Annotated in this window: 39 protein-coding genes and 1 pseudogene (2 of these 40 cut by a window edge); 17 read left to right on the forward strand and 23 right to left on the reverse strand. The window is 69.0% G+C overall.

Going from position 1 to position 57,671, the window contains the following annotated elements; genetic code table 11:
• Nucleotides 1-31, forward strand: partial view of a SpoIIE family protein phosphatase gene (locus ACWIF2_RS04810; protein ID WP_454358615.1) — the 3' end only. The gene continues 2,423 nt to the left of window position 1, outside the view; only the last 31 of its 2,454 coding nucleotides appear in the window; its start codon lies off the left edge, out of view; its stop codon occupies nucleotides 29-31.
• Nucleotides 32-160: 129 nt separating this feature from the next.
• Here the strand turns inward: ACWIF2_RS04810 and ACWIF2_RS04815 are convergent, their stop codons facing one another.
• Nucleotides 161-1,141 carry an acetate/propionate family kinase gene (locus ACWIF2_RS04815; protein WP_454358617.1) on the reverse strand — a complete coding sequence of 327 codons (981 nt, stop codon included), beginning with the start codon at nucleotides 1,139-1,141 and terminating at the stop codon, nucleotides 161-163.
• A gap of 438 nt (nucleotides 1,142-1,579) precedes the next feature.
• On the opposite strand from ACWIF2_RS04815, the gene ACWIF2_RS04820 reads away from it, so the two are divergent.
• Nucleotides 1,580-2,113, forward strand: coding sequence for a phosphate-starvation-inducible PsiE family protein (locus tag ACWIF2_RS04820; RefSeq protein WP_454358618.1), 534 nt, complete (start codon nucleotides 1,580-1,582; stop codon nucleotides 2,111-2,113).
• On the opposite strand, the gene ACWIF2_RS04825 is transcribed toward ACWIF2_RS04820, so the two are convergent.
• A complete protein-coding gene (locus tag ACWIF2_RS04825; RefSeq protein WP_454358619.1) occupies nucleotides 2,090-4,264 on the reverse strand; it encodes an FUSC family protein in 2,175 nt (724 codons plus the stop codon). The two genes, ACWIF2_RS04820 and ACWIF2_RS04825, sit on opposite strands and share 24 nt — an antisense overlap.
• A gap of 151 nt (nucleotides 4,265-4,415) precedes the next feature.
• Nucleotides 4,416-5,486 carry a hypothetical protein gene (locus tag ACWIF2_RS04830; RefSeq protein ID WP_454358621.1) on the reverse strand — a complete coding sequence of 357 codons (1,071 nt, stop codon included), beginning with the start codon at nucleotides 5,484-5,486 and terminating at the stop codon, nucleotides 4,416-4,418.
• A 378-nt stretch (nucleotides 5,487-5,864) separates the two neighbouring features.
• On the opposite strand from ACWIF2_RS04830, the gene ACWIF2_RS04835 reads away from it, so the two are divergent.
• Nucleotides 5,865-6,314, forward strand: coding sequence for a DUF1931 family protein (locus ACWIF2_RS04835; protein WP_454358622.1), 450 nt, complete (start codon nucleotides 5,865-5,867; stop codon nucleotides 6,312-6,314).
• Nucleotides 6,315-6,441: 127 nt separating this feature from the next.
• Nucleotides 6,442-7,328 (forward strand): annotated as a pseudogene (locus ACWIF2_RS04840) (PP2C family protein-serine/threonine phosphatase).
• 27 nt (nucleotides 7,329-7,355) lie between these two features.
• Here ACWIF2_RS04840 and ACWIF2_RS04845 read toward each other — a convergent pair.
• The 13 genes from ACWIF2_RS04845 to ACWIF2_RS04905 form a co-directional block, all read right to left on the reverse strand.
• Nucleotides 7,356-7,784, reverse strand: a complete 429-nt coding sequence (locus tag ACWIF2_RS04845) for a DUF2267 domain-containing protein (RefSeq protein WP_454358623.1) — start codon at nucleotides 7,782-7,784, stop codon at nucleotides 7,356-7,358.
• A gap of 35 nt (nucleotides 7,785-7,819) precedes the next feature.
• Nucleotides 7,820-8,212, reverse strand: coding sequence for a DUF2267 domain-containing protein (locus tag ACWIF2_RS04850; protein WP_382588799.1), 393 nt, complete (start codon nucleotides 8,210-8,212; stop codon nucleotides 7,820-7,822).
• A gap of 20 nt (nucleotides 8,213-8,232) precedes the next feature.
• Entirely contained in the window at nucleotides 8,233-10,164 is a 1,932-nt protein-coding gene (locus tag ACWIF2_RS04855; RefSeq protein WP_454358624.1) for an MFS transporter, read from the reverse strand.
• A gap of 475 nt (nucleotides 10,165-10,639) precedes the next feature.
• Entirely contained in the window at nucleotides 10,640-11,134 is a 495-nt protein-coding gene (locus ACWIF2_RS04860) for an Hsp20/alpha crystallin family protein (protein ID WP_454358625.1), read from the reverse strand.
• 46 nt (nucleotides 11,135-11,180) lie between these two features.
• Nucleotides 11,181-12,962: an FAD-dependent oxidoreductase gene (locus ACWIF2_RS04865; protein WP_454358627.1), complete on the reverse strand. Its 1,782-nt coding sequence runs from the start codon at nucleotides 12,960-12,962 to the stop codon at nucleotides 11,181-11,183.
• Nucleotides 12,962-13,225, reverse strand: coding sequence for a UBP-type zinc finger domain-containing protein (locus ACWIF2_RS04870; protein ID WP_454358628.1), 264 nt, complete (start codon nucleotides 13,223-13,225; stop codon nucleotides 12,962-12,964). Before ACWIF2_RS04870 ends, ACWIF2_RS04865 begins: the two co-directional genes overlap by 1 nt.
• 6 nt (nucleotides 13,226-13,231) lie before the next feature.
• Nucleotides 13,232-13,690, reverse strand: a complete 459-nt coding sequence (gene trxA / locus ACWIF2_RS04875; RefSeq protein ID WP_454358630.1) for a thioredoxin — start codon at nucleotides 13,688-13,690, stop codon at nucleotides 13,232-13,234.
• Complete coding sequence (gene clpB, locus ACWIF2_RS04880) at nucleotides 13,687-16,326, reverse strand: ATP-dependent chaperone ClpB (protein WP_454358631.1); 2,640 nt, start codon at nucleotides 16,324-16,326, stop codon at nucleotides 13,687-13,689. Before clpB ends, trxA begins: the two co-directional genes overlap by 4 nt.
• The gene (locus ACWIF2_RS04885; RefSeq protein WP_454358632.1) at nucleotides 16,317-16,724 is read right to left on the reverse strand and encodes a chaperone modulator CbpM; all 408 of its coding nucleotides are present in this window, start codon (nucleotides 16,722-16,724) and stop codon (nucleotides 16,317-16,319) included. The genes clpB and ACWIF2_RS04885 overlap by 10 nt, the downstream gene beginning before the upstream one ends.
• The gene (locus ACWIF2_RS04890; protein WP_454358633.1) at nucleotides 16,724-17,677 is read right to left on the reverse strand and encodes a DnaJ C-terminal domain-containing protein; all 954 of its coding nucleotides are present in this window, start codon (nucleotides 17,675-17,677) and stop codon (nucleotides 16,724-16,726) included. Before ACWIF2_RS04890 ends, ACWIF2_RS04885 begins: the two co-directional genes overlap by 1 nt.
• Nucleotides 17,678-17,683: 6 nt before the next feature.
• On the reverse strand, nucleotides 17,684-18,301 hold the full coding sequence (locus ACWIF2_RS04895) for a nucleotide exchange factor GrpE (RefSeq protein WP_454358634.1): 618 nt from the start codon (nucleotides 18,299-18,301) through the stop codon (nucleotides 17,684-17,686).
• A gap of 8 nt (nucleotides 18,302-18,309) precedes the next feature.
• The gene (dnaK, locus tag ACWIF2_RS04900) at nucleotides 18,310-20,220 is read right to left on the reverse strand and encodes a molecular chaperone DnaK (protein ID WP_454358635.1); all 1,911 of its coding nucleotides are present in this window, start codon (nucleotides 20,218-20,220) and stop codon (nucleotides 18,310-18,312) included.
• Between the two features lie 52 nt (nucleotides 20,221-20,272).
• Entirely contained in the window at nucleotides 20,273-20,761 is a 489-nt protein-coding gene (locus ACWIF2_RS04905) for a general stress protein (RefSeq protein WP_454358636.1), read from the reverse strand.
• Between the two features lie 213 nt (nucleotides 20,762-20,974).
• Between ACWIF2_RS04905 and ACWIF2_RS04910 the strand changes: the two genes are divergently transcribed.
• The 8 genes from ACWIF2_RS04910 to ACWIF2_RS04945 all read left to right on the forward strand — a co-directional run bounded on the left by ACWIF2_RS04910 (nucleotide 20,975) and on the right by ACWIF2_RS04945 (nucleotide 32,582).
• Nucleotides 20,975-22,747 (forward strand): PucR family transcriptional regulator, encoded by a 1,773-nt coding sequence (locus ACWIF2_RS04910; protein WP_454358637.1) that lies wholly within the window; start codon nucleotides 20,975-20,977, stop codon nucleotides 22,745-22,747.
• A gap of 583 nt (nucleotides 22,748-23,330) precedes the next feature.
• On the forward strand, nucleotides 23,331-24,218 hold the full coding sequence (locus ACWIF2_RS04915) for a TnsA-like heteromeric transposase endonuclease subunit (RefSeq protein WP_454358638.1): 888 nt from the start codon (nucleotides 23,331-23,333) through the stop codon (nucleotides 24,216-24,218).
• Nucleotides 24,209-26,512: a transposase gene (locus tag ACWIF2_RS04920; RefSeq protein ID WP_454358640.1), complete on the forward strand. Its 2,304-nt coding sequence runs from the start codon at nucleotides 24,209-24,211 to the stop codon at nucleotides 26,510-26,512. Before ACWIF2_RS04915 ends, ACWIF2_RS04920 begins: the two co-directional genes overlap by 10 nt.
• 134 nt (nucleotides 26,513-26,646) lie before the next feature.
• Nucleotides 26,647-27,771: an AAA family ATPase gene (locus tag ACWIF2_RS04925; protein WP_359156338.1), complete on the forward strand. Its 1,125-nt coding sequence runs from the start codon at nucleotides 26,647-26,649 to the stop codon at nucleotides 27,769-27,771.
• Entirely contained in the window at nucleotides 27,768-29,684 is a 1,917-nt protein-coding gene (locus tag ACWIF2_RS04930; RefSeq protein WP_454358642.1) for a TniQ family protein, read from the forward strand. Before ACWIF2_RS04925 ends, ACWIF2_RS04930 begins: the two co-directional genes overlap by 4 nt.
• Nucleotides 29,681-31,591: a TniQ family protein gene (locus ACWIF2_RS04935; protein ID WP_454358643.1), complete on the forward strand. Its 1,911-nt coding sequence runs from the start codon at nucleotides 29,681-29,683 to the stop codon at nucleotides 31,589-31,591. The genes ACWIF2_RS04930 and ACWIF2_RS04935 overlap by 4 nt, the downstream gene beginning before the upstream one ends.
• A 187-nt stretch (nucleotides 31,592-31,778) precedes the next feature.
• Nucleotides 31,779-32,207, forward strand: coding sequence for a hypothetical protein (locus ACWIF2_RS04940; protein ID WP_454358644.1), 429 nt, complete (start codon nucleotides 31,779-31,781; stop codon nucleotides 32,205-32,207).
• Nucleotides 32,208-32,387: 180 nt separating this feature from the next.
• The gene (locus tag ACWIF2_RS04945) at nucleotides 32,388-32,582 is read left to right on the forward strand and encodes a hypothetical protein (protein ID WP_454358681.1); all 195 of its coding nucleotides are present in this window, start codon (nucleotides 32,388-32,390) and stop codon (nucleotides 32,580-32,582) included.
• 334 nt (nucleotides 32,583-32,916) lie between these two features.
• Here ACWIF2_RS04945 and ACWIF2_RS04950 read toward each other — a convergent pair whose 3' ends face one another.
• A complete protein-coding gene (locus tag ACWIF2_RS04950; protein WP_454358645.1) occupies nucleotides 32,917-34,443 on the reverse strand; it encodes a class I SAM-dependent DNA methyltransferase in 1,527 nt (508 codons plus the stop codon).
• A gap of 163 nt (nucleotides 34,444-34,606) precedes the next feature.
• Here ACWIF2_RS04950 and ACWIF2_RS04955 point away from each other — a divergent pair, with 163 nt between their 5' ends.
• The 4 genes from ACWIF2_RS04955 to ACWIF2_RS04970 are packed head-to-tail and all read left to right on the forward strand — an operon-like array spanning nucleotide 34,607 to nucleotide 41,519.
• Nucleotides 34,607-34,921, forward strand: coding sequence for a trypco2 family protein (locus ACWIF2_RS04955; protein ID WP_454358646.1), 315 nt, complete (start codon nucleotides 34,607-34,609; stop codon nucleotides 34,919-34,921).
• A gap of 1 nt (nucleotide 34,922) precedes the next feature.
• Entirely contained in the window at nucleotides 34,923-37,085 is a 2,163-nt protein-coding gene (locus ACWIF2_RS04960) for a VMAP-C domain-containing protein (RefSeq protein ID WP_454358647.1), read from the forward strand.
• On the forward strand, nucleotides 37,082-38,092 hold the full coding sequence (locus ACWIF2_RS04965; protein WP_454358648.1) for an AAA family ATPase: 1,011 nt from the start codon (nucleotides 37,082-37,084) through the stop codon (nucleotides 38,090-38,092). The genes ACWIF2_RS04960 and ACWIF2_RS04965 overlap by 4 nt, the downstream gene beginning before the upstream one ends.
• Nucleotides 38,093-38,108: 16 nt before the next feature.
• On the forward strand, nucleotides 38,109-41,519 hold the full coding sequence (locus ACWIF2_RS04970) for an SAV_2336 N-terminal domain-related protein (protein ID WP_454358649.1): 3,411 nt from the start codon (nucleotides 38,109-38,111) through the stop codon (nucleotides 41,517-41,519).
• A gap of 1,130 nt (nucleotides 41,520-42,649) precedes the next feature.
• Here ACWIF2_RS04970 and ACWIF2_RS04975 read toward each other — a convergent pair.
• The 6 genes from ACWIF2_RS04975 to ACWIF2_RS05000 form a co-directional block, all read right to left on the reverse strand.
• The gene (locus ACWIF2_RS04975; RefSeq protein WP_454358650.1) at nucleotides 42,650-46,159 is read right to left on the reverse strand and encodes a DEAD/DEAH box helicase; all 3,510 of its coding nucleotides are present in this window, start codon (nucleotides 46,157-46,159) and stop codon (nucleotides 42,650-42,652) included.
• Nucleotides 46,144-47,016: a hypothetical protein gene (locus ACWIF2_RS04980; RefSeq protein WP_454358651.1), complete on the reverse strand. Its 873-nt coding sequence runs from the start codon at nucleotides 47,014-47,016 to the stop codon at nucleotides 46,144-46,146. Before ACWIF2_RS04980 ends, ACWIF2_RS04975 begins: the two co-directional genes overlap by 16 nt.
• Before the next feature lie 251 nt (nucleotides 47,017-47,267).
• A complete protein-coding gene (locus ACWIF2_RS04985; RefSeq protein ID WP_454358652.1) occupies nucleotides 47,268-50,351 on the reverse strand; it encodes a pPIWI_RE module domain-containing protein in 3,084 nt (1,027 codons plus the stop codon).
• 30 nt (nucleotides 50,352-50,381) lie between these two features.
• Entirely contained in the window at nucleotides 50,382-54,080 is a 3,699-nt protein-coding gene (locus ACWIF2_RS04990) for a pPIWI_RE_Z domain-containing protein (RefSeq protein WP_454358653.1), read from the reverse strand.
• Complete coding sequence (locus ACWIF2_RS04995) at nucleotides 54,073-55,305, reverse strand: restriction endonuclease-related protein (protein WP_454358654.1); 1,233 nt, start codon at nucleotides 55,303-55,305, stop codon at nucleotides 54,073-54,075. Before ACWIF2_RS04995 ends, ACWIF2_RS04990 begins: the two co-directional genes overlap by 8 nt.
• A gap of 23 nt (nucleotides 55,306-55,328) precedes the next feature.
• Nucleotides 55,329-57,011, reverse strand: a complete 1,683-nt coding sequence (locus tag ACWIF2_RS05000) for a PD-(D/E)XK nuclease family protein (protein ID WP_454358655.1) — start codon at nucleotides 57,009-57,011, stop codon at nucleotides 55,329-55,331.
• A gap of 133 nt (nucleotides 57,012-57,144) precedes the next feature.
• On the opposite strand from ACWIF2_RS05000, the gene ACWIF2_RS05005 reads away from it, so the two are divergent.
• Nucleotides 57,145-57,671, forward strand: partial view of a serine/threonine-protein kinase gene (locus tag ACWIF2_RS05005; protein WP_454358656.1) — the beginning only. Its footprint extends 1,015 nt past the window's final position; 527 of the gene's 1,542 nt are visible here — the first part of the coding sequence; the start codon lies at nucleotides 57,145-57,147; its stop codon lies beyond the right edge, outside the window.

Genomic DNA, 57,671 nt, shown 5'->3' on the forward strand with positions numbered 1-57,671 from the left:
GCAGACCCTCTCCGAGTCTGAGCCACGCTGAGATCCAACCCCGCGGACCGCCTCCCGCGGCTCCGCCGACCGGTTGCAGCTCACCTGCGTGCGGCGGGCGTCGTCGGCGATCGCGGCCGCGGGACATGATGGCCATCGGCGGCCGACTGCTGGCGGACAGCTACCGCGTCCCGTCGGCAATGCCGAGCACTCGTCGGGTCTCGGCGGCGATCTGCTGCGTCTCGCCGGTTGCGACCACGAGGACCGGGACACCTCCCACCGCCTGATCGATGCGTCGGTGGCCTTCCCGCATCAAGTCTCCCAGTTCGGGGACGAGCAGCCCGCCTCGTACACCGAGAACAGTCAGGGCCGAGCAGATCTCCTCGCGTACCTCGGGTTGGTCCTCGCCGATCTCCCCGGTGAAGACCAGCGCGTCCAGCCGGTCCAGCGAGGCGGCCATCGAGGCGATGCCCCTGCGGCAGCTGAGTGTGAACGTCGCCAGCGCCAACGCGGCCGCGGCATCACCCTCCGCGCGGGCGCGCACCAGGTCCCGGGTGTCTCCCGAGGTACCGGAGAGGCCGAGCAGACCGGAACGCCGGTGGAGTGTGTCATCCAATTCGTCCGCGCTCAGACCGTGCCGCCGCTGCAGCCACAGCAGCGCGCCGGGGTCGAGGCTGCCGCTGCGCCGACTCATCACCAGGCCTTCCAGCGGAGTGAGGCCCATGGTGGTGTCCACGCTGCGTCCGTTCCGGACGGCGCAGGCCGAGCAGCCGCCACCCAAGTGCACGAGCACGACCTGAAGGTTGTCGACGGGTCGGCCCAGGACCTGCGCCGTCCTCCGTAGTGCCCACGAGTAGGAAAGCCCGTGGAAGCCGTACCGGCGCAGCCCGTATTCGGCTCGCCATCGCTCCGGCACGGCGTACGTGCGCGCCTGTGCCGGCAGATCCTTGTGAAAGACGGTGTCGAAGCAGGCGACATGAGAAACGTCGGGCAGGATTTCTCGTGCGGCATCGACCACCTGCAGGGCAGGAGTCACGTGCAGCGGCGCGAGTTCGGCGACGTCCGCCAGCAGAGCCCGTACGCGTGCGTCGATCAGCGTATGTCCAGTCAGGTGCGGACCACTGTGGACGATGCGGTGACCAACCGCCGCAGGAGCGGGCACCTCGCTGAGGAAGTTCCGCAGTTCCGCCGCCGCAGCGGGTCCCGGGGGCTCCGAGGCGTCTCGAACCGCCACCCGTTCACCGTCCGCGGCGAACAGAGCGATGTGAAGGCTCGAAGAGCCGGCATCGAGGACCAGTACGTGACCGTCACGGCTCTCGTGGGAGCGGTCAGCACTCATCACGCACCTCCAGTGCACTCGCGTACTCCGGCACGGTGCGCCGACCACGGAGTGCGACCCTGTGCTCAGGGTCGGCCTCGGTGCGGTCCGGGTTGTGCTCCGCCCCGCTCGCGTCGGGCTACCCAACCCTTGTCCTGCCGCCTGGTAGGCCTCGGTGATGTCGTGCCCGCCGCTTCCCCCCAGGCTGCCACCACGGGGAGGGATCCGCCCGTCCACCCGTTCGCCCAGCACGCAGCGCCTGCGGGCCGGGGCACCCCTAGCATGCTGACTGTGCGACCCATTCTCCCGAAGATCGAGGGCGGCCGGGTACAGGGCCTCCTACAGCTCATCGAGGACGGCATCCACCTCGTCGTCGCGGCGCTCCTCGTACTGCTCGCGGGGATCCTGACCGTCGGGGTCGCCAACGACGTCATCAGGTCGATCCAGGGGCCGTACCGCGAGGAGACGGTCGTTCTCTCCGCCCTGGACAGCGGCCTGGTGCTGTTCATCGTGGCCGAGCTGCTCCACACCGTCCGCCTCACCATCAGGAACCGGACCCTCGACGCGGAGCCGTTCCTCGTCGTCGGCCTGATTGCCGGCATCCGCAAGGTGCTCATCGTGACGGCCGAGGCGGAGAAGTCCTTCCGGTGGAACGTCGAGGGGATCGAACTGCTCATCCTGGCGGGGCTGATCCTCGTGATGACGACAGCGGTGTACGTGTGGCGGCGCTCGACACGGCCAGGGGACTACTTCCCGCTCCAGGGGGCGCGGCGCTCCCCGTCACCGGAGCCGTCACCCACCCCGGTTCGCGGGTGATGAACCGTCACCTTCCGCAGCCACGGCCGCCCGCACCCGCTGCTCCTCGCGAGCGGAGCTGACGTCCCGTTCCAGGGGTGTGCGGCTTACTGCTGCCGCGAGGTCCTCCAGGGCCCGCTTCTGCAATTGCGCCCCGCGTCGCAGCACCGGGCTCCGGTCCCCGGCGGCGCCGTCCCACGCGTGGAGCGCATCCTCCACACGCCCCCAGTCCGGATTCCTGTGCTCGCGCACGTCGTCTGCCGCCCGCGCGGTGTCCGCCTCCAAGGCCTCGGCGAACCGCTCCGCCTCGGGGTCGAAACGACTGCCGGCCCGCGGAACGTGGCTCTCCATGAGCATCGCTGCCCGGTCAAGTCCCTTGAGCGCCTCTTGCGCCTCCTCCGCCTCGCGCGACGTCAGACCTCTGGGGCCGACCGGTTCCTGCCTTGCCTGGTCGTAGGCCTCCTGCCAGGCGGCACGTGCCTCCCTGCTCGCCAGCAGGGCCCTGCGCATGTCGGCGCGATGCTCCCTGGTCGGTTCGGCGTAGCCGCGGAGCACTGCGGCCGCGTAGCGGCCGTCGGCGGCGAGCCAGTCCGCCAGCCGGCCCGGCAGCCGGGGGGTCTCCCATGCGGGGAACACCACGTACGCCAGCATGGCCAGGGCCCCTCCGAGCAGGGTGAGCACCACCCGCTCCGGGACCGTCTGCTCCCATGCCTGGCCGCCCATGCCGAGCAGGAAGACGACGTAGGCGGCGGTGAAGCACTGGGAGTAGGCGTAGCCCGTACGGAGCAGTGTGTACGACAGGGCCGCCGATACCACCGCCAGAGCGCCGAACACATAGGCGTCCGGGCCCAGGGCCCGCACCATCCCGGTGGCGAGCGCGACCCCCGCCAGGGTCCCGGCGAGACGGCCCACCGCACGCGCGTACGTCCGGTGGAAGTCCGGCCGCATCACCATCACCGAGGCGATGGGCGCCCAGTAGCCGTGTTCCAGGGGCAGCCGGGAAGCGATCAGATAGCCGAGCGTGGCCACCGCCGCCAGGCGGACGGCGTGCCGGAACACGGGCGAGTCCCGGCGGAGCTCACGGCGGACCGCCCGGACGACGACCGGGAGCAGGCGGAACATGGTCGGGCGCACCAGGAACTGGGCGCTCGCGGGGCCGGGCGGCGTAGGTGCCTTGTCACGTGCCCCGCCGCTCCCGGCGATCTCCAACGCCTCGGCGAGCAGTTCCACGAGCCGTTCGGCGGCCTGCCGGGCGGGCCCCTCCAGCACCTCGCCCTCCTCGTCGACGCGCAGGACGTCCGCGCTCCCGGGCGGCACCTCGGCGGGAGTTCCGCGGCGGATCGAACGGGCGGCCGCGTCCAGGACATCGGCGGCCGCGCCGAGCAACTCCCGTGCGCGGTCCCGCCCGGGTCCCTCCGCCGGGGCGCCGACGTCCGGGTCGGCGAGCGCGGCGACGACCGGCAGAATGCGCTCGGCGAGGCCCCGGGGGCCGTGGAGGACGGGAGGCCGGGTGCGGGCCTGTGATGGCGTCACGGCGGCCGCGTCCCGGGCCGTCATCAGCGGCTCCGGGTCGAACGGCGCGGTCGGGTCGTGCCGCAGCCGGCGGGCGTAGTCGGCCACGGCGGCCAGAGCGTCGGCCAGCGCGTCACGATGCGCCCCCCAGCGGCGAATCGGGAACAGCAGGATCAGCACGGCCTGCGCCACGCCTCCGAGCGCGATGACCCCGGCGTGTTCCAGGGCCCGCCCGACGCTGGTGGGCAAGGTGATGGTCACCAGCATGCTGCCGACCGTCGTCGCTGCGACGATCCCAGCGGTCGATCCGAGGGACCACGCCATCCCCGCGGCAAAGGCCCATACGGCCAGCAGCGGGAGGAACGTCACGAGTCGCCCCGCCGCCAGGTAGCCCACGAAGGTACTGAGCGCCAGACCCGCGCCCGCGCCGAGCGCGATCACCTTGCGCGGACGCCAGGTGCGCTGAAAGGTGGCCGCACCCGCGGAGTAGGCACCGAGGGCGGCGGACGCTGCGTACGCAGGGGAGACCAACCACAGCGCCGGCCCGATGACGAGCGCCACCGCAGCAGCCGTACGCAGCGCGAGCAGGGGCTCCAGCCGCGTCTCCTCGATCGTGAGCCCGGATCGCACGACCTCCCCGAAGGTCCGCAGCCACCTCACTCATGTGAGCCTAGCCGGAACGGCCTGCCGGGGCGCGTCGGCCGCGCCGCCGCCTCCTGACGGCACCGCGCTCGGACGCGCGGCCCCGGGCCGACGTCCACCGGCAAACCGGCACGCTCTCACGTACATTGACGATCGATGACATGACGGTTCACTTGGAGGGCTGGTCACCGTGGTCGTCCTGGAGCGTGTGGCGACGCTCCTGTTCGCGCTTGGAGTAGGCGGCTGCCCGGATCGCGTCGTCGCTCTCCAAGCCTGATCCCAGCGCGCCGCCCACGGTGGCGACCGAAGCGACGAACCAGGACAGTGTCAAATACCCTTCGGCGTCCAGTGGGGTTCGTGTCACGGAAACGAACGCTTCGTCGTTGAGGATGAACAGCGCCCACACCCAGTTGATGAACATCAAGCCCGCGTAGCAGACGAGCACCCCGATACCCACGGTCACGACCGTCGAGGCGTTGTACAGCCGCGCCCTCTGCCTCGCCTCCGGCGAGCTCTCTGCTGATCGATGCCACAGCTCCGCGTCTATGATCAGCCAGCCGATCATGATCGCGACAGATCCGACCGTGGCGATCACGAGGCGTGGCGTGCTGAGGGACGCGGCCAGGGTCCAGACGGTGGAGTTCACGGTGGCGACCGCTCCCGTGGCGAGTGCGGCCGCCAGGGCTTTCGACAAGCCCGGCACCAACCGCCACGGCCGGTTGGCGCGGACCATGCCGGCGAGCACTCGCAGGTAGCCGCGCGGCCCGCTGACGACGTACCGAAGATCGTCGGTCTCCTTCTCACCGAGAGGTCCTTCAGCTCCAGTGGGTTGCGGACCCTCCAAGCCAAGCACGGCTTCTTCGACGGCCCGCCGAGCCCTCGTCTGCAGCCGCAGGCCCCCCAGCGAAGGAAGAGAGAGGAGCGCCAAGCCGTGTTCGTGATTCAGATTCACAGCGAGCCTGCGCCCGTGGGAGTGCAGCGGAAGGTCGGTGAGGGCCACGACGATGTCCCAGTTCTCCGCACTCCCGCGGTCCATGATCCGGCGCATCAAGGTGGGCGGGTCCTCCGTCCCCGAGGTGAAGGGCTCACTGACCACCTCGACGTCGAACCGTCGCCCCTCGCCCGACTTGTCGGCGAGCCGAGCGGAAAGTGTCCGTGCCATGCGCTGCGCGATCTCCGTCGGCGCGTCCGGATCCGCCAGGAGAGCCACGACCGTAACGCCCGGCGACGACACCCGCATGACTGGACCCTCCTCATCGGCTGCCACGCGATCCCGAGTGCCCACGGACACCGCCGAGGTAACGTTGACGCCGCGTGACACGCTGGCCTCTGCCTGCAGGTGCAGGTGGCATCGCGCTCCCACGCGGGAAGTCCCAGAACGCCTGCGAGGCAGAGGGGCTGCTGCTCACCGGCCTCTCCCGAGCGCTCTCTGGTCCTGCTGTCGGTCCGCACGCCCGTCCGACCCGCCGGGCAGTCGGACGCATGGGCCTGGCAGGGCAAAACAGGGAGGCTAATTGGGCCCGGCATACGCATGCGTTCGCGCGCCCCCGTCGGCCAGGCTGACTGCAAAGCCCAGGGGCCGGGAGCCGGCCGGCTCCCGCAGCCGGAGGTTGCCGTCATGACCGTGATGTCCATCGCCAGATTCGAGAGGTTCTTTCGCGCGACCGCAGGACTGAACGTCGACAAGAACGATCTCAAGCGCTACAGCGACTTCGTCGACGCCAAGCTCTACGATCTGCTGACCGTCGCGCAGGCCACCGCCAAGGCCAACGGGCGCGACATCATCCAGACCAGTGACTTGCCGATCACGAAAGGCCTGCAGGAGAGCATTCACCACTTCCGGAAGATCGACCAAGAGGTAGAACTCAAGCCGATCCTGGAACAGCTCGCCACTCACCCCGCTCTGGACCGCACACCCGATGAGGAGACCGAGGCGGCCTATCCGGACATCGTCGGCGGACTCAGCCTGGCCCTTGCCCAGAGCTTCAAGATCCTCCACCCCGACCTGAAAAACCCCCAGACCCAGCACTGGGACGAGGCTCGAGCCGTCTTCGACCTCCTGCTCTGAGCGGAAGCCTGCCGAGACCGCGGCGGGTACCCGCCGGGCGCTGGAGCGGAGGGCGAGCCCGAAGGGATCATCGAAGGCATGGACAGGAGCATGTCCGTCGGGTCCCGGGGAGCGGCTGCTGGATGAACTGGTCAGGGCGGCCCAGCTGGCATCACCTGCGGAACTGCCCGTCGTCCTGAACCGGTACACCGAGGCCATGGGCTTGGGCAGAGCCGTTGTCCATCTGGTTGACATCCAGCAAAGACTGCTGGTGCCTTTTGTCGAAGGCGAGCCGGAACTGGAGCTCGACACCTCGCTGGCCGGATGGGCCTACCGCACCGACTCTCTCCGAGTGGAAAAAGGCCCCTCCGACGGGCTGACCGCTGCGCGATGGTGTCGCTGTAGGTGCGCTCTGCCCACGGAGATGGTGAGGGCTTTTCTCCCTCCCCGGTCGATCGGCACCGGGCGGGTCGTGTCGACGGCGGTTCTGGAACCCGCGTACGAACTGGGCGGCGACGCTTTCGACCATGCGTTCACCGAGGACGTTCTGCACGCCACAGTCCTCGACGGCATAGGGCCCGATCTGGCGTCCGGACTTGCCACCTCTGTCGCCATGGCGGGCTGCCGCAACGCCCGGCGCAGCGGGGCAGACCTGAACGAACTCGTCGGCACCATGGACGAGGCGTTGGCGAAGTGGCTTCCGGATCAGTTGTGCACGGGTGTCTTCACCCAGTTGCACATGCCCACCGGTGTGCTGCGCTGGTGCAACTGCGGCCACCCGCCTCCATTGCTCATCCGTCGCCACCGCCTGCTCCACAAGGCCTTGGAGCGGCCGCCTGAGCCTCCTCTGGGTCTGCCCGCCAGTATCGCCGGGACCGCCCGTTCACCGACTACATCATCCGGTCGACCGCGGCAGGGCAGAGCGCCCCGGAAGTGCTGCGTCTGCTCATCCATGCCATCCTCGAGCATCAGCACAACGAACTCAGCGACGACGCCACGATCTTGATGTTCGAGTGGCAGCCCCCTGGTCCGTGACCAAGAGCATGACCTCCTCCACCGGGGTCACGGCAGGAGCGCGGCAAGCGAGTTCGGCACCCGGGATTTGAGGTGCTGCCATTCGCCGGCGCTCACATGGCGCTCCAGAGTTTTCAGTACGGTGCGCACCAGCTTCTCGCTGCCGCCCTCGACCGCATAGGGGAATTCGCTCCGGACCCGTGCGAGGAACTCCTCGTTGCTCATCTTCACGGGCGTTTCGGCCGGCTTCCAGCCGTCGTAGTAGACGCCTCTGACGAGGGTCGGCAGTTGGGCGCCGAACTGTACGGCCGTCTCGACCGGGAGACGATCCCGAAGCGGGTGCAGCACGGCCCGCAGTGCCGCGTACGACTGCTTACGCCGTTCTTTGGGCCACTCGAAAGCCTCCTCGACGTCCTTGAGGAGCCGATTGGCCTTGTCCACCATGGTGTCGAACGAGGAGAAACCTGTATCAACCATTTGCCTGGGCCTTTCGCTCTTGACCCCTCACGGGCTCAGTCCGCGAGGTCGGCCTTGCCGAACAGGACCGCGTAACTGGAGGGGAGTTGGCTGATGATCTGATTCAGCTCTCCGCCGGTCACAGCGTCGGCAACGGTGGTCAGGACCGCGCTGGCGTCCCACTGCGCAGTACGCGGCCGGGCATGGGTGCGCTCGGCGACCCGGCGGTAGAACTCTTCGATCCCGAAGCTCTGCGCCTGCTGCGGCGTGGCATGGTCCAGAACCTGTCCCAGCGGGCCGGGCATCTGGGATGCGAGGTCCTTGACCTCTCCCGGGCTGATCCGTTGGGCCAGCACTTCCAGCACGGCGTTGGTGACGTCCGCGGCTTCGTCCTGGTCCTTGTATTCGCCTCGCTCGCGTACATGGGCGAGGAATCCGTCGTATTTCATCGCTGCCTCCTTCTGCCCGGTCACCGCTGGTCCTGGGGTCCCCCTCGTGCGCTCTCGGGCCGGCCGGATCCGTCCGCCGGCGCGTAGCTGCCGTTCGCAAGGCTCTTGGCCCGGGACTCCCGCTCGGACTCACGCAGGGCACGGCGGAAGCGTCCGGGGCCCCAGGAACGGCCGCCCACGGCCTGTTCGAGTTGGTCGAGGCTCGTCGGGCCGGATTCTTGGAGCGTGTGGGTGATCTGTTCGACCTCGTCGTCGAGGCGTTGTTCGGCCATGGCGGACGTACGGCTTGCCGTGCCCGCGGTGCCGGCCATCCCCGGCGAGTACATCCTGCTGCCCGGCCCGGTGCCCGGGCGGTAGCGGCGGGCTCCGGCGCGCTCCCGCTCCCGGCGGCGGGCGGTGCGGTCGGTGATTCGCTGTTCCCGCTCGTGCGCGGCCTGCCGGACGTGCTCGGGCCGGCGGCGGTCGCGTGCGTCCTGGGGCGCGGGCTCGTCGCGCCAGGCTGCCTCGGCTTCCTCAGCGGTGAGCGGCCGGGCGATGTTCTCCAGGGACTGTTGTTCGGCCCGGACACCGAAGAAGACCTCGGCCAGCCCGCCCAGCGCCATGGCTGCCGCTCCGACGAGGAAGCCGATGGCCACCAGGTCCGCATCCCCACTGTGAATCAAGTGGCCGAACAGCAGCGGGCCGGTGATTCCGCCCACGGCCGTGCCGATCGCGAAGAACAGCGAGATGGACAGGGCTCGGGTCTCCATGGGGAAGACCTCACTCACCGTCAGGTAGGCCGAGCTCGCTCCCGCGGACGCCACGAAGAAGGTCAGCGAGACCAGCAGGAAGAACCACCATGTCGTCAGCGAGCCGTTGACCAGCAGGACGGCGAGGACGGCCGCCACGACCGCCGAGCCGAAGTAGGTGCCCGCGATCATCGGCTTTCTGCCCACGGTGTCGAACAGTCGGCCGAGAAGGAGTGGTCCGAGGAAGTTGGCGATGGCGAAGAGGGCCAGGAAGTAGGGGATCGAGCCGGAGCCGATGTCGAAGAAGCCGTTCAGAATCGTGCCCAGGTCGAACACGATCGCGTTGTACAGGAACGCCTGTCCGACGAAGAGCGCCAGACCGAGAAGGGCGCGACGCGGGTACCGCCGCAGAGCCACGCCGGCGATCTCCCTGAACGGGATGACGTCGCGCTGCCGTACGGTGACCGCCTCGCCCGGTTCCGGCAGCTCGCGGTCGATCTCTTGGCGCACCTCGGCCTCGATCCGGTCGACGATGCGTTCAGCCTCGGCTTCGTGCCCGTGGATGAACAGCCAGCGCGGACTCTCCGGTAGATGGCGACGTACCAGCATGATGCCCAGACCCAGGATGCCTCCCAGGCCGAAGGCCAGCCGCCAGCCGAGGTTGTCTGCCAGCAGACTCTCGTTGAGAAGCAGCACGGCGACCAGGCTGCCGAGCGCGGCACCGATCCAGTAGCTGCCGTTGATGGCCAGATCCACCTGCCCGCGGTTGCGGGCTGGAATCAGCTCGTCGATGGCCGAGTTGATCGCGGCGTACTCTCCGCCGATGCCCATTCCGGTGATGAAGCGGGCGAGGTAGAGGTACCAGGCGTCGTGGGCGAACGCGGTCGCGACGGTGGCGAGGATGTAGATGCCGAGCGTGAGCATGAACAGCTTCTTGCGCCCGTAGCGGTCGGTGAGTCTCCCGAACAGGAGAGCGCCCGCGCATGCGCCTGCCACGTAGATGGCGGCGGCCGTGCCTATGTCTGCGCTGGTCAGATCGATGCCGCTGCCCGGCTCGGTCATACGGGCGGCAACCGCCCCGACGATCGTCACCTCGAGTCCGTCCAGGATCCAGACGGTTCCCAGACCGATGACGATCCGCCAGTGGAATCGGGACCACGGCAGCCGGTCAAGCCGGGCGGGGACCTTGGTGGTGACGACACCGAGCTCGGCGGTGGTAGTCATGCCACGCCTCCTCGTTCAGGGCCGTGGGCTGTTGCTTGTCCGGGGGGACATAACAGGCTGGAATGCGCCGGTCCGCATAGCGTGTCTTCTGTGCTGCGCTGCCACCTTCTGGGACACCGTTTTCGCTTTCTCCATGAGGGCGACACGATGCTCTGGCGCTGTGAGCGTGGGTGCGGAGCCGAGGGAAGCAAGCGATATCCGACGGCCCAGGACGCCGAGCGTTACGCACAGGCGTTCGACCGCGAGGATCAGGCGGACATGGGCCGGCGAGCACCGCTGGGCCTGCTCCCCCTTCGGCTGCTGCGCGCCTGGCGTCTGCGGCGCCGAAAGGAAGCCGGTCGCGAGCCGCGTGCCGAGTCTCCGCCGCGGTGAGGGGCTGTGATTCGGGACGTCGTTCATGAGTCACCCCGGGTGTCGAGCCTCGCCGGCCCGGCCGCGGTGCCGGACGCATGTCCGGAACCGCGGCGTTCGCGTCTCAGCCGCCGCCGGTGCTTTCACTCGTCTCGCTGATCTCGACGTGCCGGGGCTTTGCGACTTCGGCCTTGGGGACGGTGATGGTGAGCACCCCGTCCGACATCTGCGCATTGATCTTTTCGGTGTCGACCTCTCCGGGCAGCCGCAGCCGGTACTCGAAGGCTCCGGTGCGGCGAGTGCTCCGGCGCAGGACGCCTTTGCGTTCCTTCTCCTTGATCTCTCCGGTGACCACCAGCTCTTGGCCGTTCGCTTCGACGTCGATGTCCTTGCTCTTGACGCCGGGGAGTTCGATCTCGATGCGGAAGGCGTCGTCGGACTCCGTGACATCCGCCAGGGGCGTCCACGCGACTGCGGGCGCCGCGCGTCCCACCGTGGATTCGATCAGTCCGCTCATCTCGCTGAGCAGTTGGTCGAACTCCGTCAGCGGATTGCGTGCCCAGCCAACGGGCCTGTCCTGGATTGCGCCACCGCGGTGGCGCCTGACGGGCGTGGTCATTCCCATCGCCTCCTTCTCCTTCTCGTGATCTCGTCGCCCGCTGGTGTCATGCGAGCCAAGCTGACTCCTTCCGACGGGTGTGCGGGGAGCTGTCGGTGCCGCCGGGCGCGGCCGTGTGGCCCAGGTAGCGGTGCACGAATTGGATGCTCATCGCGCCTTCGCCGACCGCGGAGGCCACGCGCTTCACCGAGCCGCTGCGGACGTCGCCGGCGGCGAAGACGCCAGGCAGGCTGGTCTCCAGCGTCAGGCAGTCGCGGCCCTGGCTCCGCCACAGCCCGGGAACAGAGCAGGCCTGCGCCTCCGCGCCGGTGAGCACGAAGCCGCGCGCGTCGAGGGCGAGTGCGCCGGACAGCCACTCGGTGTGGGGGTCGGCGCCGGTGAAGACGAACAGGGCACGCACCGCGAGCCGGCTGTGCTCGCCCGTACGGCGGTCGACCACGTCGACCGCCTCCAGCGTTTTGTCGCCGAGTGCCTCGGTCATCTCGGTGTGCAGCAGCACGCGCACCCGCGGGTGGCGCTCGACCTGATCGATCAGATAGCGGGACATGTGCGCCTCGAGGCTCGGCCCACGGACGAGCAGATACACCTGCGGTGCGTACCCGGCCAGGAAGAGCACGGCCTGGCCCGCGGAGTTGCCGCCGCCGACGACGGCCACCGGGTCGGTGCGGCACTGCTGGGCTTCGTAGACGGTCGCCGAGTAGTGGACGCTCGTTCCCTCCAGGCGTTCGATGCCGGGCACTTGGAGGCGGCGGTAGCGGGCGCCGGTGGCCAGGACGACGGTGCGGGCGGTGATCTCGCTGCCGTCGGCGAACCCGACGGCGTAGTGGCCGTCCCGCGGTTCGAGGCGGGCCGCCTCCGCCGGGACGCTGATCCGGGCGCCGAACTTGTCGGCCTGGAGCACGGCGCGGTCGGTGAGTTCGGCGCCGGAGATGCCGGAGGGGAAGCCGAGCAGATTCTCGATGCGGGATGACGTCCCGGCCTGGCCGCCGGTGGCCAACGCCTCGGCCAGGGTCGTGCCGAGGCCCTCCGAGGCGGCGTTCACCGCGGCGGCGAGACCGGCCGGACCGGAGCCGACGATGAGGAGATCGCCGCGGCCGTTGCCCGACGGCAGGGGCGGCAAGCCGATCAAGCGGGCCAGTTCGGCGTTGCTCGGATTGCGCAGCAGGGTCGTGTCACGCCATATCACCAGCGGTGTCTGCTCCGGACCGACCGCGAAGCGGCGCAGCAGCGCCTCGGCCTCCTCGTCCGTCTCCAGATCGATCCAGCGGTACGGCAGCCGGTTGCGGGCGGCGAACTCACGCAGCCGCCGGGTGTCGGGCGAATAGCGCGAGCCGACGATGCGGAAACCGGCGCCCTGCCCGACGAGCAGGGCACGGCGGCCCAGGCAGGCGCGCAGCACCAGATCGCCTAGGACGGAGTCCCGGGTCACCAGGTCACGCAGCTGATCCATGGACAGGGCGAGGACCTCACCGGGGTCCCTGACCGTAGCGGTGTAGAAGGCCACCTGCCCGTTCAGGAGGCCGAGTTCGCCTATGAAGCGGCCGGGGCCGTGCACACGCAGCAGGCGTTCGTCAGGCGTGCCGTAGCCCTCGACGACGGCAACCGAGCCACTGAGGACGACGTAGAACGTCTCGCACCGCTCCCCCTCCCGGATCAGCACATCACCAGCGTCGACTGCGCGCCGCCGGCCACGCTGCGCCAGGCGGGCCAACTGGTCCTCCGGCAAGCGGGGATAGGCGCCGTAGATGTCGGCGGTCTCGAAGGGGACGCTCTCCTCGCCCTCGTCCGGCACCTGTGCTGCGCCTGCTCCCGTCTCGTCGCCGGCCATCACACGAACGCCTCATGGGCGAAGCACCACCGCCAGTCCTCGCCGGGCTCCAGCGACGCCGCGATCGGATGGCCGTCGGCGGCGGCGTGACGGCGCGCGTGCCGGTTCGGCGAGGAATCGCAGCAGCCGACGTGGCCGCAGGTCAGGCAGAGCCTGAGGTGGACCCACGGGGAGCCGAGCAGCAGACACTCCTGACACCCTTCGGGGGTCAGTGGCTGGACAGGCCGGACGAGCGCGAGGTGGGGGTCGGTTCCTACGGTCATGGCTGTTCACCCTTTCCCGGCCGGTTCGAGGCCGGCGATCGACTGCTCCACCCACCGCCGCAGGGCAGGGGCAGGTGCGGCACCCGCCTGCCGGGCGATGGTCTGCCCTTTGTCCAGGACCAGCAGCGTCGGTACCGCCTGGACCTCGAACCGCTGCGCCAGGCGCGGGTTCTTGTCGATGTCGACCTTGACCAGCTTGATCTTTCCGGCGAGATCGGCGGCGACCTTCTCCAGCTCGGGGCTCACCATGCGGCAGGGGCCGCACCAGGTGGCCCACAGGTCGACGACGACGGGCACGGTGGCCTGCTCGACGACCTCGGTGAAGTCGTCGTCGCCCGCCTCGGCCATCCATGGCAGAGGCTGCTTGCAGTTGGCGCACCTGGGGCGGCCCTCGGCGGCCACGGGCACCCGGTTGGTGCGCCCGCAGTGCGGGCAGGTGACGTTGGTGGCTTGCACGGTACTCATGCCGCCTTCGCTCCCTTCACGTCCTCGGGCTGCTCGTAGGTGACCACCAGCTCTGCGTGCTCGGCGTCGACGCGGACCTTCGCGCCGTCCTGTACGTCGCCGCGCAGCAGGGCGCGCCCGACCAGCGTCTCGACCTCGTGGGAGATGTAGCGCCGCAGCGGCCGGGCACCGTACACCGGGTCGTAGCCCTGGTGGGCGATCAACTCTCGGGCCGCCTCGGTGAGTTCGACGGTGATGCGACGCTCGGCGAGGCGGCTTCGCAGCTCGTCGAACTGCAGCTCCACGATCCGCTCGATCTGCCGCTCACCGAGCGGCTTGAACAGCACGATGTCGTCGACGCGGTTGAGGAACTCCGGGCGGAAGTGCGCGCGCAGCTCACCCATCACCAGGGCACGGGCGTCCGGCTTGATCTCACCCTCGGCGGTGGCGCCGTCGAGGAGGTGCTCGGAGCCGATGTTGGACGTCATGATGATCACGGTGTTGCGGAAGTCGACGGTGCGGCCCTGGGCGTCGGTGATGCGGCCGTCGTCGAGGATCTGCAGCAGGGTGTTGAAGACATCGGTGTGCGCCTTCTCGATCTCGTCGAACAGCACGACCGAGTACGGCTTGCGGCGTACGGCCTCGGTGAGCTGGCCGCCCTCCTCGTAGCCGACGTATCCGGGCGGTGCGCCCATGAGCCGGCTGACGGTGTGCCGCTCCTGGTACTCGCTCATGTCGAGGCGGACCATGTTCTCCTCGGAGTCGAACAGAGCCCGGGCGAGGGTCTTGGCCAGCTCGGTCTTTCCGACGCCGGTGGGGCCGAGGAAGATGAACGAGCCGATGGGGCGGCGCGGGTCGCGGATGCCGGAGCGGGCACGGATGATGGCGTCGGCGACGAGCTTGACGGCCTCGTCCTGGCCGATGACGCGCTCGCGCAGGATCTCGTCGAGGCGCAGCAGCTTCTCGCGTTCGCCCTCCTGGAGGCGGGCGACGGGAACGCCGGTCCAGGCGGCGACGATCTCGGCGATCTCGTCCTCCGTGACGACCTCGCGCAGCAGCCGGTTCTCCCCTTGCTTCGCGGCCAGTTGCTCCTCCTCGGCGGCGAGCCGGCGCTCCAGGTCCTGGAGGCGGCCGTAGCGGAGTTCGGCGGCGCGGTTGAGGTCGTAGGCGCGTTCTGCCTCCTCCGCCTCGTGGCGGACCTGCTCCAGTTCCTGACGCAGCTCCTGCACGCGGCGGATCGCCTGCCGTTCGGCCTCCCACTGGGCGTGTTTGGCGTCGGCCTCGCCGCGCAGGTCGGCGAGTTCCTTGCGCAGTTCCTCCAGACGGGTCTTGCTCGCGGGGTCGGTCTCCTTGGAGAGGGCGGCCTCCTCTATCTCCAGGCGGGTGACGCGGCGGGTGATCTCGTCGAGTTCGGCGGGCATCGAGTCGATCTCGGTACGCAGCCGGGCGCAGGCCTCGTCGACGAGGTCGATGGCCTTGTCGGGCAGGAACCGGTCGGTGATGTAGCGGTGGCTGAGGGTGGCCGCGGAGACCAGTGCGGTGTCCTGGATCTTCACGCCGTGGAAGATCTCCAGGCGTTCGCGCAGTCCGCGCAGGATGGAGATGGTGTCCTCCACGCTCGGCTCGTCGACCAGGACCTGCTGGAAGCGGCGTTCGAGGGCGGCGTCCTTCTCGATGTGCTTGCGGTACTCGTCGAGGGTGGTGGCACCGATCATGTGGAGTTCGCCGCGGGCGAGCATCGGCTTGAGCATGTTGCCCGCGTCCATGGCTCCTTCGGCGGCGCCCGCGCCTACGACGGTGTGGAGTTCGTCGACGAAGAGCAGGATGTGCCCCTGGGCGGCCTTCACCTCGGACAGCACGGCCTTGAGGCGTTCCTCGAACTCGCCCCGGTACTTGGCCCCGGCCACCAGGGAGCCCATGTCGAGTGCGAACACGGTCTTGTCGCGCAGCCCTTCGGGCACATCGCCGCGGACGATGCGCTGGGCCAGGCCCTCGACGATGGCGGTCTTGCCGACGCCGGGGTCGCCGATGAGGACCGGGTTGTTCTTGGTCTTGCGGCTGAGGATCTGGGTGACGCGGCGGATCTCGGCGTCCCGGCCGATGACCGGGTCGAGTTTGCCGTCCCTGGCCTCGGCGACCAGGTCGCGCCCGTACTTCTCCAGGGCCTCGTACGCCACTTCGGGGTTGGCCGAGGTCACGCGCTGGTTGCCGCGGATCCGGGTCAGCGCGCTCAGGAACGAGTCCCGGGTGATGCCGTGCTCCTTGAGCAGTCGTCCGGCGGCGGTGGACGAGCCCTCCTCGGCCAGGGCCAGCAGGAGGTGCTCCACGGACACGTACTCGTCCTTGAGGCGTTTGGCCTCCCGCTCGGCAGCGTCCAGCAGCCGGGACAGGCGCTGGGTGACGAACACCTGGCCCGGTGCCGCACCCGGGCCGGTCACCTTGGGCCGGCGGGAAAGTTCCTCACGCACAGCCGCACGGAGCTCCTCGGGCTCCCCGCCCGCCTGTTGCAGCAGCCGCGGGATCAGGCCGTCCTCCTGGTCCAGGAGCGCGAGCAGCAGATGCTCACCGTCGACCTCGGTCTGGCCCATGCCGACGGCGGCGGTCTGCGCCTCCTGAAGGGCTTCCTGTGACTTCTGGGTGAGACGGTTCATGTCCATGGGGGTGAGTCACTCCTCCTGCCGCGGTCGCGCAGCGCGGCTTCGAGCAGGCTGATGCGGTCGAGCAGGTCGAGCACCAGACCGATGGATGCGTAGTTGAGGCAGAGTCCGGAGCGCAGTCGCTGGACGCGGGCGAGGACCGCCGGGGCCGCGGGGTCGAACACCAGGTGCCCCGCGGCGTCGCGTTCGGCGTCGACCAGGCCGAGGGCGACGAACCGGCGGACCAGGTCGGGGTGGAGGCCCGAGCGGCGGGCAACGGTGTCCAGGGAAAGTCTGGGCACGGGGACGAGTGCGTAGCGCACGGCCGTGGAGCCGGCGCTCGTCCGTACGGGACGCCCGCCCGCTTCGGCCCGGGCGGTCCGACCGCCGCTCGCCGCCCATGAGGGTCGGTCGCTCATCACGTCCTCCTGGGGTCGTACGAAGAGGTGGCGGCGAGCTCCTCGAACAGCTCGCGCTCCCGGTCGCTGAGCTTGGGCGGCACCATGACGCGGAGCTCGGCGTAGAGGTTGCCGTCGGCACCACGCGGGTTCGGCATGCCCTCGCCGCGCAGCCGCAGCCGCCGGCCGCTGGACGAGCCCGCGGGCACCGTGACCTTGGCCGTGCCCCCGCCGGGGGTGGGCACCGGAACCGTCGCGCCCAACGCGGCCTCCCAGGGGGTGACCGGAAGCTGCACGTACACGTCCCGGCCCTCCAGCCGGAACCGAGGGTGCGGTTGGATACGCACCCGCAGATACAGATCCCCCGCGGCGGCGTCACCACTGCCCCGGCCGCCCTCGCCCGCCAGCCGGATGCGCTGCCCGTCGGTGACGCCGGGCGGTACGTCGACCTCGTACCGCCGCGGCTGCCCGGTGGGGCCGGCGAGCGTGACGGTGCGGCGGCCGCCCTTGTACGCCTCCTCGACGGTGAGCGGCAGCTCGGCCTCCTGGTCGGCCCCCGGTACACCGCCGGGGGCGCCGCCTGCTCCGAAGAGCGAGCCGAGCAGGTCCTCGATGTCGACGCCCTCCGCTGCGAAGTCGTCGCCGAAGCCGGTGTACCGGACACGGGGGCCGCCCGCACCAGCGGTCCTGCGAGCGCGGAAGCCGCCGCCGGGTCCCGCGCCGGCACCGACCCGCTCCTCCCAGTCCTCGGGGACCTTCCGGAAGTCCTCGCCGAAGCGGTCGTAACGGGCCCGGGTCTTGGGGTCCGACAGGACGCTGTAGGCCTCGTTGAGGTCCTTGAAGCGTTCCTCCGCCCCCGGGTCCTTGTTGACGTCGGGGTGGTACTTGCGGGCGAGTTTGCGATATGCCTGCTGGATCTCGTCCTGGCTCGCGGTCCGTGACACGCCCAGCGCCTCGTAGAAGTCCTGTGCCATGACCGGTCACTCCCGCTTCGCGACAGTCACGGCGGCGGGCCTGAGCTGCCGTTCGCCGTCCCCGTAGCCCGGACGCAGCACCTCGACGACCGTGCCCGGTGGGGCGTCGGGGTCCTGGACGACGCCGACCACCTCGTGCCGGGCCGGGTCGAAGGCGACGCCGGTCTCCGCGTGCCGCGGGTAGCCGAGCAGTTCGAGGACGTTCACCGCCTGGTCGCGGACCGCCCGGACGCCCTCCACGATCGCACCGGGGTCGGATCCGGCGTGGGTCAGGGCGAGTTCGAGGTTGTCCAGGACGGGCAGGAAGGCGGCGGCCGTACGGGACCGCTCGGCCGTCCGCTCCCGCTCCAGTTCCCTGGTGTGGCGCTTGCGGAGGTTGTCGAGGTCGGCGAGCGCGCGCCGCCAGCGGTCCTCGAGTTCCTTGAGTTCGGCCGTGTGCTGGTCCTCGGACGGTGCGGGGCCGCCGGCCGCGTCGGGGCCGGGTTCCTCGTCCGTGCCGGGCCCCGGCCCGGTCGGCGGGCCCGAGCGTGGAAGATCCCCTCGGGGAGGGCGTACGGCGCCCTCCGGAGCCGGGTCGGCCGGGTCCGGCACGGCCGGATCGGATTCCCTGGGGTGGATCGGCATGGCGTTCCTCAGTCCTTGTCGAACTCGGCATCGATGACGTCGTCGTCACCGCCACCGCCACTCGGGCCGCCACCGCTCGCACCGTCCCCGGTGGTGTCCTGGTCGGGACCGCCCGTGGTGGCGCCGGCCTGATGCGCCGCCAGCCCTGACAGCACCTGCTGGAGTTCGGAGGTCAGCGGCCGCACCCGCTCCACGCCTGCCTCCTCCTTGACCGCCGCCCGGGCATCCGACACCAGCATCTCGGCGCGTGACTTCTCGTGCGCGGGTGCGGCGTCCCCGAGCTCGGCGAGGCGCTTTTCGACCTGGTACGCGACGGCGTCGAGCTCGTTGCGGGCGTCGACGGCCTCGCGCAGGGCCTTGTCCTCGCCCTGGTTGCGCTCGGCCTCCTGGACCATGCGTTCGACTTCGCCGCGGTCGAGGTTGGAGCTCTCGGTGATGGTGATGCCCTGTTCCTTGCCGGTGTCCTGGTCTCGGGCCTTGACGTTGAGAATGCCGTTGGCGTCGATGTCGAAGGTGACCTCGATCTGCGGTTCGCCGCGCGGCGCCGGGCGTATGTCGGTGAGCTGGAAGCGGCCGAGCACCCGGTTGTCGGCGGCCCGTTCGCGCTCGCCCTGGAGGACGACGATGTCGACGGCGGGCTGGTTGTCCTCGGCGGTGGAGAAGGTCTCGGTGCGGCGCACGGGAATGGTGGTGTTCCGCTCGATGATCTTCGTCATCACGCCGCCGCGTGTCTCGACACCCAGTGACAGGGGCGTGACATCGAGCAGCAGGACGTCCTTGACCTCGCCCTTGAGCACCCCGGCCTGGATCGCGGCACCCAGGGCCACGACCTCGTCGGGGTTGACACTCATGTTGGGTTCCTTGCCGCCGGTCAGCCGGCGCACGAGGGCCTGGACGGCGGGGATGCGGGTGGAGCCGCCGACGAGGATGACCTCGTCGATGTCGCTCTCGCCGACCTTGGCGTCGGCCATGGCCTGCTTGACAGGTTCCAGGCACCGCTCCACCAGGTCGCTGGTGATCTGCTCGAACGTGGACCGCATGACCGAGTCGGTGAGGTGCTTGGGGCCCGAGGCGTCGGCGGTGATGAACGGCAGGCTGACCTGCGTCTGCGTCACCGAACTCAGCTCGGTCTTGGCCTTCTCCGCCGCTTCGAACAGGCGTTGCAGGGCCTGCGGATCCTTGCGCAGATCGATGCCGTTCTCCTTCTGGAAGTCGTCCGCGAGGTAATCCACCAGGCGCCGGTCGAAGTCGTCACCGCCCAGGTGACTGTCGCCCGCCGTGGAACGCACCTCCACCACGCCGTCGCCCACGTCGAGGATGCTCACGTCGAACGTGCCGCCGCCGAGGTCGAAGACCAGCACCGTCTCGTGCTGTTTCTTGTCCATGCCGTACGCGAGGGCGGCCGCGGTCGGCTCGTTGATGATCCGCAGCACCTCCAGTCCCGCGATCCGCCCGGCGTCCTTGGTGGCGGTGCGCTGGGCGTCGTTGAAGTAGGCGGGCACGGTGATGACGGCCTCCGTGACCCGTTCCCCGAGTTGCTTGGAGGCGTCCTCGGCGAGTTTGCGCAGCACCTGGGCGCTGATCTCCTCGGGCGCGTAGAGCTTGTCGCGCACCTTGAAGCGGGCGACGCCGCCCTCGCCCTCGACGACGTCGTACGCCACCGCTCTGGCCTCGTCCGGGATCTCGTCGAAGTGCCGGCCGATGAACCGCTTGGCCGAGTAGATGGTGCCCTTGGGGTTGAGGATCGCCTGGCGCCGGGCCAGCTGGCCCACCAGCCGTTCCCCGGTGTCGGTGAAGGCCACCACGGACGGTGTCGTACGGTTGCCCTCGCTGTTGGGGACGACGGAGGCTTCGCCGCCCTCCCACACGGCGATCACCGAGTTCGTGGTGCCCAGGTCGATGCCCACTGCCTTGGCCATGAGGAACTCCTCCCGGTGCGACGGAATGCGCCGCGACTGCGGATCTGATCGTTCATGTATGGGCGGGACGGCCGCCGGCTCCGGTGGTCCGCAGCCCGCCGAGCAGCCGTACGGCCTCGTCGGCGACGGCTTCGTCCGCGACGACGTCGTACCGGCTGGGCTCCATCGAGCGGACCGAGGCGAAGTCCCGGCGGCCGCCCTGCAGGGCGTACAGCAGCAGACCGAACAACGCGCCCACGATCGCCCCGAAAATCAGGCCGTAGAGGGCGACGAGCAGGGCGGAGACGAGCGGGTCCACCCAGTCGACCAAGCCGAAGAGCCAGCCGATCAGCGCTCCGGGAAGGGCCCCGCTCACCGCACCCTGCAGGGCGGCCCGGCCGTAGTTCATACGTCCGACGACCTGCTCCACGAGGCGGACGTCCTGGCCGATGATGGCCACCCTCTCCACGGGAAATCCCTGGTCCGAGAGGTGGTCGACGGCGTGTTCGGCTTCCTGGTACGTCTCGTACGTGGCAACGGTCCTACGAGGCTGCTCGGTCATCGCCCAGTCCTTCCTGCCGGTATGCACAGCGGCCTCCGGCACGCCCCAGACTCGCGAACCGAGCAGTTCTACGCCTGCGCCCGGCAGGTCGAAAAACGAAGGAGCCCGTCCCCCCGCGAGCACGAGACGGGCACTTCGGACATTTCGAGTAAGTTGGTCGGGGAACTCGTGGCGCTGTCTCCTCTCTGGAGGCTCAGGGAAGGGAGTGATCCCATGGCCGGCTACAGAGGCCGGAGCATGTACCGACGCCGTCCCGACCGGGAAGGCGGCCTTCCGCCGGGCCGTCTGGGACAGCACCCCACGATCTCGCGGCGAGGGTCTCGCCCGCCCCTTTCCACCCTGGCGTCCCACAAGCTGCCGGCAGCCTCTCGTGCCCTGTTCGACACTCAGGACGAAAGCGAGATCCTGCGCCTGGCCATGGACCACGTGTCGGCCGTCGGCCCGTACAGAGCCGAGGCCGGATACCTCAGAACGCACGGCCAAATGGTCCCGGGCCCCCAGGTCCGGCCGGGTCATGCGTCAACCGTCGACCGGACGGTGCGAGAGCTGACAGGGCGGGACGTCCCCGTAACCGTTCCCGGCCGGTCCAGGGGCCGGGCCTTGGCCCTGCACGGACCCGGTGGACTGCACGGCTACCTCGTGGTGACGTCTCGCTCCCGGCCCACCTGTGCCCAGCACTTCCTGCTCGCCATGCTGGTACGCCTCACCGCCGCGGCCCTGTCGGTCGCCGTCGCGCACCGCCGCCGGCAGGAAGACGCGCTGGAGCTGCACCGACTGCGGGGAGAACGAGCAGCCCTCCAGCAGCGGCTGATCTCCCTCGTGGTCGAGGTGGGATATCAGCGGGCCGTGCACGAGGCCCTCGCCGAGGTCGCGGCCTCGGGCGGCGGCGAGGAGGCCATCACCAGCGCACTGCATGAGCTCACCGGACTTCCCGTGCTGGTGGAGGACCGCTTCGGCCGACTGCGGTCCTGGACCGGTCCCGGCCGGCCCGACCCCTATCCGGAACCGGACCCCGCACGCCATGAGGAGATGCTCCAGACGATCGCCCGGAGAGGCGGAGCTGTGCGTAACAAGGACCGGCTGATCTCCCTGATACGCCCACGCGGTCAGGTCCTCGGAGTGCTGGCCCTGCTCGATCCCCGGGGCGAAGCCGACGAGTACACCGTGTTCGCTCTGGAGCACGCCGCCACATCACTCGCCTTGGAACTGTCGCACCTGCGCCATCTGGCGGAGGTCGAGCTGCGACTGCACCGCGAACTGGTCGACGATCTTCTGGGGGGCATGGACGAGGCGAGCGCCTACGCCCGGTCGGAGGCGTTCGGACACGATCTGCACCGCATCCAGTACGTGGTCGTCGTGCAGTGGAGGGACCAGGTCGCGGACGACGCTTTCGCGCGGACCGTGGGCCGGGCGGCTTCGGCCGTGGGCATGCCGTCGCTGGTGACTCGGCGCTCCGACCACGTTGTCCTGGTCGCCGAGGGCAGGCCCCACGACCACGCCTTGCACGAGACGCTCGCCCGGGAGACCGGAACACCGGACGGGTCGATCGGGGTGAGCGCCCGCTGCGACACCCCGGACGGTATTCCCGGCCGCTACCAGGAAGCACTGCGCGCCCTGGAGGTACGCCGCCGGTCCCGAAGCCGATACGGCACGACGTTCTTCGACGATCTGGGCCTCTACCGCATCCTGGGACCCGGGAACGAATACCAAGAGCTGGAGGCGTTCGTCCGGGAGTGGCTCGGACCCCTCGTCGACTACGACGGCCGGCACCGTACGGCGCTAGTGGAGACCCTGTCCCGGTACTTCGACTGCGGCGGCAACTACGCCGAGACCGCCGAATCCCTCGCGATCCACCGCAGCACGCTTCGCTACCGGCTCCAGCGCATCCGCGAGATCAGCGGCCATGACCTGACGAACGTGGAGGACCGCCTCAACCTGCAGGTCGCGACCCGGGTGTGGAAGATCATGCTGGGCGGACCCGGTTGAGGCGCCCACGCACCGATCGTCACACGCTGATTGTGACCACAGCCACTAGGTGTCTCCTGAGCATCAGGTTGACCTGCGCTTTTGCCAACCAGCTTCAGCAGCACGGTGCGCGGTCTGCCGAGGATTCTTGGCACATCCGTACAGGCTCATCGATTTTCCTGCCCTGCGCCGGAGAAGGCCCCCTCCCGCTCCTTCACTCGTCTGCATCGGCACGTCCCCCACCACGACGTCTCCTCGGATCCTCCCCAGGGCGCCGCTGGATCATTCACCCGAGAGCGCTCCGCGGTCTCCTCATGGCCAACGCTGCTGCTGTGAGCGCACCACCAGACCGGCCGCCCTCCTCCGCTAGGAGTCGCTGCCTTGCAGCACCTCATCCCCGGCCTGGGCGCCTTCACCTACACTGTTACCTTTCACTGGAGTGACCGGTGAAAACTCAGCGTGTCGGTACGTCTGCCTGGAACCTTCGACACCGACGCCGCGAATCCTTGCTGGCAACGCCGGGCGCGCTGGCGCGACAGAGATCCAATGACCTCTACGATGATCTTCGCCCTCCCATCGCACTCTCGGCATTTAAGGCGGAGACGTGGCTCCCCAGCCCGCGCTGCTCGATCACGCGCCAATTGACCCATCGAGCACTGGTGTCCCCTGGTCGGACACATCAACACTGCACGATCTCGCCCGTATGCATGCCATTTCTGCTGATGCGGTCGGTCAACTGGTCATGCCGCCCGACTGGAGTGCCCGATGGACTACGGCCTGGCGCTTCGGGCGGACGTTGGTCGGCTTTGCCGTAAGGGACCTGGGCGAGGTCGACTTGCTCTCGAGCGTTCCTGTCCGCCGCTTCAGTTGGCGTACCGATCAGTGGCATCGCCCCGGCCTCGGATATCTGGTCAGTACCGAGCGGCACCATGGCTTCGAGAGTTTCGAGGAGGAACTCCTCCTTCTGGCAGCGGACTTCTCGTGTTCTCTGATGGAGGCTCTTGCTCAGCCGTTCCGTCTGCGCTTCCGAAGCGTCAACGGCAGTGTCGAACACATCCCGGACTATCTTCTGCTGACCGATGGCACGCCGTGGCTCATCGACGTGCGGCCTACGGAGCGGATCGAGCCTGAAGACGAAGTCAAGTTCGCCGCTGCTGCCGAGGTCGCACTGGTTGCCGGGTGGAATTATGCGGTCGTTGCTGGTTGGCGCGACCATGTAGTTGGCCTGATCGATACGTTCTCGGCCGGTAGAAGGCGCTTGACCGACCCGCTGCAACTCCAGGAGCAGTTGCTTCGGGCGGCAGAAGACGGTCCACAGCCATTCGGGACCCTGGTCGCGCGTTGCAGCCTGGAGGCCGTTGCCCGGGCTCATGCGATGCATCTGCTGTGGCATCGCCGATTGGGCCTGCAAATCACCGGCCCTCTAACTGACGCGAGCACAATCCGACGGTCTCCCTCCCGGCGCCCGGCGAGCGGGAGCTGGTGGCATTGACGACGGCGCTTGCCTGGGATCTCTCGCCGGGGAACGAGTTCATCGTGAACGGCCTGCCATGGACCGTGCAGGCGTTTGAGCCCCAAGTCGGAAAGGTGGTGCTGGTCCGACCTGAGCATGAGCCGTGGAAGACGTCGGTTCGGCAGTTGTTGCACCATCCGAACATCCGGCCATCGACACGGACGAGGAAGGACCTTCCGGCCGCCAACCGCGGGAGGCAGCCAAAAGGCGTTCTCGATCTGCCACCGGACAAGCGGTTTTTGGTGATGCTGCGCGTGGAGCATCTACGGGAAGTGGAGACCGGATTTCGCAGCGGCGACCCCCTGATGGCGCTCCCCGGAGAGCCGAAGCCGCAATACGACCCGGACTCCACAACGCTGACCGAGCGACGCCATGCCAAGGTGCGGGAACTGAGGCAGGAGACGGTACGCAACCCGGGCCTGGCCGCAGCCAACTGCCTGGACAAGGTCAGCTACCGCACCCTGATCCGCTGGGATCTGGACCGCCGACGCTTCGGTCCGATCGGATGTGCAGACGACCGGTGGCTACGGGAGGCGACCGGCCGCCAGATCTCAGCCGCGGTACGTGAGGCCATCTTTGCGGTGCGGCATGAGACCCTGCACCGCTCCAAGCTGACGGCGAAGGACCGTGAACGGTTGATCCATCAGTACGTCCGCGAGGTGTTCGGAGAGGACGAACCGGTACCCAGCTACGAAACGCTCCGGGTCGTGTGGAAGGAGTGGTTCGGATCATCCGGAGCCCGTCAGCGCTATGCCGTTTCAGCTGCCCGGGCACAGGCGGTGGCTACAGGTCGACATGTAGTGGTGAGCCGGCCCGGCCAGGTGGTTGCACTCGACACGACGATCCTCCCGGTCAAAGTCCGCGAGCAGGTCTTTGGCGACCCGGTGTCGGTGCACCTGACGCTGGCTCTGGACGTATACACGCACTCGATCGTGGCTTTCCGACTCACGTTGGTCTCAGACACCTCCGTAGACGTCGCCATGATCTTGCGGGACGTCATGATGCCCCTGCCCATGCGACCAGACTGGGGCAAGGAGATGGAGTGGGCCTACCCCGGGGTCCCTGGCACCGTGGTCGCGGAATTCGCTGGTGGCAAGGTCGCCGGGCTACCGTTCTTCGCCCCGGAGACCGTGACCACCGACCACGGCTCGGTTTACAAGAATCACCACCTGATCGAGATGCAGCGGGTAATCGGTGCGACGATCCGGCCGAGTCGGGTCCTGCGACCGACCGACAAACAGGCGGTGGAGCGGGCCTTCGGCGCGATCCAGTCCCTGCTGTTCCGGATCCTTCCTGGCTATCAGGGCGTCGACAGCTCGGATCGCGGCATCGATCCGGAAGGCGACGCATGCATCACGGTGGCGGAGATGGAGCACTTGCTTGCCACCTGGGTCGTCAAGATCTGGCAGAACCGCAGATTCGGTTCCTACGCGCCCAGTTGGGATCCTGCCGGAGATCACAGTCCGAACACCCTGTTCGCCGCGTCCATGGCCCAGGGCGGCTTCGCACTGCAGATCCCACCCGCGGAGTTGTACTACCAACTGCTTCCTACCCATCGGGTGATGATTCACGGCCGCCGTGGCGTGAAGATCCGAAACCTCTGGTACGACGGGGAGGCACTGGACGAATGGCGCTTCCGTCCCTCGGGCCGGGGCGGGGCGGCGAAGAACAAGTACGTGTTCCACCGGGATCCACGTGATCCTTGTTTCGTCTTCTTTCAGGATCCGCTCACCCATGAATGGCATCAGTTGCGTTGGGTGGGCCTTCCGGACGAGGGCCGGGTGCCCGCGTTCAGTGACGCCCGTGTGCGGCAAGTGATGCGCGAGCTGCGCGCTCAGGGGCTGAAACCGAAGTCCGACAAGGATCTGCTGCCCCTGTTGCTGGACTTGATCGGAGACAACGTCCCCGTCGAGCAGTGGCCCACGCGCCTGACGAAGGCTCAGCGGACCGAGCATGCCCGCGAAGTGGCCCAAGCTGCGGCAGCGGCTGCCGACCGACCGAAGCCAGCCCCTGTCGCTGCCTGCGCCGACGAGGTGGCACCTTTTGTGTCCCACCAGGGCGATGAGGTCCACAATGTCGTCGCGTTGCGTTGGCGCGAGCGGGCCGAGCAGGGCCAGGCTGCGATCGATAGCGAGCGTCGACGCCGACGAGAGTCAGTCCCCGAGAAGCCGGCCGCGACGTCGCCCCTTAGCCAGCGGTTGCGGGGGCGCAGCCTGATGGACTTGCTCGACGAGGAGAACGATTCTGCCGCTGAGCCTGGCGGTCGGCCGTGAGTGAGCGCAGCAAGTCGTCCACCAGCGCAGTCGCTTCGTTCTTGCCTGGGCCGCCTATCGACCGTACCCGGGTGGAGGGCTGGCAGCGGTGGGTGCGTACCCGTGAGCTATTCGTGCCGGCACCCGTACTGAGCATGGAGCAGTATCTGCAGTTGACGCCCCGCCGACGCCGAATTCACGACCTTCATCGTCTGGCCACTCACAGCAGCCTGCCAGTGCAGTCCACCCCGATGAGCGAGGCAGTGGCGTGGCTGGTGAAAGCACGGATCGAGGACGGCGCCTACAGCCACAAGGCCGGAATCCGGACCGGGGTCATGGTCAACGGTGGTGGCGCCCAGGGAAAGACGGAGACGGTCTGTGCGGCGATCGCGGCGTTCGAGGAAGAATGGCTGGAGGTGAACGAGTACATGAATCCCGATGCCATGGCCGGCACAAGAGATCTGCTGGCTCCCGTCGCGTATGTGCGCTGCCCGGTCAAGGCGACCCCTGTTTCCACCTGCCAACGCATCCTCGACTTCTACGGCGAGGACTACAAGAACATGCGCCAGGAAGACCTCGTGCGGACGGTGAACGCAGCCATCGCTGCGCACGCCACCAAAGCTCTGGTGATCGACGACATCACGCGACTCAAGCTGCATCGCGAGAGCGACCAGGACGTCTTGGACCTTCTTCTGGAGGTCATGAGCATGTCCGTCACTCTGATTCTGGTTGGTGTCGGCATCCCCACTTCTGGGCTATTGCGCCGCGGTCGGTTCGATCCGGTAACCAAGCGGTGGGTCATCCCTCCGGTCAAGGACCGCGGGCGCAGCCCCAATCCGGACGCTGCGACCCAGCACGAGCGGCGCTTCGAGATGATCGATCTACAGGCGTTCGGTTACGACACTCCCGGGCAGATCAAGGCCTGGGTCGATCACTTGGCGGCGCTGGAGAAGAGCCTGCGGCTCCTGCACGACACCGAGGGCATGCTCACTTCCGGATCCATGCCGGAATACCTGTTTCAGCGTACCAACGGGGTGGTCGGGCTCCTGGAGAAGCTGGTCCAGCGAGGCTGCCGAGTCGCGATCGAGGACGGCAGTGAGCGGCTGACCAAGGAGCTGCTGAACAGCTGTGCCGTCAGCCCGACGGATCTTCCCGATCTGGACGCCGATTCCGGTGAACAGCCATTGATCCCGCCGGTGGAGTCTCGGCCGAAGAAGAAGTCAAAGAGCAGGAACACGGTCTACGACGACGCGGGACCGGCAGCGGAGTTCGCCGGGTGATCCAATCGACTCTCCGTCCGCTCGCGCGGAGCCTCGATCCGTTGCCTGGCGAATCCTTGGCCGGATTCCTCCTGCGTCTGTCCTACCGAATGGGATCGACTCCGCACCGTCTGGCAAACTTGTGCGGTCTGACCTGCCGCAGCGACAGCATTCCCCAGGAACAGCTTCGCGGACTGAACCCGGACGCCGCCGAACGACTGGCCCGGGCCGCACACCTGACCCTGCGCGAGGTCCGCGCCCTGACCTTGCAGGGCCTCACCGCTACCTACCCACCGCTTGCCAAGCTTCGTGCCGACGAGGTCGACATCGGCTCGAAGTCACACATCAACTGGGCCACGAACCCTGACAGCCGTTACTGCCCCGGCTGTCTACGAGGTGACAGCACGCCCGTGCAGCAGGCTTTCGGCGGTGCCTGGCAGCTGCGCTGGCACCTACCCGTCACGTTCGCCTGCATGCAGCACTCATGCCTCCTCGAGAACACCTGCCCCACATGCACCCAGCCGCTCAGCGGACGCGTCATCAGGCGATACAGCCTTGTCCAGATGCCCCACGTCTCCGGCCTGCACCCGGGCCAGTGCCGTAACCGCGCTCCCGGCCCACCGCTCAAGCCGCGGGCCCGCGCCACGCCGTGCGGCGCACGACTGGACGCCCTGAAGCAAGCTGCCGCCGCGCTGTCGCCACTGGACATGCAGCGCATCCTCGATCTCCAACACAGCCTGAACGTGCGGCTGGACCCAGGACAATTGCACTGTACGGCCGACGAGCAGACACCGCATACATACTTCCCCGACCTAATTACGACCGCACGACTGATCACCCTGAGCTGGCCCAAGGGTGCCTCGCTCCTGCCGTCTACCGCGCTGGCGGACCTGGTGGACGAGTACGCCACGCCCTATATGCACGACCCATCACAACTCGGAATTCAGATCCGGCGTAATGCGCCCCGCGATACAGCGCATACCTCAGCCCTGCTGCTCGCATCCGCGACTGCACTCGGCGATCGGGACCTTGTCCCACTGCGTGAGCGTATCGAGCCGCTCGCTCGCGAAGTGTACCGCCGATCGCGGTCCATCGGCGACAAGCTCTTTAAGAACAATGACGTTTCGGCTACCTTGCTGCGCGCCACCGCGCAGCGGGTGTACGGGTTCCAGAATCGCTCCACATTGCGTGCCGTCCGAAATTCGTATCTTTTTCGCACCGACGAAATCCCGCCCCTCCTCCCAAGTGATTGGTTTAACGAGCATTTCCAGCCTCTGATGCACCGCATGCCCCAGATGACCACGATCTTGGAGCGCCACCTTCGTTGGGCTGGCTCATTGAGCCTTGCCGAATTGGTCTGCGCTCAGCCATGGCATGCATGCGCGGAGACCCTAGGGATCCCTCAGAGCAGTGCACGCCGGACGATGAACGTACTGGGCAAGCATCTGACACCTCCCGGCCTTTGGCCTGTGTTCGAGGACGCGGTCGACCTGGTCGCGCGTCGTTTGGATGGGCAGAACCGTCGCATCGACTACGCCCACCGTCGCCGTACAACAACCGAATGGCGCCTTTCATCCGCAGATTGGAAGGCGTTGTGCGACGGGGTCCCCGGTCTTGAGCAGCGCCAGGCTACGGGGGACCCCCGAGTCGGTGAGGCCGTAATCTGGTGCATGGTCAACGAGGCGAGCTACCTTCACAGCCCGACGGTGACGCACCGCCGTTCCGCTTCCCACTCTCCCCACCGACTGACCGAAGAGGCAGGGCTATTCGCGAACAGGAATCAGCGCAGGCCGTCCTATGCGACTCTGAGTCGTCGGCTCGCGGCCTACGCTGCCCGGCTCGCCCGAGCCTGCGACGAAGGATCTGACCTGCGAATCGAAGTGCCGAACTGGACCACCTCCGATTCCGTGCGACAACAGGACCAGGTCCATTGACCACACGTCCACTGGCGCGGAGCCTCGCCCCACTGCCGGAAGAGTCCCTGCCAGGCCTGCTCTTGCGTCTGGCCTACCGACTGAATCGCTCGCCGGCCAGGATCGCCGCCCTGTGCGGCCTGAGCCGCCATCAAAACCGGTTGCCCGCCGAGTACTTGATGGCCTTGCCTGCGGAGTCCATGAAGGCTCTCATGGCAGCTGCATCTCTGCGCGAGGGCGAACCCGACGCGCTCACCCTGTCAGCCATGGCAGCCTCCTATCCGCCGCTGGCCACCATGCGTGTGGGGGGCAGTCGCAACATGGCCTCCGCCCGACGCACCTGGGCCTTCAGCCTGTCCAGCCGCTACTGCCCCAACTGCCTGGCCGGAGACGGAAGTGCGATCCAGAACGCATATGGGGGCCCGTGGAAACTGCGCTGGCATATCCCGGTCTCCTTCGCGTGTACCACCCACAGTCGCCTCCTGGAGTGTGGCTGTCCGCAGTGTGGAGGTCATCCGAACCGGCCGTCGAACACCGAGCGGCAAGGGCTCATCACACAGCGCACGATCGGTGGACTTCACCCGGCACAATGCCGCCACCACCTCGCGCCCGGAACTGTCGGTGCCAGCGTCCGGACACCGCTGTGTGCAGCGCGACTCGACAAGACGGGCTGCGTAGCCGGGGAACCGGACAGCGACCTTGTCATGATGCTTGCCCTGCAACGACGCATCGATCGGAATCTGACACGCGCCCAACACTCACCCGGAACCAGCGGCACGAACTCAAGCCAAGACCAACATTTCTTTTCCGACCTGATCGCCGCCGCCCAACTCATCCGGCTCAGCTGGCCCGACAGTGCACGCTTCGCCCCCTCCAGCGCCGTAGCCGAACTGATTGCCCGCCACGTTGCCGCTTGCACAGCCCTTCGCGAGAACCGCAGTCCTGGCAGGCGCGTCCGTGATGCATGGGCCGCTCCCCAAGACCCGGCCCAGTGCGCAGCACTGCTGCTGGCCGCGGACACCCTGCTCGGCGACCGGGACCAGGACGGCCCGGGCCTTCGTGAGCGAATCCAGCCGCTCGCCACCGCCGCTTTCACACGCAATGAAGCGAACACCAGTGCCGGATTCCGGCGCATGGACGTCTCCCCAGGGCTGTCAAGGGCCCTGGCCCAGCGGTCCCTAGGCTTCAACCGCGCTGGCGGCCATCACCACGCCAGAAAGCACGTTCCTTCACGTCAGTGCCATTTCGGAATCGAGCATGTCCCTGCTCTTTTGCCAGAGGCCTGGCTCGCTGCGCACTTCGGCGATCTGACGTCCCTGTGGAATCCTGGAGATGTATGGAAGCCACGCCATCTACGCCGAGTAGCTTCCCTCAAGCTCGTCGAAATGGCCGGCGGCGGGACTTGGCCACACTGCGCTGCGATCCTGGGAATGCCGTTGGCCACCGCCCAACGTAGCCTGACCGTACTCAAGCAAAGCCTCTTGCCCGGCGGCCTGTGGCCGCTGTTCGAGACGGCGGTCGAGAGCGTCGCGCAAGGATTGGACGCCGACGCCTCGCGCGTGGATTTCGCCGCGCGTCGTCGAAGGCTGAGTGCCTGGCAAGTCCCTGTCGAGGACCTTGCTCGCCTCGCGGCAGGCCTGGTCCGCCTTGCCAACGTGGAGTCCCCCGTGACCCGGGCTGCGGTATCCGCGCTTGTATGGGCTCGTGTCACCCAGGGTGACCATTTGCACAGTCCACCGGTCCAAGCGCTCCGCGAAGCGCAGCAAAGTACCAAGCCCGTGGTCGCCGCCATCGGCCAGTTGCAGACCCCCAGCAACCGCAGAGGAGCCAGACTGCTTCTCTTTCAACGCATCAACGAATACGCCGATGGCCTTGCCCGGCGCGCCATGAGGGGTGCGGGTGCAGTCGACGAGGTGGCGACGCAGTGACCTCCGCTGGTCCCGCCGACTTTCGATATGTACGGGGGCGTCGCCTGTGCCGGACGGGCGCAAACGGCTGCCGGACCTGCTGCGCCGCTGGCACGTCCTTCTGTATTAGGGTCCGTCTTCAAAGATCATCGAATGGTGGATCATGGCGGGGTGATACGCCGTCCGCCCAGGCGGCCACCACGTCCGCGTGGCCGGCGTGGGCGAAGCGCGGGCGACCGCCCTCGACGCATGGCGCCGGTCCCTGGAGCAACGGGCAAGGGCCTCCGCACCCGCCAAGCTGCCTGGGCCCGCCCTGACGAGGATCCGCGCCGAGATCGCCACGCTGCGGGCGCAGTACGACCGGGAGGTAAAGCAGGCGGAGAGCAAGGCCCAGCAGGACCGGGACGTCCTTCAAAAGCAGATCACCGACGAACGGCAGCGGCTCACAGCCGAGCGCCAGCAGCGCGCTATGGAGACCCAGCGCAAGCGTGCTGACCTGTTGCAACGCCAGAAGCAGCTGAGCGGTGCCGAGGCGGAACGAGCGAGAGTGAAGGGCGAACTCAGCACCGCACGGACGGAGACCCGACGCAACCTCGGTGTCTGGAAATACGTCACATTCCTGTTGACGGGCCACTGAACCAGGCCCGAGGCGAGTATGCAGCGTGGGCAGGGCTGGGCGAGAGTTGGGTGAGCGCGGGCAAGGTAGATGGCGGCACCAGGTAATCAGGTGCCCCAGAAACCACGGGCGAGACTTCACGAACATGCAGGAAGCGGAGCTGGTGCCTCGTTCGCCTCCCTACGAAAGTCACGGTCGTAGATGTTCTTCCCAGTGCCCGTGTGGCGGCTGCTCCAGCGCTCAGTAACTCCGGCCGCGCCGGATTCACCGCCGCCCTCTACACCGCCCGCGCCAGAGCTCAAGCCGCTCGTCTTCGGCGGCGCCATCTTCGTCGGCGGTGCGCTCACCACCACAACCGAGGTCGAGAACTTCCCCGGCTTCCCCGAGCGCACTTGACGGGGCTGAAGCGCACCATGACCCGGTCAAGGTGCGCCATACGGTCCGCTGACGTGCGCGCTTTCCCTCCCTTCGCGGGCCAATGCCCGCACGGCCGCGTTTATCCAACGGCCCTATCGGCGGCAGCCTGTGCTCGTGCCTATGTGCCGGGTCTCGACCAATGACAGGTTCCACGGTGCCGTCGTGGGCAGGACAGCACCGTCGAGGGGCGCGGCCGTCCCAGGTGGATTAGTGCAGTCGTGACGAGCGTGTGGGGCCAGACGGCGTGTGCCCAGCGTTCTCGCTTCACCCGCCTCAGGCACCCCGCCCAGCCGGCGGCTCTCGCTGGCGGTTCTCAGTCGAAGATTGCGTACAGGTCCTTCATCAGGGCCGCGGGACCGCTCCGCGGGACCGCTTGCGGCTCCACGGCGGCTGGCAGGCCCACGCCGACATAACGTGCCGGGGCCAGCGCGTACTCATGCTCGCGCACAGTCGCCACATCCGCCGAGAAGCAGAAGCCGGACTCGTCTTGGTAGGCCAGCTTTGCTTCCTGCGCTGATGCCGTGCCTCGCCAGGCGTGGTACGTGCCAGCGATTTTTGCGAGGTCGGCTTCTGTCAGATTCCGCTCGGTCCGGTCAACCATCTCGCCCATTCCGCGGGCGTCGATGAAAAGGGTTGTGCCGCGCCGGTCGTCCAGGCGTTTCGCGCCCTGGGGGGACTTGTCTTTGGTCAGGAACCACAGGCAGGCCGGGATCTGGGTCGTCCGGAAGAGTTGGGGCGGCAATGCAACCATGCAGGCGACCAGGTCAGCTTCCACCATCGCCTGGCGGATCTCAGCCTCGACTCTGGGCGAGGAGTGTGAGCCGTTGGCGAGGACGACGGCGGCCGTCCCGCGGTCGGACAGTTTCGAGACGGCGTGCTGGAGCCACGCGAAGTTGGCGTTGTTCCTCGGAGGAACCCCGTACTGCCAACGGACGTCGCTCTCGTCCCGCGCCCAGTCCCTCATGTTGAACGGCGGGTTGGCCATCACAAAGTCGGCCTTGAGGTCCGGGTGCTTGTCGTCGGCCAAGGTATCGCCCCAACGGGCGGCCAGGTTGGCGTCGATGCCGTGGATGGCGAGGTTCATCTTGGCCAGGCGCCAGGTGCGCTCGTTGACCTCTTGGCCGTAGACCGCGATGTCGGCCTTGTGGCCGCGGCCCCCGTGTGCCTCGATGAACTTGCTCGCCTGTACGAGCATGCCGCCTGTGCCGCACGCCGGGTCGTACACGCGCCCGTTGTACGGCTCCAGAATCTCCACGATCAGCCGGACCACTGATTGAGGGGTGTAGAACTCGCCACCCTTCTTGCCCTCCGCGCGCGCGAAGTTGTTGAGGAAGTACTCGTACACGTCGCCCAGCACGACCTGGGCTGGCTTGTCCTCGGTGCTGCCGAAGCGCGCGTCGGTGATGAGGTCGAAGAGTTCAGCCACGCGCTGTTGGCCAGCGTCATCGCGGTTGAAGACCTTGGGGAGAACGCCCGCCAGAGAGGCGTTCTCCCGCATGACCGTGTCCATCGCCTCGTCGAGGAGCTTGCCCACACCCTGGCTCTTAGCGTTCGCCGCGATCCAGGACCAACGGGCGGTCTCCGGTACCCAGAAGACGTGGGCGCCGGTGTACTCGTCGCGGTCCTCCAGGAAGACGCCGATTCGGTCGTCCGAGACGCCGTCCTCGGCAAGCTCCTTGGCGAGCTTGTTCCGGTGCTCGTCGAACGCGTCGGAGACGAACTTTAGAAAGATCAGCCCGAGTATGAACTCCTTGTACTGGGCGGAGTCGACGGAGCCGCGCAGCTTGTCGGCTGCCTTCCAGAGGATCGCCTGGATCTCCTCGGGGGTGGAGGCGCTCAAGTTTCCTCCTGCTCGGTGGACTTCTTCTCGCGCGGTGGCATGCGGTGGACGGCTCCTTCCACAAGTCATTGTCCATGACCGAGGTTTGTGGTGTCTCGCGAGCGTTGTACCGTACGGCGACCTACTGTTTTTCTCATTGTCTTGAACCGGGGGCGGGGCGAAGGTGTCGACTATCGGACTGGCCGCAGCCATCGAGGAGCTGCGCCAAGAGCTGTACGAGGCGCAGCAGCTTGGCATCAACCAGCAGTTCGCCTTCGGCGTCGAGGAGGCCGAGCTGGAGCTGCAGCTGGAGCTGCGCAAGTCTGTCAAGGGGGACGGCAAGCTTTCCTTCGGCGTAGTTGTCGTCGGCGCGGGGGGCGAGCAAACCACCGTCCGTACCCACAAGCTGGTGCTGAAGCTGTCGGTCAAGGACCGGGCCCTCGGAGGCGCGCGCCCCGAGATCGGCGACGACGAGTTCGGGTCGCTGGACGAGGAGTGACGTGGATCGCCGCAGACTGGCTCTGATCCGCAGCGGGGGCACCGGTGAGGGGCGCCTCACCGTCGGCTCCGGCTATCTGATCGCCCCGCGGCTCGTACTGACCGCCCGCCATGTGCTGGAGGACCGCGACACGGGAACGCTGTGGCCGGTCATCACCGTACGCGTAGGCCACCACCTCGACGGCGAGACGACGCGCGCGGACGCGGAGCTGCTCTGGGCCCACCCAGACGGACTGGACGTCGCACTGCTGCGCATCGACCGCAAGATCGATCCGCCCGGCTCCGTCCGCTGGGGCTGCCCAGCGGGCACCGCGCCGCTGCCGTACGAGGGCCTCGGCTATCCCTGGGCCGCCAAAGGGGAGACCCGGGCCCCGGAGCACCTGCGCGGTGTCCTGCCGGTCCTCTCCGGAGGCAAGGACCGCTACGTCCTCGACCAGGGACCGGCCCCCACCACCCGTAGCGATGGCGGGAACGCCTGGGGCGGGGCCTCGGGCACGGCGATCTTCTGCGGCGGCCACCTCGTCGGCGTCGTGACCGAGGAGGACCACGCCTACGGAGCCCGTCGGCTGATCGCCCTGCCGGTGTCCTCCTTCGCCGGGGACGGCGGCTTCGTGTCCCACGTCGAGGAGCAAACCGGTCGGTCTCCCGAGCTGAGTGCGATCGGCGCGTCCCTGCCCGAGGCCCGGCCCGCCGCCGAGCGCACGCCCGCTGAGCGCGAACTGGAGACGCTGCTTGCGCCGTTGTTCTCGCACCCCGGCGTCCGTGTCGACCACGCCCGGGCCCTGGCGCGCGAACTGGGCTACGAGGCCCAGGGGTATGAGCCCACTGCTGCCGACCTCGTGGCGCTCCTCATGGCCCATCCCCGAGCGCTCGCGTCTCTCGGCGAAGCCCTCGCGAGCAGCGCGCAGGGGACGGCCCGCGCCGCTCTGACTCGTCTGTTCTCGTGGGCCAGGGGACTCGACTGCGGGTCGCTGCTCTCCGTGAACGAGTACGACGCCCTGATCGGCCTGCTGCGCCGGCTCTGCGAGAAGCAGTCGGCGCTGCTGCCCCGAACAGCCGGTGAGGCGCTGCGGTACGTCGTACTTCCGGAGATCCTCACCCGTCCGCAGCTCAGCGCGGACGATGTCTGCGGCGTGGTCGAGAGCTTGGAGGATCTGTCCGACGGTGTGAGCGGTCCCGAGGATGCCCCGCCGGTGCCGGCGCTACTGCGGCTCGTCGAGTACGTGGCGGCGGCCGCGGGCGACGGGCTGGGCGACGACCTGCGCGCGTGGTCGGGGAAGACCGCCCGGCGGCTCGGTATCCACGCCGGGGCCTTGGGCGAGCGGCGTGCGGACGCCGCCCAGTGGGCGAAGCGCGCAGCGTCGCCGGTGTCGCGGGTCGTGATGGATTTGGCACACGACCCCGCCGCGGGAGACGACCGGTACCGGGTCCGGATTCTGCTCGTCCGCGACGACGGTTCGTACCGCGTGCTCAAGGAGGCGGAGTCGGAGCCCAAGACCCCGCGGGAGGCGGCGAGCACCCTGAGCGAGGCGGTCTTCGCCGCGGCCCAGGAGCCGGGGCAAGGCGACCATGTGCCGTGGGTGACCGTCGTGGTCGACCGGGCGGGGCTCGACTTGGCCGTCGACGAATGGGAGCCCGGAGCGCTCGACGACATTCTTCCGGCGTGGCCGATCGGAGCGGACTACCGCGTCTCCCTGAGCTGCCCGGAACTCAGTGACCAGAGGCCGGAACGCGAAGGCGACCAGGAGCGCCGGTGGAAGAACGGACGCGCGTCGGTGCTCGTCACCGGCCGGACGTCCGGCGACGCCAGGCAGCTCGTGAATCTGCTGAAGACTGAGCATCGTGATACCGCGCGGGTGGTTCTCCACGGCCCCGCCAACGAGCGTCGGTCCTGGTTGCTGAAATGTCTCGTCCTGGGCGTCCCGGTCGTGCTGTGGGACCGTGAGGCCATTGGCTACGAGGACGCAGGGAGACTGGAGATCCTGGCTCCCGCCGGCGATCTGGAGGGACTTCCCGAGCGGGTCCGGGGCTTCCGGAGCGACTCGGCAGCTTGCCCGGCGGAGCGGCGGGCACGGCCCTCCCTCGTGTGGGAACCGGAAGGTCGTCTCCCGCAGACTGAGTCGCTTCAACTGAGTGACCCTTGGAGAGGATCGCACGCGTCATGACCACCTCAGAGCCCCTGGCCGGTACAAGCCCTCGGCTTTCATCCTCCGACGGCGGAGGCGACGACTGGTGGCTGTTCCGCGGAGATGGCGAGCGCCGTGAGGTACCGTTCCCCGCTGCACCCCCGTGGCGCCGGTTCGACCGGCAGGAGACCGTGACCGGTGACAGGGTTCCGTACCCGCGGCCCTACCTCATCGGCCCCGACGAGGTGGAGGTGGTGAACGCGGCACTCCACCTGCGCCGGCCCCTCCTGGTGACCGGGCAGCCCGGCACGGGCAAGTCCTCGTTGGCCCACGCCATCGCTCACGAACTCGCGCTCGGCCGTGTCCTGCAGTGGCCGGTGAACAGCCGCTCAACTCTTCAGGATGCCCTTTACCTCTATGACGCCGTCGGCCGGCTGCGCGAGGCGACCCTGCGGCGCGACGTGGAAGGCACCGAACCGGACATCGGCCAGTACATCCGGCTCGGCCCTCTGGGCAACGCGCTTGTGCCCCGCGAGCGCCCCCGCGTGCTGCTCATCGACGAGCTGGACAAGGGTGACGTCGACCTACCCAACGACCTGCTGACCGTCTTCGAGGAGGGTGAGTTCGCCATCTCCGAACTCACCCGGCTGCCCGCGAGCCACGCACCGGTACACGTTCGAACCGACGACCTGGATGAGACCGCCCCGGTCACGCGCGGCCGCGTCCGCTGCCGTGAGTTCCCGGTTGTAGTCATCACCAGCAACGGCGAACGGGAATTCCCGCCCGCCTTCCTGCGGCGCTGCGTTCGCCTCGATCTCCCCGAGCCCAACGAGCGGCGGCTTCGGGAGATCGTCGCCGCGCACCTCGGTCCCGACGCCCTGGACGACACCGACGACCTGCTGCGGGAGTTCCTCGAACGCCGCGCCGAGGGCGAACTGGCCACCGATCAGCTGCTCAACGCCGTCTTCCTCCGCAAGGGTGGCGTGAACCTCGACGCGGCTTCCCTCCTGCAGGGCGTCCTGCACCGTCTCGGCGGAGCCGTGTGACGCCGTGATCTCGCGCGTGACGAAGGTCCTGGCCGAGAGCGGGGTGGAGCTCTCTCTGGAGGAACTCCTCGACGCCATGTGGCTCGCCGGGAAGCTGCCTCGGGACTCCGGGCCCCTGGTGCGCTCCGTCGGCGTGGCCGCCGCGAGCTCGGAGCGGCACGGCGAGCCCCACCACGACGGGTCGACGGTCGCGGCGCCGGAGACCGCGGAGCCCGCACCAGAGCCGACCGCTGCGGAGTCCACGAAGAAGCGGTCCGCGCGCCCGCTTCTGGCCTCGGCGCAGCCCAGTCCCGACGAAGACGCGCCAGCGCTCGCGGGCCTGTCGTCGGCGGTCGCAGTCCGCGCCCCGGACAGCAGCACCCTCGGCGCCGGGCAGCTCCGGCTCGGCAAGTCCCTCCGGCCTCTGCGGCAGCGCTTCCCCGACCGGCGCCAGCAGGAACTCGACGTCACACGAACCGTCGCTGCCATCGCTGAGACGGGCGTGCCCGAGACCGTCGCCCGTGCGCTGCGCACCCGCTGGCTGTCCCTGGCCCTCGTGGTTGACGACGGCGTCTCCATGGTCCTCTGGCAGCGGCTCGCCGCCGACGTCCGGGTACTGATGGAACGTGCTGGGGCCTTCCGAGACGTGCGTGTGTACGGACTCGACACGCGCAGCGGCACTCCGTCTCTGCGGACCACCCCCTACCGCTACCGCGGCCGGCTCTCATCGCCGAAGGTCCTGTGCGACCTAACCGGCAACACCCTCGTCCTGGTCGTCAGCGACGGTGTGGGCGAAGCCTGGCGGGACGGCGGGATGCGCCGGGTGATGGACCGCTGGGGACGTTGCGGTCCCACCGCGATCGTCCAGGCACTGCCGTCCCGGCTCTGGGCGAGCACCGGCATCGGCGCACGGCGCTGGCAGGTCACCACCCATCGTCGCGGCGGCCCCACCCGCGCCTGGCACGTCACCGACCCTGACCTGCCGCCGGACCTGGTCCGCTTCGACTCCGTACCCGTCCCGGTCCTCGCGCCGACCCCTGCGGCCGTCGCCGACTGGGCGTGGCTCGTCGCCTCACCCGGCGGCACAGCGCTCCTCCCGCTATGGGACGCCGGCCGTCCCGGCTCCAGCCGGACCGTAGCCGACGCCCGGGACGGCGACGCTGCCGAAGCGGTACTCCGCTTCAGGGAGGCCGCGTCCGCCGAGGCGTATCGGCTCGCGGCCCACGTGGCGGCCGTCGCCCCCGTCACGCCGCCCGTGATGCGCCTGGTGCAGGCCGCCCTCGGGCCACCGACAGACATCGGACACCTCATGGAGGTGTTCCTAGGGGGCTTGATGCACGAGCTCGACGCCGACGGTGCGGACCGGCTGCCGCACCACCGGCGGTACGACTTCACAGACGGCGCCGGGCGCGTTCTCCTCAGCGCCGTCTCCCCGAGGGAATTGCTGCGCACCGCTGAGGCTGTGACGCAGCGCATTGAGGCCGCCGTCGGCCGCGCCCCGGTCTTCCCGGCGTGGGTCGGGCACCCGGACGGCGCGGCCGTCATCGATGACACCGGGCGCTCCTTCGGCTGGCTACGGGAGCAGACGCTAATGCGGCTCGGCATCCCGTCCGCCGATGCAAGGCCGGTGGCGCCCATGCCGAAAACCCGTGTCCCCGGGGGCGAGACCGGAGATTCCACCGAGCCCCGGGACTCCGCAGCCGCCGGGACTGATGAAGCGTACGACGACGCGCCGGGTGAGACCCTGCCAGCCGGCTGGGTGGAGCTCCTACCGGAGGACCCGGTACGGCTCGGTCGATTCCGGCTCCGTGCACGCAGTGCCCACGGTTGGCCTCACCTGACGATGTACCTGGCCGAGGACGATGACGGCACCGTCACCACGGTCCGGGCGCCGGTCATGCTGCATACCCGCGACCCGGGAACCGCGCGGGACCTCGTCCGGACGGAAGCCGAGTGCCTGACGCGGATGCAGGGCACGCATGCCCCCGCACTCCTCGGTGTGGCGGCGCCCACCACAGGGGAGCTGCCGTGGGTCGCGGCCAGCTGCGTCCACCGCCGCGCAGACGCCCCGTCCTCACCGCCCGCGCCGAACCTGCGCGCCGTCCTCGACGAACACGGGGGAACAGTCCCGGGGGAGCTTTTCTTGCGGATCGGGCTGGGCCTGACGGAGGCCGTTGCCTTCGCCCACTCTCGGGGGCTCGTGCACGGCTCGCTCTCACCCCTGGCCGTTCTCGTGACCGACCGCGACGTCCAGCTGGTCGGCTGGGCGACCGCGACGATCGACGGAGTCGACAGTGCTCACCGCGACGTGCTGCCCCTCAGCGACACCTACCTGGAGGCGGACGACGACGGGCGGTCGCTCACCCCGCAGAGCGATGTGTACGCCGTTGGTGCGCTGCTGCTGGCCTTCCTCTCGGGACGGTGGAGCGACCCCAGGGCCGACAACTCGGGACATGGTCCCTTGACCAACCCCGGGATCGGCCCGGTGCTCCTGCGGACTCTTTGGCGTTGCTTGGAGCATGACCCCGCCCGCAGACCCTCCGCCGCCGCCCTGGCCGAGGCGTTCGCCCTTGCGTCCGGAGGCCCGACGGCCGACCGAGCGTCGGAGGAGGTCGTCGCTGAGGACGTCCGGCGGGTTCGGGATCTGGCGGGGCGGGACATCGGCACCTACGGGCTGGAATTCGCCCGTCTTCTCCTGACGTTCTCGAACCAACTGGCCTCCGTGGGGCAGCGGGAGGAGTCGCTCGCTGCGGCCCTGGAGAGCGTGGAGGTGTACCGAGAGCTGCTGTCGGTAGGGGGTAACTCCGCCTCCGTCCCCTTCTCGTCTGGTCTCGCCGAGGCCCTCAGTAATCTTTCCGTGCGACTGGGCGAAGCCGGCCGGGCGGGGGAGAGTCTCGACGCGGTCTCCGAAGCGGAGACGCTGTATCGGGAGCTTAGGCGCCAGGACTTCGGCGTCTTCGGCGCGGGCCACGCCATGACCCTGAACAACCAGTCCAACCGCCTGGCGGAGGCAGGTCGGTACCGTGAGGCACTCCAGGCTATCGAGGAGGCTGTTCTCATCGGGCGCCGAAGGGCCGAGCTGGGTGAGCCGGCGGTCGGGGGCGATCTGGCGAGGAGTCTCACGAACCTGGGCAGCCGCCTGGGCGACCTGGGACGGCAGGGCGAGGCTCGGACGGCCGTCGCCGAGGCTACCCAGATCTACGGCGCCCTGCCTCCGGAGGAGGCGCGGCGCGTCTGGACGGACCACGCCATGAGCCTGATCAATTTCGCCGTCCTGCTCGGCGACGAGGGACGTCACGACGACGCCCTGAGTGTGGTTGACGCGAGCTTCGCCGTGCTGGACCAGTACGGAGACGAACGGTCGCGGGCTGCGTTCGAGATTCAGGAGTGGTCCCGGCGCATCAGGAGCTGGCTGGAGGGCCCCGCCGCGCGGGCACCCGGTCAGTAGTCGGCAGCCCGGCGGAGAAGTTGGTGACCAGGTCTGTGCTCGATGCGCCACGGTCCGATGCCTGCACCGCCCCGGGCTGGCGCTCATCTAGCACCTGGCGCAGCGAATCGGCACCCGGCTAGTCAGCACCACTGCGCCCCGGTCAGCCCGGGCCCATGGCTCCCGAAAAGGCATCGAGAGCTCGCATCCCTAGTTGCCCCGGCGTGGGCTGATGGCTGACTGGTTCTGGGGACAAAAGACGAGAACGGCGGGGCCGCGCGTAGCGCGGCACGCTGCGAGAGTCTGGCCCGACACGCCATGGGCAGGACCATGGACATGGACACCCTGCACAAAGCCAGGCAGGCCCGGAATTGGATCGCCCACGAAGGAGCCTCGATCGGTGCCATCTGGTCAGTAGACCGCGACCGCATCCTTCAGTAAGCGGTCAAGCTGCGCACCGCCGTCACGGATCTCGCTGACGGCGACAACATCTCGCAGTGGTGCCACGGCCTTGCTGAACCACACGACCCGCCACCCATGGACTGGGTCAACGGCTGCCCCGACGCCGTCGACACCTGGTCTTCGGCCATCTCCGTGGCCTGCTGCCCCAGCAAACCCAGAGCCCCGCAAACTCGTAGTAACGGCAAAGACCCAGCGGTTGGAGTTTTAGTGCAGGTCACAATGCCCCGCCATCTGCCAGTGTCCGGTCAGGCATACATCTGCGCCGTCAAGTCCCGCTCGCTCTCAATCGCTCGCACTGCAGTCGCAGCATGAACCGAGCCGACACCTCCAGAGCAAGATCCGGACGATGTCCGGACCAGCTCCCGACCGAAGGCTGCGCCAACTACCGTTTCGCCTGGTCAATGTGGACGCAGCACTGTAATCAATTGGGTTTCTAGAGCTACAGTCTGGCGTCCAGGGGAGTTCCCGCCGGACCATTCGCGGACCAAAAGATCTCCGACGGACCCAACCCACGAGCCGCCCTCATAAGCGCAGCGATCCGTGGATACCGGTAAGCAGCGCCGAACCGTCGGCACCCGTACTTCCGTGTCAACGCCTCCACGGGCGGCGGCAAGTCGGTGACTCTGCGGTCATCGCCCTCCCCTTGAACCGCAGTCCCCGCGCTTGGTTCCCTGCGACAGGTCCAAGCGCTACCGGACGCGCCGGGTGGTGATGAGCTGACCGTTGTGGAGGCGGTGGTTGAGGTCGAGGCCGCTGTCGAGCATCGCGAGGACATCGAGGTGGCGGTCGGCGGGCACGGTCGCCACCCGGCGACGGTCGCGGCCGACGCGGATGGTCGGGTGGCGCTCGCTAGGCCGTGCGACGCTGACCTGGCCGTCGGGTGTCCCTGCTGCCAGCCGAGTTAGCGGGGTGGTGGCGGCGCGGTTGTCGAGGAGCTGGTTGATCGGGTCGGAGGGGGTTCGGACGTAGTCGAGGAGGTCCTGGACCTCGTAGTCGTTCGCCTCGTACTGCCGTGTCCAGCCGTCGATGTGGTGCTGGGCGGTCCACTGCCGCAGGCCGGCCGACCGGTGCCCCAGGCGGGCGGCGTCGCGGCCGAGGAGGTGGGCGATGCGTCGGGAGGTGATGCCGGAGGTGAGCAGGGTCAGGGCCTGCTCGGTGTCGACGCCGTGGCGGATGTGCCAGGCGGTGTGCGTGTTGAGCCTGGGTGCGCCGGGAGAGAGCACGGGGCTGGTGTTGACCAGGTTGATGAGGGCGCCGACGGTCCAGCTCAGGGAGTGCCCGAAGGCGGTACTGATGTTGCGTACCGCCTGTTCGAGCGCCCACCCGGCAGCGACGCCGGGCTGCCAGGAACGGGCGAGGTCAGGAATCGTGGTGCCGGAGATCCACTCGCGGAGCGCGGGAGCGATCGGGACGTTCATCTGTGTGCCCCGTGTCTCCTTGTCCTTGAAGCTCCAGGTCTTGGTGACCTCCGGGACGTGGGCGAGTAGACGGTCGAAGACCTGGTGCTCGGTGAGGAAGTCGAGGGTGCGTTGCAGCGACCATTCCTCCGGTTCGGCGAGCCGGTCGCCTCCGATGGCGTCGTCCGCCGTGTGCCGGTCGAGCAGCACGGCCAACTGGTTCGCGAGCCAGTCGAGGTAGCGGGCCGACCCCAGGCTGGTGCCGGTGGCGGCCCACCGGCCTGCCTGGGCCGGGTCGGTGGTCTCGAACACGGTGGCAACCTTGTCCGCGAGGGTGAGCCACCGGCTGGTTTGCCGCCCGTTGCCTCTCTGGGACAGGGCGAACAGTGCGTCCAGGGCGTCGATGGGATTGCTTTGCGGCGTCGGTGAGGAAGCGTGGAGCTGCAGGACGAGCCAGACGAACGAGGCAAAGTCTGCGGCGATACCATCCGCCAGCGCGAAGACTCCGTCAGCGTCCTGTCGCAGGGTGTCCTCGGCGTCAGCGAGTGCGGTCAGGGCCTCGTCGGTCAGCAGTGCGGAAACGACGCGCAACTGCTCCGGGTCGGGGTTGAGGGAGTCGAACTCGTCGGGGCGGGGCGGGTAGGGGCGGGTCAGGAAGATCCACCCCTCGCTCTCCCGACCGGCCCGCCCGGCGCGGCCGATGGCGTTGAGGAGCTCGGCGGGGGACAGGGTGCGCTGGCCGTCGTAGGTGAGCGGGTCGCCGTCGACCTTGTGGTGGATGATGACGGTGCGCACGGGCAGGTTGACGCCGTCGGTGAGGGTGCTGGTGCTGGCGATCGCCAGGAGCTCGTTGCGACGCAGCGCGCCCTCGACGGCGTGCAGGACATCCTCGGGTAGGGCGCCGTGGTGGTAGGCGACGCCGTGCCGGGTGCAGCGCACTAGCGGGTGTTCCGTGCCGAGCGTGTCGGCGAGGTAGTCGGTCAGAGCCTCGGCTTCGGGCCGCTCGGGCAGGCACTCGGCGATGGCGAGTGCCGCGTCACGGGCTGCCCGCCGGGTGCCGACAACCATCAGCACGCTGCCGACCGCAGCGAGTTCCGCGGCGCCAGCGGCGAAGACTTGGTAGTCGGCGATCCCGCCTGGCAGACGGGTCCGCGCGTTCCACCGGCCTGCGGAGCCGGCGAAGCGCCGCGTGCCCACCTCTCCGGTAGTCAGTCGGGCGATGGCGGACGAGGCGGTCGGCCGGACATCGAGGAGGGTCTCGACGGGCACGGTGGCGAGCACCGGCGAGGCATGCTTTGCCGTCGGTCGCCGCTCCGTCAACTCGGCCTGCTCCGCCATGAGGTTCGGATACATGAGCCCGTGCATCCGGCGCGGCCCCCGCCAGGTGTCGGTGAAGTAGACCTCCCGTTCGGGGCGCTCCGGGTCGAGCCACGAGGCGATATCGCCCCTATTGCCGACCGCCGCGGACAGCAGCACGAGTCGGATGTCCTTACGAGCCTGCAGCAGCGTGAGCAGGCTCTCCAGCACGAAGCCGCGCCGCCCCTGGCCCAGGTGGTGGGCCTCGTCGACGACGACCAGCCCGACCTCCGCCAGTGCTTCGCCGGGGTGGTTGCGGATCATGTGCATGAGCCGCTCCGGGGTGACGATCTCCACGTCCCCGCCGTCCGGCTGGGCCGAGGAGGTCCAGGTGCCCAGCGGAAAATCCGGTTGCTCTGCAGCCAGGCGCCGCCCGAGCACCCGCAGCCGGCCCCGCAGTGTCCCGCGCATCTCCCGCCCCAGGCTGCGCATCGGCGACACGTACACCACGCGCCCGGGGCGCTGCGCCAGGTGCGAGCAGATCACCAGCTGCGCCATCAGCGTCTTGCCCGCGCTGGTCGGTACACTGATCAGGCTTCGAGACGTCGCCGGGTCGAGCGGATTGCCGCGCTTGAGCATCAGGAGCTGGCGCTGCGGCGGCCAGAGCGTCATCACTGGCGGCTCCGACAGTGCGAAGCTCCGCGACACTGCCCGGGGAGTGCCCGGGGGGAGCAGTTGGTACAGGCTGCTGGCCGCCATCTCCCCGCTCAGCTGGTACAGATGCGCGGCAACCCACCGCGCGAGCCGGTCGCCCCGGCCGGCCGCCTGCGTCATCACGTCCCGCAGCAGCCGCTGCGCCGCCAGCAGATCCCGTTCCTCGCCCACTGCCAGGAACTGGTACAGGTGGAAGACGGCCTCCACAACGGCCGCTGCGGGCCCGTACATGGTCCCCGCCAGGGACTCGCGGCGCATCATTGCCCTCACCCCACGCAGCTGCCGCCTCCACGCACGCAGCGCCCGGCCCAGCTCCGGGCGGTCGAAGCCGAGAAAGATGACGCCGGCCTCTACCGCCAGGGTGCCGATGTGCCCGCGCACTTCACCGGTGATGTCGACGAGAGCACGGACCTGCCGGTAGACGGCGGTGGCGTTCGGGTCCTGCTCGCTGCGCCGGTATCCGGCTTGGGCGGCGAAGGCGATCTGGAGCCGCTCAGCCTCGGGTCTGCGTTCGTCGCCCAGGGCGAGGTCCATCAGGTGCGCGCTTGTGGCAAAGGCTCGCCGCACCCGCACCGCGTCGTAGCCAGGAGTCTCCGGGGCGAGCGCCGCGAGCCCGTGCAGGTACCACGCCGTGGCGAGGGTCTCGTCCTCGATCTCCCGCTCACCGCGGAAGGCCGCGACCTCCAGCTCGGTCATCGCCGCCAGCAGGTCCCGTGCGCTGGGCAGCACCCCGCCCGCCCGGTGCTCGCCGAGCGCGGACGCGAGTACCTCCAAGTCTAGAGTGCGCTCCACACGTACCTCCTCACGTCCTTCGCGAAGTCTTCAAGATCCTCGATCGCCACCACTACGCCCTGCAGCGCGCCCGGGTGGGTGTGGCTGGTGAAGTGCTGGTGCGAGCGCTCGAAGGCCGTGTCCGGGATGTATTCGGCGTCGAGAGCGATGCTGACCCCGCCGTTCCCCGACGTCTTCGCGTCCACCCATTGCCGAGCTATTGAGGCAACGAACTCCCGGGTGTCGGGGGCCAGCTCCCGGCCTCCCCACGAGATCTGACCCAGGTACCGCGCCCCCCAAGTGTTCAACTGCTGCCATGCCTTGCGGATCGTGTCGCTCGGCTTCGTCTTTTCCGCGGTGAATTTCTTCATCTCCCACAACCGGAAGACGAACCCCAGCTCGCTGCCGGGCACTCGGTGGATCACCAGCCCGTCCGGCCCGCTGTCCGTCACCGTCGATGAGGGCGGGTCCAGGATCTCCACGCTGCGCCCCGGCTCGGGGGGAAGGTCGCGGGTGGAGAGATACCAGAGCCACTCGCCTACGTAGCCGGTAATGCCGGTGGTGTCGTTGGCCTCGAATACCGGGCCGGCGTAGAGCAGGACGTGGGCGCGATCGGGGCCGGTCAGCGGGGTGCCTGCCAGGGCGCTGTCGCGCCAGAGCCGGTATGCGAGGTCGTCCAGGTCGGTGCGGGCCCGCATGATCTCGTCGGCAATGATCCAGGCTGCCGCATCAAGGTCCTCGGGCTCCGGCCCGATGGTTACCACCAAGTCCCACGGGCACACCTGTCCGATGCCGCGGCTCTCCCGCTGAGTGAAGTCCACAAGGCGGCCTCCGGCGGCCCGGGCGCGCTCCATGGCCTGCAGTGCGGGTATCGACACCCGTCCCCACCCCCGCTCCTGACTCGGTGCCGAGCCCCGCGGCAACACGGATCACCCTACCCAGCAAAATCTGGTCTGTGAGGGCGGATACTGCGTGAGCGTGGCCGCGGGCCTGCTGCGGGCGCGGCCGTGCGGTGCCGGACTCGCGTGGCCGCGGCCCTGGGCACGACGGCCACCGGCCGTATGGCACAGCGACTGAGCGGTCATGATCAGTGATGGCTACCCACCGTCACCACCGAATACGGCCAGACCTACATTTCGAACAGTTGCAGCTGCCCTTCAGTGTCGACGTCGAGTGCCTCCAACTCCAAGTTCGGCACAGGCTGTTCCACCGGCGATGCGTCCTGCGCGTCATCCAAATCGTCCGAAGCGCCGGATTGGACCGCGGCCCCTGCGTCTCCCGTTTCCGCCTCGTCGTCCTTCGGTGTCGGCAGGACGTACTCCTGTGCCAGGCCGGCCAGGTGAAGTGGCAGGGGCAGGGCAAGGGCCTGGTCGTAGTCCGAGGGCTGGCGCAGAATATGGGTGAGGAGCGCGAGGGACCTCGGGTCGTCGCCGTCGTCCCGATGGCAACCGACGACGGCGATCTCCAGCAGCCCGGGCATCCAGGCCGCCTGGCCGGTGTCGATGGTGGGTTCACCCTTGCGCTTGCCCTGGGCGATCGGCCGGGGCGAGAGCTTGTCGGCGGTCACCGCCGCGTGCTTAAACTGCACGGGCTTGGCCGTCGTACTGAAGAACACGCGGGCGTCTTCAGCGGCATCCTCTGGCACCCACAAGCCCTGCTGGATGCCGTTCGCCTTGCCCTCCGGGGCTCTCCCCCACCACTGCGGAGTCTCGTTCCGGGCGCCTGCGCGGACCCGGACCATCCGCAGATCGGGGTCGAGGCGACGAGCCGGGGCGAGGCCGTCCTGCAGGCGATCCCGTTCGATCCGGCCGTCCTGGAGCCAGGTCCAGTGCGAGCGGGCGTTGTGGGCCTCGGCGAACAGGACGGTTGGTGCGGTGCGCAGGGAGGCACGCAGACCCTGAAGCCACTCGGCGGCCTCACGGCGCTGCCGTTCGCGTTCTTGGTAGCGTTTCGGGCGCTCGGTCCCACTTTCCGTCTGCACCTCAGAGGTGTCGGCCTCGTCGTCCTGTGAGCCGCGCTGGCTGGGCAGAACGGGCTTGACCTCAGCTTTTGTGGTCAGCCTCAGCAGGAGTTCGGGGTAGGGGACCCAGGCGCCTGCGCCGGAGCGTGCCTCGGGGTCCCAGCCTTCGACACGGGCCGCGTCGGTGCCGGCCGGATCGGGGGTGATCATGACGCCGACCGGGAGGTACGCGGCCCAGCGATTCCGGGTCGTACGATTCTTACGGACCATCCACAGTGCGGCATGCCGCAGTCCGTCGGGCAGTCCATCGTGCTCAGCAAGCCGGGGGAGGGTGCGCGCGCCGAGCTGCCGCAGGCCGTCGTTCCAGGCACTTAGTGTGCGGTGCCGCAGGCTGGACGCTGTTTCCGCGCCCTTGCCGTTCTCGTCGCCTGCTTCGGGCACCGTGGTGAACTGTGTGACGAAGCCTGCCTTGGCACAGCCGAGTCGCATGGCGAACTTCGGGTCGTGCAGTCTGCTTGGATATGACACGACGCGGCCGATCTCTACAAGGGCGAGGGCCGGTGCGTCGGTGGTGCGTTCCGCGGCCAGCCACTGTGCGGCGCTGTCGCGGCGGGCCACTGTCGCGGCGGTCACCTGGACGTCCTTGATATGGGTGCCGGTGGGCAGGTCGAGCGGGGCAAGGAGGCTGTCGGCGGTACGGTCACTGAGCGCGACGAGTGGGCGCATGCAGCGGACCCGCACGGTCAGCTCCGGAGCGGACCACTCGTGCACGACCGGTGCGCCGGCCGTGGCGTCGTCGTACTGCTGTGCGGTGAAGGACCCGCCGTCGCCCTTGAGGCCCAGAAGCTCGCCGAGGGAGGCCAAGGCGGCGTCGCGCAGCCGCGGTGACTGCCACAGCAGCCGTGCCTCAAGCACGGGAGCGCCGCCCTGGCGCGCTACGCCGTCGAGAGCGTCCAGCGCGTAGGCCGTCGCCAACCGGCGCTGAGCGCACCGTTCCGCCTCGACCGTCTCCTTGTCGCCCCTGGGGATGTTCGCGGGCGTGCCCCGATCGATCAGCGCGAGGTCCGGGGCGCGGCGCAGTTCGGACGTGAGGGCGCCTTCCGCCCAGGCTGTGAGCTGTGAGAGCTGGTGTGCCATGAAGCCGGGGCCTACGTCGTGCCGACCCATAGCGGTGCGGTACAGAATGCCGGCTCGGGCATCGTCGCGCAGCCAGGACGCGGGGTCGGTCAGGATCGCGTCGGCGTCCGGGAAGGGCTCGCCCAGGGGCAGTCCGGCGAGCATCGCTGCGGGGCCGCCTGCGCGCCACCGGTCGGCGAAGTCGCCCTTCTCGCCCAGGTCCTTGTCCCAGTAGCGCTCCAGAGCGGCGACGGCGAACCGCTCGCTGCGGGGCGTGCCCGGCAGGAACGGCCTGCGCGGACGCAGCAGGACGGTGGTGCTCGCACCCCACGGGAGGCGCAACCGACCTGTCTTGGCGTTGGTACGAGTGGCCCAGCGACGAACCGACCAGCGGAGGTTGAAGCGCGGCAGCGGGTCGAACGGCACGGTCTGGAGCGTGATCGACAGCGTCACCGACCACCAGGAGTCCTGCTTCTCGTCCGGTCCGGGGAACCGGATCGGCTCGGAGACGAGTTGGGCACCCTGGTCACGTGGTCCACGTGGCATGGCCCGGAAGATGAGCTGCCCACCGTCGTACGGGTACGGGCCTAGCGCGAGGATCCGGCGGGCCAGCCAGTCGGCGCTGAGGCTGTACTGGTGCGGTGACGGACGTGCGGTGCCGCCATCGGTCGGGACGTCACGCGGCAGGAGTTCATGGTGGACGGTCTCCCAGCGCGGCGGATGGGCGGCCAGTTCTGCGCTGGTCTCCTTCAGCAGGCCGCGGTACTCGGGCTCGGGCCGCAAGTCACGCAGCCAGTGCTTGAGCACGGTGTCCAGGACTGGGCCGGGGAGCGGGTCGGGGAGGTCGGCGGGCGCACACAGCCAGTGGGCCGGCGCGCCCGGGTCGCGGTCGTGGAAGGGGCGTGGCAGCGCGAGGACGTCGGGTGCGAAAGCCTGCAGGACCTGTTCCAGGCGCCAGGTCGGTGCTGTCTTCCACGGCTCCTTGCCCGCTGCCACCCGGGGCGCGTTGCACAGAGTCAGGACGGCGTCCCGCCACTGCTCGGGGAAGGGCAGGACGCGGTAGGGCGCGGTGTGAGAGGCCAAGTCGTCGGCCGGGCGCCAGGCCGTGGTGCGGGCGGAGCGGTAGACGGGTGGCATGGGACGGCTCCTCGCGAGCAAAGTCGGGGGTCAGCGATGGGTCATTGTGCGGAGGGCGTTGTAGAACGGCTGGTACAGGAGACGGACCAGAGAGCGAGCAGACGGGTCGGGGTGGGGCGGGGCGGCGTCGTGCCGGTCCGTCAGGTAGGGGTCGAGGATGCCTGCTAGGGCGTGGAGCAGGCCGTCGGTGCCCGGCACATCAGTCCCGGAGGACGGCTGGCCAGTGCTGCCGGGTGCGAGCTGTCTCGCCAGGCGAGGCGAGAAGGCGGCATCGACGAACACCACCCGGGCGGGCACTCCGCCGCGCACCAGACGGCCGATGACCTGCCAGAGCGTGACGAGTTGGTCCCAGGCGAAGGCGCGCTTCTCCCAGGCGGGCAGTGAACTGTAGGCGTATCTGCGGTTGAGCAGCCGACGCCATTCGCGGCGGCCCTGTTGGCGCAGGGCTCCGGCCGCTTCGTCCAGCGATCCCGCTTTCTCCATGAGTTCGGTGAGCGTGTGCGGGCCGTCGAGGGTGTCGCGGCGCGGCTGGTCGCGCAGCATGCCGCTCAGCCAGTCGTTGACGGCGAATACGGACAGGTCGAGGTCGTCGGGGCGGGGGTGCGGGCGGACCAGGAACAGGGCCGTGCCGAAAGCCGCTTTGCCCTCCTCGTTGAGGATATTGTGGCCACGCTCGACGGCCAGCAGCGGAGCGACCAGGACTTCTGCTGTGTCATCGTCAGCGAAGCGGGCGACGTCGCCACGCCGTAGTGTCGCCGGAGTCTCGTCCTGCTGCCCCGGGGCGGTGCCGACTGGTACGCCGCTGCCCCGGGCCTCGTCGTCCGGGATCAGCGCGCTCACCTTGCCGCGCCAGGCGTCGAACCGGTGCAGTGCCTCGGCCACCGCAGCGGCTTCCCGGTAACTGCCCACGAGGATCAGCGCTCTCCGCCGCGTCGTCTCAGGGATACGACTGATCTCCTGGCCCAGCACCGAAGAGCCACCCGGGCCCGGTTCACCGAGCCGCCGGGCCATCGCGACCGCCTGGGCGAGCCGGTCGCGCGGCGGTGTGCCGGAGAGGCTCATCGGGCGTTCGTCCCGGTCGTAGAGGAAACGGGTGGCGAACGAGGTTCGGGCCACGGCAGCCAGGGACGCATCGGTGGGCTTGAGGACGAGACTCACCGGGACGCGGACGTGGGCGCGGCTGGACTCGCCGGCCCAACTGGTACCGGACATCAACACGACGTGCGGGCCGCCACGGCCGGTGGCCGGGTCGGCGCCTAGGCTGTTCAGGTTCAGCAGTAGCTCGCGCCCGACTCCGGCACACCGGAAGAAGCGCAGGGTGCCGCCGCGGCGGCCGGCGTCGTCGCGTTCCTCGCCGTCCGGGAGGTACTGGTAGCCGAGGATGTTGCCCATGGGCGCCTCGGGCACCAGCGGGGCGTAGTCCAGCGGGACGCGCCGGGCCAGCTCCCTGCCCTGGGAGTCCAGTCGCAGGGCGGCCTCCACGTGCGGCCATAGGAAGGTGAGTCGCTCCAGCCTGTGGTGGAGGGTGCTGAGCAGCAGGAGGAAGGAGAGCCGCAGGCATAGGACGTCCCACCAGTCCTTCGTCGGCTCGGGCGGGGGCGTGGTGAATGCAGGCTGTTCGGCCCGTGCTTCCTCCGTCACCCGGTCGACGAGCTGACCGGCCAGCTCACGCACCCGATCCCTCGTGCGGCCCGCTGCCATGTGGTGCAGGAGGGCGTCGGCCGTGTCGGTGAGGACGCCGGTGAGCGGGTCGGGGGCGTCGCCTTCTCCGAACGGATCGTCGCGGAAGGCATCCCAGGCAGCCTCGAGCAGGCGGCGGGCCGGGGAGAGCGCGAGGTGCGGGGAGGGGCCCGGCTCGTCCGCCACGTCGTCATAGCCCTCGTAGAGTTCAGCGCTGTCCTCAGCCATGTCGGCCGCGGCGGACGCCTCCCGTTCCGCCTGGTACTGCTCGCCTTCGCGGTGGCACCGGGTCACATCGCGGAACAGGTCGTCTAGCAGGCTCTGCTGGAGGGTCCACGGGCTGAAGTAGGCGGGATCAGCCCACTCCCGGAGGTTCTCGTCCTTGATCAGCAGAGCGCAGAGCGGATCGACGGCAAGGGTGACGGTTCCCAGTGCCCGGTTCCACTGGGCGACCTGGCCGTCGGTCAGCGGCAGGCGGGCGCGCCTGCTCAGCTCCTCGATCTTGTAGCGGTTCAGCTGGTCGAGCCAGGAGTCGGTGTCTGGGCGAACCAGCGTGCCGGACGGGGTGAAGAGGCGGTCCAGTGCCATCTGAACGCTGTCGGCCTCGTCCACGAAAATCAGGTCGCTGCGCAGACAGGCCAGTTCCAGCTGGCGCAGCCGCTCGTCGTTGAGGTGTGCGGGCACCTGGCTCTGTACCAGGCTGGCCGGGTTGGCCACCCAGATCAGAGCGTCGACCTGCGCGCGGGCAGCCGCGTGGCGCGGGCATTCGGCCCACAGAGGGCAACCGTGCGGGCTGCCGGGCAGGCGGTCCGGGGCGTGGGCCTGGCGGGGTGCGGTGTTCCTCCGGTCGGGAGTCCATTGCTCCAGGACGACCGATTCCGGTTCCACCGGGCCGCGCTGTGGCTCAGGATGCAGCCGGGTGCATGGTGCGTCGCGGTATTGCAGAGGATCGCCGTCGACGCCGCGCAGACCGCTCACTGCGCAGGCGGTGCTCAGCAGGTCGAAGCCGGGGTCGTCGTGGTCGAGGAGGTTGTCGAATCCGCGGGCGGAGAGCCGTCGGTGCAGCCGCTGGACGTGTTGCTCGCGTGTGGTCGTGCCGAGCACCGGCGCGACGGCGATGTCGAGTGCCTGGAAGAGACCGCACAGCCGTAGCTGTTCGGCGACGTCTCCGACGACGAGCGTGGTGCGCAGCGGGATCTTGCGCCGGGCGGCCCAGACGGCCACCAGAATCATGAACGTGCTCTTGCCGGCACCGACCATGCCGGCTAGGTGCACCATGCCGGCCAGTTCGACCTCTTCGGCCTCGGTGTAGTCCGTTCCCGCGGCATTGCGGGGCGCGAACCTGACCCCCTCCAGCCGCTGTTCCCAGTGACCGGGATGCGGGACCTCCGCCTCGCGCTCGCGCTCGTCCATCCACCGGGCCGTTGCGCGCAGTTCGGCGCGGCACACGCTGAGTGGCTCGCCGCCCCCGGGCCGTACTGCGGCAAGGTCGTGGCCGGGTGGGCTGGCGCGGACGAGTTCCTCGGGAATCGTGACCGAGGCGTTGCGGCGGCGTTCCTGGAAGGAACTCGTCCCTGCGGGGGCCGGTTTGAGGGCACGGGTGACCAGGTCCGGCAGCCGGCTGAGGGCCTGGTCGTAGACGTCCATCCGGCGCCCGGCCACCATCGGCACCACGGGTCGGGGACCGCCGGTGGTGCCGACTGGCGGCAGCTCGTAAGCCCGCAGCCTGTTGGCGATCGACCGGTAGGCGTCCAGCGCCTGCCGCCAGGCGCGCCGCCGCAGCGGCCACAGGAGGTGCCGAGCGGCGGCGAGGGCCGTGCGCTGCCACGGATGTTGCGCCAGCCCGGCGTGTTGCGCGAACGGATAACCGCCGAACAGCGCATAGGCGTCCACGGCATCCGCCGTAGGGGCAAGCCGTTCGAGCAGCCGCAGCCCCAGCTCGACGCGGCACAACTCGACGGGGCCAAACCCGTCCGGGGCTCCGGCCTCGGGCCATTCGTCCCTCAGCTCCCCCGCTACCGCCTCGCACCAGGCTTTCTCGTCACGCATCTGTGCCCTCCTGGCTGTCGGCGCGGGTGCCACGGCGCGACTCGGCCAGCCGCTGCCGGGCAGCCCGGATCAATTCGTCGTCGGTGAGCAGGCGTACGGCAGCGGCCGCTGCGGGCCGAGCTCGCTGAAACGCCTGCTGATAGCCGGGGCGCTCGCGTACCCGGTAGACAGGCACCACCCAGAACGCCTCGTCGTACGGAGGCTCGGGCCGCACGGGGCGGGCGGCTCGGCCGAGAAAGGCCGGGTGCGCCCAGTCTTTGACGTCGACGGCCCAGCGGTGGCCGTCGGGGAAGACCACCAGCAGGTCGTAGGAGTCGAAACCAGGCCACATGGTGACGTCGAGGCCCAGACCGGTGAGCCGGTCCTCCAATTCCACCTCAGCCAGTCCGGGCCCGGTGACGTGTCGGCGCAGCGGGCGCTCCAACTGGTACACAGTGCCGGCGTGAGCCGCCTCGATCAGACGGCCGACCGGCGGGTCTCCCTGCCGTCGGCAGCGATCCCGCTCACACCACCACTCTCCGCCCGCAAGCGGCGTCAGTAGTGTTCCGCAGCGACCGCACACCGCGTAACAACCGTCCCGGCTCCAGGAAAGAGGGACCTCCGGGTAGATCAGGTCGATGAGCTCCCAGGCCGGCTCCAGCGTGAAGTCGCCGTGCAAGGCGAAGAGTTCCTGGGCCGTAAGCACCGGCCGCCGCACCAACAGGCTGCGGAACTCGGTGTATGCGTCCTCCTCTCCGTGGCTGCGGCAGCGGTCCAGAGCGGTCCGCATCACCTGCTGGTCGCGATGCCGCACAGCCGGGTCGGGCGCCGAACGTTCCCATTCGCTCCACTCATGGCACAACTGGGTGGGGCGATGCGAGTACGGGTCGAGCAGAACGTCGTCCGGGCCGACAGCGTCCGACGGCAGCGACAGCGGCCAGTCCTCCAACGGGATGTTGGCACACCGCTGGACGAGTTCGGCAAGTGAGGCGGGCGGCCGGAGTCCGCCGCGCAGCCAGGCGACGACCGCCCGATCCAGGGCGAGTTGGACGACGGGTGGGTACGGAAGACAGAAGGCATCCAACCCAGTGGTGTGGTCCAGGACACACAGAGCACGGGCCACGGTAGCCAGCAGCGGCACGCCGTCATGGGCAGCCCAGGCATCGAGCGTTTCGGCGGACGAATCGAAGGTGGCAAGGGGACTCGCGGGCACGGTTTCCACTCCAGGTGGTGCGACGAGCGACATGACGGCGACAACGGGAACTTCCCTCAACCTGCGGCAGCCACGCGCTCTTTACCAGTGGCACACCAGGACAGTGCCTCGCAGCCCGTGCAGTCGTAACCGGGCCGGGGCACCGCGTCGTAGCGGGTCTCGGCGGACCAAGGCATGGTGTACGAGGCAAGGACGGTACGGGCGTGTTCGACCGTGGCCTCATCGCCCGGATCGAACTCCTCAAGGGACACCCCGTCCGGGCGCAGGATCTCCAGTTCCACGCGGGACCGTCGCGAATCGCCGCCGAGCACGCCGGCTGCCAGAAGCAGTACCGAGAGGGCGAGCTGGGGATGCTTCTCCAGTAGAACGGACCGACCGCCCGGTGGAAATGCGCTGGTCTTGGTCTCGCGAACGACCACGCCGCCGCGTTCCTCGTAGACCAGATCGCATGAGGCGATGACCACGACGTCGGACTGCGGGTCGTGGGCCATCACTCGATGCTGCGGGCGGAACCGCGTCGCCGCAGGATTGTCGAGCGGGCACCTGGCCCGGTGGGCCCGGAGCATGTCGAGGGCGGGGGCCAACTCGTCGTTCGTGAGGCCGGGCAGGTGTGCGGGCAGAGGCACCTCGCGGCACGGCGAGGCGTCCGCCGAGGCGTGCCGGGCATTGAGCCAGCCGTCGACGGCCCTGCCTCTGCGCACGGCCTCGTTCTCCTGAACGGAGGCCGGCAGCTTGAGTACGCGGGTCAGGTGGTAGCGGGCGGGACAGTCGCGGTGTGCTCTCAGGTCGCTGACCGATACCGTGCGCCGCTTGCGAGGCCGCGTGGGAGGTGGGAGCACAAGGAGAGCGGGCGCCCGCGGCACGGCTGAGCACTCGGGTAACACCTTGCAACCCGCGCAATGGACACCGGCGACGCGATCGCGGCCATCGAGGACACGGCCGAGCCGGGGCACGACATGCTGCTCGTGCAAGTCCATGATCTCGTCAGCGGTCCAGTCCGCGAAGACGTCAGTCTCCGTTGTGCGCAGAAGACGGACCCGGCCTTCGGTGAGGCCGGCGGAGTAGACCCGGACGCGTTCTGGCCGCGGCGGCGGCGCCGGGTGCCTGAGGGCTGGGGAGTGATGCTCGAAGGAAGGGATGCGGGCCGGAGTCCCGTAATACAGGACAGAGGCGATAGCGGCGAGTTCGGGCAGCGGGAGGCGCTCCTTGGCATCTCCTTTGGCGGGAATCACGAGTTCACGCAGCCTCGCGTCGTCCGAGACGTACTGCCTCCCCCAGACAGTGCGCTCGTAGTCGGTGATGCCGCGCTCGTCGGGCTCCTCAAGCGTGCGGAACGCGATCCATACGTCTGGGGCGCGGAACGTGCGCGGAAGGTCGTCGCCGTCGCGGCTTTCCTGGTCCCTGCGGCGGGCGTCGAGGTAACGCTCCGCGGCCGCCGCCGACCAGGTCACGTGCTGCGGCAGGCACCGGGAGCGCGTCCGGCGACACCGCTCCATGGCCTCTTCGATGCTCTGCGCCGCGCCGGACTCCAGTTGATCGAGCAGTTCCTGCACGAGCGCGAACGGGAACTCCTCGCGTGGAGTCTTGGACGAGACCCGTTCCGCAGCGAACACGTCGCGGCGGACACTGAGAGCACGGTTCATCGGACAACCGGGCTCCTCGTCGCGCAGATGACGGACCGGGATGCGGGCCAGGCGCCCGACGCCGACCGTACCGGGAGGGTTGTCCCAGGGCTGCACGGTGCCGACTCCTTGCAGTCTCGACGGTGAGGGCATCACCGTGACAGAGCCCTGTGAACAAAGTCAAGGCACACAAGAATCTCCTGTAGCTTGCTGTCTGACGGTTCGCCAGGAGAGGCAGGGAGTGTGTGTGGTGGAGCCATGGCCGGCGGGGAAGAAGCTCGCGGGCAGATTCAGCCGCGCCGGCGAAGGCGCATGGGGTGGCATGGGGGTCGTCTATCGGGCGACCGACGACAGGCATGCCGAGCGGGCGGTCGCGGTGAAGTTCCTGTGGCCTCGAGATCCGGAGGCCACCCTGCGCGGGTACCGGACTCCCACCCCACAAGAGCTACGGCGTTTCGACCGCGAGTGCGAAATGCACCAACGCTTCGGTGGCCGGGGCGTGCCAGCCTTCGTCCACGCCGATCTCTCCCCGCCGCGCCCGTACCTCGTCACAGAGTACGTCGACGGCGATGACCTGCATGCTTTTCTCACCCGGAACCGACCCACCCTGTCGGCTGCGGCGTGTGTGATCGTCCCGCTGCTGGAAGTGCTCGGTCGGGTGCACGGCGCGGGCGTGGTACACCGGGACGTCAAGCCAGCCAACATCCTGCTGGCCCGACGCGACGGCGTCGTATACCTCACCGACTTCGGCATCGCCCTGCCGAAAGATCCGGCGGC

This window comes from Streptomyces sp. NPDC055506 (assembly GCF_053643595.1).

Coding starts and splice junctions, on each gene's coding strand:
- ACWIF2_RS04820 (WP_454358618.1), top strand. CDS start 1,580: ATGCTGACTGTGCGACCCATTCTCCCGAAGATCGAGGGCGGCCGGGTA.
- ACWIF2_RS04830 (WP_454358621.1), bottom strand. CDS start 5,486: ATGCGGGTGTCGTCGCCGGGCGTTACGGTCGTGGCTCTCCTGGCGGAT.
- ACWIF2_RS04835 (WP_454358622.1), top strand. CDS start 5,865: ATGACCGTGATGTCCATCGCCAGATTCGAGAGGTTCTTTCGCGCGACC.
- ACWIF2_RS04845 (WP_454358623.1), bottom strand. CDS start 7,784: ATGGTTGATACAGGTTTCTCCTCGTTCGACACCATGGTGGACAAGGCC.
- ACWIF2_RS04850 (WP_382588799.1), bottom strand. CDS start 8,212: ATGAAATACGACGGATTCCTCGCCCATGTACGCGAGCGAGGCGAATAC.
- ACWIF2_RS04855 (WP_454358624.1), bottom strand. CDS start 10,164: ATGACTACCACCGCCGAGCTCGGTGTCGTCACCACCAAGGTCCCCGCC.
- ACWIF2_RS04860 (WP_454358625.1), bottom strand. CDS start 11,134: ATGACCACGCCCGTCAGGCGCCACCGCGGTGGCGCAATCCAGGACAGG.
- ACWIF2_RS04865 (WP_454358627.1), bottom strand. CDS start 12,962: ATGGCCGGCGACGAGACGGGAGCAGGCGCAGCACAGGTGCCGGACGAG.
- ACWIF2_RS04870 (WP_454358628.1), bottom strand. CDS start 13,225: ATGACCGTAGGAACCGACCCCCACCTCGCGCTCGTCCGGCCTGTCCAG.
- trxA (WP_454358630.1), bottom strand. CDS start 13,690: ATGAGTACCGTGCAAGCCACCAACGTCACCTGCCCGCACTGCGGGCGC.
- clpB (WP_454358631.1), bottom strand. CDS start 16,326: ATGGACATGAACCGTCTCACCCAGAAGTCACAGGAAGCCCTTCAGGAG.
- ACWIF2_RS04885 (WP_454358632.1), bottom strand. CDS start 16,724: ATGAGCGACCGACCCTCATGGGCGGCGAGCGGCGGTCGGACCGCCCGG.
- ACWIF2_RS04890 (WP_454358633.1), bottom strand. CDS start 17,677: ATGGCACAGGACTTCTACGAGGCGCTGGGCGTGTCACGGACCGCGAGC.
- ACWIF2_RS04895 (WP_454358634.1), bottom strand. CDS start 18,301: ATGCCGATCCACCCCAGGGAATCCGATCCGGCCGTGCCGGACCCGGCC.
- dnaK (WP_454358635.1), bottom strand. CDS start 20,220: ATGGCCAAGGCAGTGGGCATCGACCTGGGCACCACGAACTCGGTGATC.
- ACWIF2_RS04905 (WP_454358636.1), bottom strand. CDS start 20,761: ATGACCGAGCAGCCTCGTAGGACCGTTGCCACGTACGAGACGTACCAG.
- ACWIF2_RS04910 (WP_454358637.1), top strand. CDS start 20,975: ATGGCCGGCTACAGAGGCCGGAGCATGTACCGACGCCGTCCCGACCGG.
- ACWIF2_RS04925 (WP_359156338.1), top strand. CDS start 26,647: ATGGAGCAGTATCTGCAGTTGACGCCCCGCCGACGCCGAATTCACGAC.
- ACWIF2_RS04945 (WP_454358681.1), top strand. CDS start 32,388: ATGTTCTTCCCAGTGCCCGTGTGGCGGCTGCTCCAGCGCTCAGTAACT.
- ACWIF2_RS04965 (WP_454358648.1), top strand. CDS start 37,082: ATGACCACCTCAGAGCCCCTGGCCGGTACAAGCCCTCGGCTTTCATCC.
- ACWIF2_RS04985 (WP_454358652.1), bottom strand. CDS start 50,351: ATGCCACCCGTCTACCGCTCCGCCCGCACCACGGCCTGGCGCCCGGCC.
- ACWIF2_RS04990 (WP_454358653.1), bottom strand. CDS start 54,080: ATGCGTGACGAGAAAGCCTGGTGCGAGGCGGTAGCGGGGGAGCTGAGG.
- ACWIF2_RS04995 (WP_454358654.1), bottom strand. CDS start 55,305: ATGTCGCTCGTCGCACCACCTGGAGTGGAAACCGTGCCCGCGAGTCCC.